Consider the following 57,671-nt stretch of genomic DNA (forward strand, 5'->3'; position numbering starts at 1 on the left):
ATTCGGTGGAGCGGTAGTTCAGTTGGTTAGAATACCTGCCTGTCACGCAGGGGGTCGCGGGTTCGAGTCCCGTCCGTTCCGCCACTTATTAGAAAATTAAGCCTGCTACTAAGCAGGCTTAATGATAAGAAAATTTAGGGGCGTAGCTCAGTTGGTAGAGCACCGGTCTCCAAAACCGGGTGTCGCGAGTTCGAGTCTCTCCGCCCCTGCCAGAAATAATCCTTAGCATTTTTGCTAAGGATTTTTTTTTACCTGAACATTTTGTTCGAGATCTTCCTGTTCATTGTTTCCCGGCATCCTTGCCAGTGTTTTCATTAATCTTCCAAAATATTTGTTTTCAGCAGATCGCGAATTAGCGCATGTTTGTCGCTATTTTGCAGCCAAACCGCATATAGCGGACGTGAAAGCGTCGTACTGTCGCTAACCGTGTGAAGATCGCTTTTGGTTCTGGCCCAGTTGACGGGAAGCCAACTAAACCCCTTAATTACAGAAAGTTGCTGTCTTGCCAGTTCCGCAGAACTGGTGGTAAGTACCGGCACTTCATCTCCTGCAATCAATCCCGCTTCGTGCTGCTGAAAATCCGGTCCCCATTCCAGACGCAGATAATTCAGTTCATCTTTGGTTTGCGAAGGGGCACTACAATAAAGCGCCAGCGTAAAATATCCCAACAGTTGGCTGCTAAATTCGTCCATTTTTGGGGTTTCTGTGGTAATTAGCAGATCCAGCTGTCTTTCATGGAGCTGCTTTACTAACGACTGGCGCTGAGCTATTCGCGCTTCAAACTGCAGGCTGGATTGTGGCTCCTGAGATTGGTATAAACGCCGCAACCAGTCATTGAGCATGCATTCCCAAAGGGATGCACTGGCACCGATCGAAAACTCGTTGTGCCGCGAGGTATTCGCGACTTCCTTACGTGCTGCTTGCCACGTATTCATCAGTGTTTCTGCGTAAGGCAATAATTTTTCACCCGCAGCGGTCAAACGAATATTGTTTCTGTGTCGGGTGAACAGGTTCACACCCAGTTGATTTTCCAGTTGTCTGATCCGAAAACTGACTGCCGACTGGGTCAGGTAGAGCGCTTCAGCTGCCCGACCAAAGTGGCGTGTCCGGCTAACTTCCAGGAAAGTTTTTAACAATTCCGTATCCACAACGCGCTCCATAAAATTATTTGTCGTGATGATTTAAATCTTTTGTTTGACGCTCTGTCAAGCGTAACTAATACTCCGCGCCATAAATAGCTCGGCCAAAGAATTAGGAGCGTGCAGGATGGCGGAAAGCTTTACGACGACTAATCGATATTTCGACAATAAATATTACCCCCGCGGATTCTCCCGTCATGGTGATTTCACCATTAAAGAGGCACAGCTGCTTGAGCGTCATGGCTATGCCTTCAACGAGCTGGATCTGGGCAAACGTGAGCCAGTAACTGAAGAAGAAAAATTGTTTGTTGCGGTATGCCGCGGTGAACGTGAACCGGTTACTGAAGCTGAACGTGTGTGGTCCAAGTACATGACGCGTATTAAGCGTCCGAAACGCTTCCATACTCTGTCTGGCGGGAAACCTCAGGTAGAAGGTGCAGAAGATTACACCGAATCTGATGATTGATAAAAAAAGGGCGTAAGCCCTTTTTTTATGCCTGTAATTTCTGCAGGTGAATTAATAACCGGTCTATCGCCCGATAAGCAACGGCCTCCTGTAAGTGCAGGCGGGTGATATGGTCGCACTGTTCGATATCCGCAATGGTACGTGCGACTTTTATCAGGCGTAGCCAGGCGCGGATGGACAATCCAAGACGAGCTAACGTCTCCTCAAGCCAGTGCGCATCATCTCTACGAAGCATGCAAAACTTATGTATATCCTGACTGTTCAGATACGCATTTAACTTATTTTGCCGCTGGTACTGACGTTCCCGTGCAGCCAGAACGCGTTGTTTTACCGTAGCGCTGTCTTCTCCTTTCACCGCACACTGGCTGAGTATGCCGGGGGGTGGCAAGGGGATTTCGAGGGAGAGATCAAAGCGATCAAGAAAAGGTCCTGATAGTCGATTGAGATAACGCAGCGTCTGTTCTGAACTGCAGCGGTTATGGTTCCCCTGATAATGGCCCGTTGGGCTAGGATTCATAGCAGCAATCAGTTGAAAACGCGCTGGATAGGTTATTTTAGCCCGTGTGCGGGACAAATGGATCTGTCCAGACTCAATAGGCTCACGCAGTGCATCCAGCGTGCGTCGCTCAAACTCAGGTAATTCATCCAGAAATAATATACCGTTATGCGCCAGGGAGATCTCTCCCGGTGCGGGAATAGAACCACCCCCCACCATTGCGGTTAATGAAGCACTGTGATGGGGAGAACGAAAAGGGCGTTGCTTCCACTGTTTTTGTATCGTATCGGAATTGATCAGACTGAGGATAGCTGCACTTTCCAGCGCCTCATCGTTGCTAAGTGGAGGAAGCAGTCCTCTGAGGCGACTGGCCAGCATGGTCTTGCCCGTACCCGGAGGGCCGATAAACAGGAGGTTGTGACCACCTGCGGCGGTGATCTCCAGCCCCCGTTTACCCTGTTCCTGACCGATGACATCACTGAGATCCTCTGGCGAAGGTTCAGCGGTAAAGTCTGCAGACTGTGGTTTGTCTAAATCATGCTTTCCTTCCAGGAAGGCGCATACCGCCTGCAGGTGATCGGCAATCAAGCACCCTTCACCGTGTATTAGGCCAACCTCTGCGGCATTCTCTTTAGCGACAATGATTCGCCGGCCTGCACGAATCGCTTCGGTTGCACTTGATATAGCGCCTGGAACGCCGCGTAAAGCGCCTGTAAGCGCTAATTCACCTAACAACTCATAAGTATCGAGATTATGTGTTGTAAGCTGCTCAGAGGCGACCAGAAGCGCAACGGCGATAGGTAAATCATATCGCCCCCCTTCTTTGGGAAGGTCGGCCGGAGCCAGGTTGATGGTTATCTTCCTGGCCGGAAATTCATACCCGCTATTAATAATTGCACTGCGTACCCGATCGCGAGCCTCTTTCACTGTCGTTTCAGGTAACCCCACCATGGTTAAACCAGGCAGGCCATTACTAATATGTACCTCGATGGTAATGGCTGGTGCATTCACGCCGAGGGCGGCGCGTGTGTGAACAATCGATAGTGACATAACCCCTCCTGATGGAAATATTATGTCGCAATAGATATCGGCAAGATTCTGCATAATTGATGTTTTTAGATGCTTATTCCTGTGTTTTAGTGTAATCAGGAATTGCTTGCGCCATGTCTGGAATCTTGCTCGCAAATGCGTATGAGTGTGCTGAGAGAAGGGAGCGCAGGTTGTGCTGATGCGTTGAAACGTGAAATATTTTCATTTTATCTTTTTTGTATAAAAAACAACGCTATTTATCTAAACCGTTAACGGTGTCAGAAAAATGAAAACAAAAATATCTTGTGCTATTCGCAAATTCTATGGTAACTCTTTAGGCATTCCTTCGAACAAGATGCAAGAAAATACAAAAATGACAGCCCTTCTACGAGTGATTAGCCTGGTCGTGATTAGCGTGGTGGTGATTATTATCCCACCGTGCGGGGCTGCACTTGGACGAGGAAAGGCTTAGAAAACAAGCCTTAACGAACTAAGACCCCCGCACCGAAAGGTCCGGGGGTTTTTTTTGACCTTAAAAACATACACGAGGAGCAGAAAATGAATGGCAGCATAAAATTCTGTTTCTCAAGATTTACGGCGGGGATGTAACTATGAATGGGGCTCAGTGGGTGGTACATGCGTTGCGTGCACAGGGAGTTAAAACCGTTTTCGGTTATCCTGGTGGCGCAATTATGCCGGTTTACGATGCGTTGTATGACGGCGGCGTAGAACACCTGTTGTGCCGTCATGAGCAGGGCGCGGCGATGGCGGCTATTGGCTATGCCCGTTCTACGGGTAAAACCGGTGTCTGCATCGCCACTTCCGGTCCGGGTGCTACCAATCTGATTACGGGGCTTGCTGATGCGCTGTTAGATTCCGTTCCTGTTGTGGCCATCACAGGCCAGGTTGCTGCACCATTCATCGGAACCGATGCGTTTCAGGAAGTGGACGTGCTTGGTATGTCGCTGTCGTGCACCAAACATAGCTTCCTGGTCCAGTCACTGGAGGAGTTGCCGCGCATTATGGCGGAAGCTTTCAACGTGGCGAATTCCGGCCGTCCGGGGCCTGTTCTGGTTGATATCCCGAAAGATATCCAGTTAGCCAGCGGTACGCTGGAGCCGTATTTCACGACCGTAGAAGACGCGGCCGCATTCCCTCATGCTGACGTTGAGCAGGCGCGTAACATGCTGGCGCAGGCGCAAAAACCAATCCTGTACGTTGGCGGTGGCGTGGGTATGGCGCAGGCAGTTCCTGCCCTGCGTGAATTTATCTCACTGACCCAATTACCGGTCGCTTGTACGCTGAAAGGTCTGGGCGCAGTTGACGCTGATTACCCGTATTACCTGGGAATGCTGGGGATGCACGGAACCAAGGCCGCGAATTTTGCGGTGCAGGAATGCGACTTACTGATCGCTGTAGGGGCTCGTTTTGATGACCGGGTGACTGGCAAGCTTAACACCTTCGCTCCGAACGCCAGCGTGATCCACATGGATATCGATCCGGCTGAGATGAACAAACTGCGTCAGGCGCACGTAGCGTTACAGGGCGATTTAAATACGCTGCTACCGGCATTACAACAACCGCTGAACGTTGACGCCTGGCGTCAGCACAGTGCAGAACTGCGCGCAGAGCATACCTGGCGTTACGATCATCCGGGTGAGGCCATCTATGCGCCGTTGTTGTTAAAACAGCTGTCGGACCGTAAACCTGCGGATAGCGTTGTTACAACGGATGTTGGCCAGCATCAGATGTGGTCAGCACAGCATATGACCTACTCCCGCCCGGAAAATTTCATCACCTCCAGTGGGCTGGGAACGATGGGCTTTGGTTTACCTGCCGCTGTTGGCGCACAGGTGGCTCGCCCGAATGATACGGTGATCTGTATCTCCGGTGACGGTTCCTTCATGATGAATGTACAGGAGCTGGGCACCGTAAAACGCAAGCAATTGCCGTTGAAGATCGTCTTACTCGACAACCAACGGTTAGGCATGGTTCGACAATGGCAGCAGCTGTTTTTCCAGGAACGTTATAGCGAAACCACGCTCACCGATAACCCCGATTTCCTCATGTTGGCCAGTGCCTTCGGCATCCCAGGTCAACACATCACCCGTAAAGACCAGGTTGAAGCGGCTCTCGACACTATGCTGAACAGTGAGGGGCCATACCTGCTTCATGTCTCAATCGACGAACTTGAGAATGTCTGGCCTCTGGTACCACCAGGTGCCAGCAACTCAGAAATGCTGGAGAAATTATCATGATGCAACATCAGGTCGCCGTTGAGGCTCGTTTCAATCCGGAAACGTTAGAACGTGTTTTACGCGTGGTACGCCATCGCGGTTTTCAGGTGTGCTCCATGAATATGATCGCGGCCAGCGACGCGCAGAATATAAATATCGAATTGACCGTTGCCAGCCCCCGGTCGGTCGACTTACTGTTTAGTCAGTTAAGTAAACTGGTAGATGTTGCACACGTTGCTATCTGCCAGAGCACAACCACATCACAACAAATCCGCGCCTGAGCGCAAAAGGAAGAAAAATGACGACGAAAAAAGCTGATTACATTTGGTCTAATGGCGAGATGATTCGTTGGGAAGACGCGAAGGTTCACGTGATGTCCCACGCACTGCATTACGGTACTTCGGTATTTGAAGGCATCCGTTGCTACGACTCTCACAAAGGACCAGTGGTATTCCGTCATCGCGAGCACATGCAGCGCCTGCGTGATTCAGCCAAGATCTATCGTTTTCCGGTCTCTCAGAGCGTTGATGAACTGATGGAAGCGTGCCGTGCGGTGATCCGCAAAAACAATCTGACCAGCGCCTATATCCGTCCGCTGGTTTTTGTTGGCGATGTAGGTATGGGCGTTAACCCGCCAGCGGGATACACCACTGATGTGATTATTGCTGCGTTCCCGTGGGGGGCTTACCTTGGTGCAGATGCTCTGGATCAGGGGATTGATGCCATGGTTTCTTCCTGGAACCGTGTTGCACCAAACACTATCCCTACTGCGGCTAAAGCAGGTGGTAACTATTTGTCTTCGTTACTGGTGGGTAGCGAAGCGCGTCGTCATGGTTATCAGGAAGGTATTGCGCTGGACGTGAATGGCTACATCTCCGAAGGTGCCGGTGAAAACCTGTTTGAAGTTAAAGACGGAATTCTGTTTACCCCGCCATTTACCTCTTCCGCGCTGCCAGGTATCACCCGTGACGCGATCATTAAGCTGGCGAAAGATCTCGATATCGAAGTGCGTGAGCAGGTACTTTCCCGTGAATCGCTGTATCTGGCTGACGAAGTATTCATGTCCGGTACTGCGGCGGAAATCACACCAGTACGCAGCGTCGATGGTATCCAGGTGGGCGAAGGCCGTTGCGGCCCTGTCACCAAACGCATCCAGCAGGCCTTCTTCGGCCTCTTCACCGGCGAAACGGAAGATAAATACGGCTGGTTGGATTCAGTAAACCAATAACAAAATTAATATTTCCCCAAAATAATTTACGTTGCAGGAAGACGGCAATGCAGCGAATCCTCTGGAGCTTACTTTAGTAAGTGACTGGGGTGAGCGAGGCAGCCAACGCACCTGCGGCGTGAAGTATGCAGGGGAAAGACAGACGGGAGTTAATCAAGCATGCCTAAGTATCGTTCTGCCACCACCACCCATGGCCGTAATATGGCGGGTGCCCGCGCATTGTGGCGCGCCACCGGGATGACCGATGACGACTTCGGTAAACCGATTATCGCTGTGGTGAACTCCTTTACCCAGTTCGTGCCGGGGCACGTGCATCTGCGCGATCTCGGTAAGCTGGTTGCCGAACAAATTGAAGCTTCAGGCGGCGTGGCAAAAGAGTTCAACACCATTGCTGTGGATGACGGAATTGCCATGGGCCACGGGGGCATGCTGTATTCACTGCCGTCGCGCGAGCTGATTGCCGATTCGGTCGAGTATATGGTTAATGCCCACTGTGCCGATGCGATGGTCTGCATCTCTAACTGCGACAAAATCACCCCCGGGATGTTAATGGCCTCACTGCGTCTGAACATTCCGGTGATCTTTGTTTCCGGTGGTCCGATGGAGGCCGGAAAAACCAAGCTCTCTGACCAAATCATCAAGCTCGATCTGGTTGATGCAATGATTCAGGGCGCGGACCCGAAAGTCTCTGACTCACAAAGCGAACAGGTTGAGCGTTCCGCCTGTCCGACTTGCGGCTCCTGCTCGGGGATGTTCACCGCGAACTCGATGAACTGTCTGACCGAAGCGCTGGGTCTGTCGCAGCCTGGTAATGGTTCGTTGCTGGCTACTCACGCTGACCGTAAGCAACTGTTTCTCAATGCCGGTTCGCGTATCGTTGAGCTGACCAAACGCTATTATGAGCAGGATGACGCTTCCGCTCTGCCGCGCAACATTGCCAGCAAGGCGGCGTTTGAAAATGCCATGACCCTGGATATCGCGATGGGCGGCTCCACCAACACCGTTCTGCACCTGCTGGCGGCAGCGCAGGAAGCGGAAATCGACTTCACTATGAGTGACATCGACAAGCTGTCCCGCAAAGTCCCGCAACTGTGTAAAGTGGCACCGAGTACACAGAAATACCATATGGAAGACGTGCACCGTGCGGGCGGCGTACTGGGCATTTTAGGCGAACTGGATCGCGCCGGGCTGCTGAACCGTGACGTGAAAAACGTGCTGGGTCTGACGCTGCCGCAAACGCTCGATCGGTATGACGTGATGCTGACCAAAGATGACGCGGTGAAAAAGATGTTCCGCGCAGGCCCGGCGGGTATCCGTACCACCCAGGCATTCTCGCAGGATTGCCGTTGGGATACGCTGGATGACGATCGCGCGGAAGGTTGTATCCGCTCGCTGGAACACGCCTACAGCAAAGATGGCGGCCTGGCTGTGTTGTACGGTAACTTCGCGGAAAACGGCTGCATCGTGAAAACCGCAGGTGTGGATGACAGCATCCTGAAATTCACCGGCCCGGCAAAAGTGTATGAAAGCCAGGACGATGCGGTTGAGGCTATTCTTGGCGGCAAAGTGGTTGCCGGCGACGTGGTTGTTATTCGCTACGAAGGGCCGAAAGGCGGACCAGGGATGCAGGAAATGCTTTACCCAACCACCTTCCTGAAATCGATGGGTCTCGGCAAGGCCTGTGCGCTGATAACAGATGGTCGTTTCTCTGGCGGTACTTCGGGACTCTCTATCGGTCACGTTTCACCGGAAGCGGCCAGCGGCGGTAATATCGCGATTATCGAAGATGGTGACATGATTGCGATTGATATCCCGAATCGTGGTATTCAACTGCAGTTGAGCGATGCGGAAATCGCTGCGCGTCGTGAAGCGCAGGAGGCTCGCGGTGACAAAGCCTGGACACCAAAAGATCGTCAGCGTCAGGTCTCTTTTGCCCTGCGAGCCTATGCCAGCCTGGCAACCAGCGCCGACAAAGGTGCGGTGCGCGATAAGTCGAAACTGGGGGGTTAATGATGGCAGACTCACAACCCCTGTCCGGCGCGCCGGAAGGTGCCGAATATTTAAGAGCGGTGCTGCGTGCACCGGTCTACGAAGCGGCGCAGGTCACGCCGCTACAAAAAATGGAAAAACTGTCGTCGCGTCTTGATAACGTGATTCTGGTGAAGCGCGAAGATCGCCAGCCGGTACACAGCTTCAAGCTGCGCGGCGCATACGCCATGATGGCAGGCCTGACGGAAGAACAGAAAGCGCATGGCGTGATCACCGCGTCAGCAGGAAACCATGCCCAGGGCGTCGCGTTCTCCTCCGCGCGGTTAGGCGTGAAGGCGCTGATCGTCATGCCAACCGCTACTGCTGACATCAAAGTTGATGCGGTACGCGGCTTTGGCGGCGAAGTGCTGCTTCACGGTGCGAACTTTGATGAAGCCAAAGCGAAAGCGATTGAACTGTCGCAGCAGCAGGGTTTTACCTGGGTCCCGCCGTTCGATCACCCGATGGTGATCGCCGGACAAGGTACGCTGGCGCTGGAGTTGCTGCAGCAGGATGCCCATCTTGATCGCGTTTTTGTCCCTGTCGGCGGCGGTGGTCTGGCTGCCGGTGTCGCAGTGCTGATCAAACAGCTAATGCCACAAATCAAAGTCATTGCCGTTGAAGCTGAAGATTCAGCCTGCCTGAAAGCGGCGCTGGATGCGGGTCATCCGGTTGATCTCCCGCGCGTCGGTCTTTTTGCCGAAGGCGTAGCGGTCAAACGCATTGGTGATGAAACCTTCCGTCTGTGCCAGGAGTATCTCGATGACATTATCACCGTCGATAGCGATGCTATTTGCGCGGCGATGAAAGACCTGTTTGAAGATGTGCGAGCCGTGGCTGAGCCATCGGGCGCGCTGGCGCTGGCGGGAATGAAAAAATACATCGCTCAGCACAATATTCGCGGTGAACGGCTGGCGCATGTGCTTTCTGGTGCCAACGTTAATTTCCACGGCCTGCGCTACGTTTCTGAACGCTGCGAGTTGGGGGAGCAACGTGAAGCATTGCTGGCAGTGACCATCCCGGAAGAGAAGGGCAGCTTCCTGAAATTCTGCCAATTGCTGGGTGGGCGTTCGGTTACCGAGTTTAACTACCGTTTTGCTGATGCCAAAGACGCTTGTATTTTTGTCGGCGTGCGCTTAAGCCGCGGTCTTGAAGAGCGCAAAGAAATTTTGCAGATGCTCAACGAGGGCGGCTACAGCGTGGTGGATCTCTCCGACGACGAAATGGCGAAGCTACACGTGCGCTATATGGTCGGCGGGCGTCCATCGCATCCGTTGCAGGAACGCCTCTACAGCTTCGAATTCCCGGAATCACCGGGCGCGCTGCTGCGCTTCCTCAACACGCTGGGTACGCACTGGAATATCTCTTTGTTCCACTATCGCAGTCATGGCACCGATTACGGGCGCGTACTGGCGGCGTTCGAACTCGGCGATCATGAACCGGATTTCGAAACCCGGTTGAACGAGTTGGGCTACGATTGCCACGACGAAACTAATAACCCGGCGTTCAGGTTCTTTCTGGCGGGTTAATGGTTCGGCAATATCTTCCAGAACGCCTCAATAAGCGGCTCATGCAGCCGCTTTTTTTGTGCACATACGCCCAGCTCGAATGGTGTTTTTTCGTCGCTACGTTCCAGTATCATCACGCGGTTACGTACCGGCTCCGGGCTGTTTTCCAGCACCACTTCTGGCAACAATGCTACGCCGCAGCCCAGTGCGACCATGGATACCATTGCCTCGTGACCGCCCACCGTGGCGTAAATTGACGGATTGCTGATTTTATTGCGCCGGAACCATAGCTCAATACGGCGGCGAACCGGCCCCTGGTCAGCCATGATAAAGGGGACTGTGGACCAGTCAGGTTCCTCTACGGAAATCTGATTGCGTACCGGGCAAGGCAGTGCCGGCGCTATCAATACCACAGCCAGATTCTCCAGCATCGAAAAGGCCACCGCGCCAGGCAGCGTTTCCGGCTTCCCGGCAATCGCCAGGTCAGCCTCGCCAGTGACCACTTTATCCATCGCATCGGCGGCATCGCCGGTAGTGAGTTTGATTTCCACCGACGGGTGCTCGGCGCGGAAGCGATCAAGGATCGGGGGTAAATGGCTGTAGGCGGCAGTCACCGAGCAGAAGATATGCAGTTCACCGGACAACGACGGCCCTTGCTGGTCGATGGTGTGGCGCAACTGCTGATACTGCAGCAGCGTCTGTTGGGCAAAAACGCGCAGCTCTTCGCCCGCTTCGGTGAGCGTGACCGTGCGGTTATCACGGACAAATAGCGCCTGGTTAAGATCCTCTTCCAGGCGTTGAATCTGCCGGGAAAGCGTAGAAGGACTGACGTGCATGGCCCGTGCACTTCGGCCAAAGTGGCGACTTTCCGCCAGATGCAGGAAGGTTTTTAGATCGCGTAAATCCACAGACGAGCCTCCGGGTTTCTACGTTGCATAAATTGCAATGTGATGTTGTGAATATATCAATTTCCGCAATAAATTTCCTGTCATATAGTGAATTCAATCTCGCAAACGCGAACCGAACAATATACTCGTCGTCTTTCAAGTTGCAGATGCGTTGGCTGCGTCAGCTCACCCCAGTCACTTACTTGAGTAAGCTCCTGGGGATTCGCTGCCTTGCCGCCTTCCTGCGACTCGAAATCCATAGAGTAACGACACACAACATCACGGAGTACACCATCATGGCTAACTACTTTAATACACTGAATCTGCGCCAGCAGCTGGCACAGCTGGGCAAATGCCGTTTCATGGGCCGCGAAGAATTCGCCGACGGCGCAAGCTACCTTCAGGGTAAAAAAGTGGTTATCGTCGGCTGTGGCGCGCAGGGTCTGAACCAGGGCCTGAACATGCGTGACTCCGGTCTGGATATCTCCTACGCACTGCGTAAAGAAGCGATCGCTGAGAAGCGTGCGTCCTGGCGCAAAGCGACCGAAAACGGCTTCAAAGTGGGTACCTACGAAGAGCTGATCCCACAGGCGGATCTGGTGGTTAACCTGACCCCAGACAAGCAGCACTCTGACGTTGTGCGTTCCGTACAGCCGCTGATGAAAGACGGCGCGGCGCTGGGTTACTCTCACGGCTTCAACATCGTCGAAGTGGGCGAGCAGATCCGTAAAGACATCACCGTCGTGATGGTTGCGCCGAAGTGCCCGGGTACCGAAGTGCGTGAAGAGTACAAACGTGGTTTCGGCGTACCAACACTGATCGCGGTTCACCCGGAGAACGATCCGAAAGGCGAGGGCATGGCCATCGCTAAAGCCTGGGCAGCGGCGACCGGCGGTCACCGTGCGGGCGTTCTGGAATCGTCCTTTGTTGCAGAAGTGAAATCTGATCTGATGGGCGAGCAGACTATCCTGTGCGGTATGCTGCAGGCGGGCTCTCTGCTGTGCTTCGACAAGCTGGTGGAAGAAGGTACCGACCCGGCTTATGCAGAAAAACTGATTCAGTTCGGTTGGGAAACCATCACCGAAGCGCTGAAACAGGGTGGGATCACTCTGATGATGGACAGACTGTCTAACCCGGCAAAACTGCGTGCTTATGCGCTGTCTGAACAGCTGAAAGCGATCATGGCGCCGCTGTTCCAGAAACATATGGATGACATCATCTCCGGCGAATTCTCCTCCGGCATGATGGCTGACTGGGCCAACGACGATAAGAAACTGCTGACCTGGCGTGAAGAGACCGGTAAAACCGCGTTTGAAACCGCACCGCAGTTTGAAGGTAAAATTGGCGAGCAGGAGTACTTCGATAAAGGCGTTCTGATGATTGCGATGGTGAAAGCGGGCGTTGAGCTGGCGTTCGAAACCATGGTTGATTCCGGCATCATCGAAGAGTCTGCTTACTACGAATCACTGCACGAGCTGCCGCTGATTGCGAACACTATCGCTCGTAAACGTCTGTACGAAATGAACGTGGTTATCTCCGATACCGCCGAGTACGGTAACTACCTGTTCTCTTACGCTTGTGTGCCGCTGCTGAAATCGTTCATGACTGAAATTCAGCCGGGCGATCTGGGTAAAGCGATTGCCGAAGGCGCGGTTGATAACGCACAGCTGCGTGATGTGAATGAAGCGATTCGTGGTCATGCGATTGAGAAAGTCGGCCAGAAACTGCGCGGCTATATGACAGACATGAAACGTATTGCGGTTGCTGGCTAAGCTGCTACATGCGGTGCCGGATGGCGGCGTAAACGCCTTATCCGGCCTACAAAAATAAGCCCGGTGTTCAAACGCACCGGGCTTTTTGTTAGTTACGGTACAGCACTTTGATGATGTGGTAGCCGAACTGAGTGTGCAGCGGGCCAGTTGGCTCCAGCACCGGGCAAGAGAAGACCACTTTGTCGAATGCAGGAACCATCTGACCCTGACGGAATTCACCTAAGTCACCGCCACGTTTGCCTGATGGGCAGATTGAGTGTTTCTTCGCCAGCTTGCCAAAGTCGGCACCGTTTTTAATTTGTTCCAGAAGATCCAAAGCCAGTTTCTCTTCTTTAACAAGGATATGCACTGCTGCTGCTGTTTTTGCCATGATCGTGCCTTGAGTGGGGTGGTTGAGGCTGGCTATACTACCATGCTCTAAATTTCCCCTCCTGACTTTCATTGAGTGATCTTTATGCGTTTGAATCCCGGACAACAACAAGCCGTCGAATTCGTCACCGGACCTTGCCTGGTGCTGGCGGGGGCGGGTTCCGGTAAGACGCGCGTTATCACCAATAAAATTGCGCACCTGATTCGCGTTTGTGGCTATCAGGCGCGGCATATCGCGGCGGTAACTTTTACCAATAAGGCCGCGCGTGAAATGAAAGAGCGTGTAGCGCAGACGCTCGGTCGTAAAGAGGCTCGTGGATTGATGATCTCCACCTTCCACACTCTGGGGCTGGATATCATCAAGCGTGAATTTGCGGCGTTGGGGATGAAGTCGAACTTCTCGCTGTTTGACGATACCGATCAGGTCGCCTTGCTTAAGGAACTGACTGAAGGGTTAATTGAGGACGATAAACTAATCCTCCAACAGCTGATCTCAACGATCTCCAACTGGAAAAACGATCTGATGACCCCGGTGCAGGCAGCGGCCAGTGCTAAAGGCGAACGCGATCGTATTTTCGCGCACTGCTATGGTCTGTACGACGCGCATATGAAGGCGTGTAACGTTCTCGACTTTGACGATCTGATCTTACTCCCGACGCTTCTGCTTCAACGTAATGAAGAGGTACGTGAGCGCTGGCAAAACAAGATTCGCTACTTGCTGGTGGATGAATATCAGGATACCAACACCAGCCAGTACGAACTGGTGAAGCTGTTGGTGGGTAGCCGCGCGCGTTTTACCGTGGTGGGCGATGACGATCAGTCGATCTATTCCTGGCGCGGTGCGCGTCCGCAAAACCTGGTGCTGCTGAGCAAAGATTTTCCGGCATTACAGGTGGTTAAGCTGGAGCAGAACTACCGTTCTTCCGGACGTATCCTGAAGGCGGCGAACATTCTCATTGCTAACAATCCGCACGTATTTGAAAAGCGGTTGTTCTCTGAGCTGGGCTACGGACCTGAGTTGAAAGTACTGAGTGCCAACAACGAAGAGCATGAAGCGGAGCGCGTGACCGGGGAGTTGATTGCTCATCACTTTGTGAATAAGACGCAGTATAAGGACTATGCGATCCTGTATCGGGGCAACCACCAGTCACGGGTGTTCGAAAAATTCCTGATGCAGAACCGTATCCCGTACAAAATTTCCGGGGGGACATCGTTTTTCTCGCGTCCGGAAATCAAAGATCTGCTCGCCTACCTGCGCGTGCTGAGCAACCCGGATGACGACAGCGCGTTTCTGCGTATTGTTAATACACCGAAGCGTGAGATCGGCCCGGCGACACTGCAAAAGTTGGGTGAGTGGGCCATAACGCGTAATAAAAGCCTGTTTACCGCCAGTTTTGATATGGGGCTTAGCCAGACGCTGACCGGCCGCGGTTATGATTCTCTAACCCGCTTTACGCACTGGCTGGGGGAAATCCAGCGCCTCGCGGAGCGTGAACCGATTGCCGCTGTGCGTGACCTGATCCATGGCATTGATTACGAATCCTGGCTGTATGAGACTTCGCCCAGCCCAAAAGCGGCGGAAATGCGTATGAAGAACGTCAACACGCTGTTCAGTTGGATGACGGAGATGCTGGAAGGCAGCGATCTGGAAGAGCCGATGACCCTGACTCAGGTTGTTACCCGTTTTACCCTGCGCGACATGATGGAGCGTGGAGAAAACGAAGAAGAGTTGGATCAGGTGCAGCTGATGACGCTACATGCTTCAAAAGGGCTGGAGTTTCCCTATGTGTTTATGGTGGGAATGGAAGAGGGCTTTTTACCCCATCAGAGCAGCATTGATGAAGACAACATTGATGAAGAGCGTCGTCTGGCCTACGTCGGCATTACCCGTGCACAGAAAGAGCTTATCTTCACGTTGTGCAAAGAGCGCCGTCAGTACGGGGAGCTGGTTCGCCCGGAGCCGAGCCGCTTCCTGCTGGAACTGCCACAAGATGACGTAATCTGGGAACAGGAGCGTAAAGTGGTGAGCGCTGAGGAGCGGATGCAAAAGGGGCAAGCCAGCATCGCGAATATTCGGGCTATGATGGCCAAAGCAAAAGCGAAGTAAGTTTGAGTTGGCCGGATGCGTGAAATGTCATCCGGCAATCAAATGCTAATGAACGTCCAGTGGCCAGTGAACATAGCTTTGCCACTGGCTTTCTTGATCGATGAGCTCTTTACCCAGTGGGTGATGCGCCAGCCATCCAGCAGGTAGCGTTACCGTAAGGTGTTCATCTCTTGCATCCAAATGAACTTCCGGCACTAAATCGTCACGGCGACGGCTTGCGAAGATGATCGCAAGCCGTAACAAGCGACAAAGATGCTCAGCGATACGCGGGGGTACGGCGTTTTGCTGGTGGAGCGAAGAGAGATCGACTGGGTTGGTCTGATTTAATAACAGCGTGGCTAACAGTTTTTTTTGCGCGGGGGTAAATCCCGGGAGATCGAGATTGCGCACCAGCCAGGCGGCATGCAGCGGTGCCTGCTTATACTCCACACTCAAGCCTATTTCATGCAACTGACAGGCACTTTGTAGCAGTTCGCGGCTTATCGCATCAAGATGCCACTTTTTTTCTACCTGATCGAGGAATTTAGTTGCTAGATTGGCAACCCGATGGGCTTGCTCGGTATCGACCATAAATCGACGCTGAATATTACGCAACGTGCGGCTACGAATATCTTGATCCACCGGCAAGTGCAGCATGCCATAGACCAGACCTTCGCGTAATGCGCCGCCAGCGAGGGTCATGCACTGAATGTTCAGTTCGGTGAAAATAGCGATCAGAATGGCCAGTCCGCTGGGGAACACCAATGCTCGTTCCAGCGTTAGGCCCTCTATTTCCAGCTCTTCCAGGCGTCCACAATGAATGGCGCGCTGTTTTAACTGCTGGAGTTTTGCCAGCGTAATACGCTCATCCATTCCCTGCGCCATCATGATTTCCTGTAGCGCCTGTACGGTCCCAGAGGCACCAACGCAGACTTTCCAGCCATGAAAACGCAGCTTATCTGCGACAGGGCGCAGGACTTCACGCGCCGCCTTCTCTGCTTCGTCAAAATTTTCCTGTGCCAGATTACGATCGGTGAAGTACCGTTCGAGCCAGGTAACGCAGCCCATTGACAGGCTAAACAAGGAGGTGGTTTGTGCGCCGGAGCCGGTGACCAGTTCAGTACTGGCGCCGCCAATATCAACGACCAGGCGCTGATCGGCTCCGCCGGTAGTATGGGCGACACCCTGATAAATCAGTCGGGCTTCTTCTTCACCGCTAATCACCTGGACAGGGCAGCCGAGGATCTCTTGTGCTTTAGCGATAAACGCGTTGGCATTAACGGCAATACGTAGTGTCGCGGTGGCGACTACGCGGATTTGCGGTTGTGGGATATCCTGCAGTCGTTCTGCAAACAGGCGCAGACATTGCCAGCCGCGTTCCATGGCTTCAGTGGAGAGTACGTTGTCGTTGTTCAGGCCGGCAGCCAGACGCACCTTGCGTTTGATACGCGTGAGCGTCTGGATGCTTCCCGCCACCTCGCGTACAACCAGCATATGAAAACTATTAGAGCCGAGATCAATTGCTGCATACAGCGAAGTCGAATTCATACACTTCATCCTTCAACCTGTATCTGTGTTGGCTGCGTTCTCTCACCCGAATCACTTACTAAAGTAAGCTCATCGGGATTCGTTTTCTTGCCGCCTTGATACAGGCTGAATGATTTTGTGTATGGCATAACTTTTCTTAACCTGAACGACGACGATTACGTGGGGCACCGCCGGTACGACGCGGGCCATTGCCTGGGCGTGGGCGTGTCAGGCGCAGCGGCTTCGGCAGGTCAGTCATCAGCGCGTCCGGGTTGTACTTGCTGACCGGAATCGAGTGACCAATGTAGGTCTCAATTGCGGGTAAATTCAGCGCGTACTCTTCACAAGCCAGGCTAATAGAATGACCACTTGCGCCCGCACGGCCTGTACGACCAATACGGTGGACGTAATCTTCACAGTCATCCGGCAGGTCATAGTTAAACACGTGCGTTACGGCTGGGATGTGCAGGCCGCGCGCCGCGACATCGGTCGCAACGAGAATATCGAGATCGCCACGGGTGAACTCATCAAGGATACGCAGGCGTTTTTTCTGCGCCACGTCACCGGTAAGCAGGCCTACGCGATGTCCGTCAGCAGCAAGACTGCCCCAGATCTCTTCACAGCGATGTTTGGTGTTAGCAAAAACAATGGCGCGATCTGGCCACTCTTCTTCAATCAGCGTTTGCAGCAAACGCATTTTCTCTTCGTTTGAAGGATAGAAGAGTTCTTCTTTAATGCGGTGGCCCGTCTTCTGTTCCGGTTCAACTTCAACGTACTCGGCGTTGTTCATCTGTTCAAACGCCAGTTCACGAACGCGGTAAGAGAGGGTTGCGGAAAACAGCATGTTCAGGCGTTGAGTGGTTGGCGGCATACGGCGGAACAGCCAACGAATATCTTTAATAAAGCCAAGATCATACATACGATCGGCTTCATCCAGTACCACGACCTGAATCGCGCCCAGGTTGATATGGTTCTGCTTTGCGTAGTCAATGAGACGACCGGTAGTGCCGATAAGAATATCGACGCCGCTTTCGAGCACTTTCAGTTGTTTGTCATAGCCATCACCGCCATAAGCCAGGCCTAATTTCAGACCGGTGGTCTGTGCCAGTGGCTCAGCGTCGGCGTGGATCTGCACGGCTAACTCACGCGTTGGCGCCATAATTAACGCACGCGGTTGGTTCACCTTGCGATCGGCAATCGCGGGATGAGAGAGAAGATAATGAAACGTTGACGTCAGGAACGCCATCGTTTTTCCGGTACCGGTTTGCGCCTGCCCTGCAACATCACGGCCTGCCAGCGTTAGCGGCAGCGCGAGGGCCTGAATGGGCGTGCAGTTATGAAACCCTTTATTTTCAAGGGCTTCTATCACCTTTGGGTGCAGGGCGAAGTCGGAAAACTTCTGTTCTGTTAAATGTGTTTTGCTCATAGTGTGGTAGAATATCAGCTTACTATTGCTTTACGAAAGCGTATCCGGTGAAATAAAGTCAACCTTTAGTTGGTTAATACTGTACACAATTCATTCATGATGCGTCGAGATGGCAAGTGAATGGGTCCCAGAAGCGTACTGAGTACGCGACCAGGACACAGCGCACAGCCAACAAAAAGGCGGCTTGAAGGATGATGTGTAAACACCAACACACCAGGCTTATTCCTGTGGAGTTATTATGAGCGATAAAATTATTCACCTGACTGACGACAGTTTTGACACGGATGTACTCAAAGCGGACGGAGCGATCCTCGTTGATTTCTGGGCAGAGTGGTGCGGTCCGTGCAAAATGATCGCTCCGATTCTGGATGAAATCGCTGACGAATATCAGGGCAAATTGACGGTTGCTAAACTGAACATTGACCAAAACCCAGGCACCGCGCCGAAGTATGGTATTCGTGGCATCCCGACCCTTCTGCTGTTTAAAAACGGTGAAGTTGCGGCGACTAAAGTTGGCGCACTGTCCAAAGGCCAGTTGAAAGAGTTCCTCGACGCTAACTTAGCGTAAGGAAGTATCATGATCGGGCGGCCATACTTCGAAATGATTCGGATGACTGGACGCCCGACTTGAGTCGTGCTAAGTTAGTGTTGACTTCGTATTAAACATACCTTATTAAGTTTGAATCTAGCTTTATCCAATACTTCCCGTTGTTTCTCGTGCGAGAAGTAGACAGATTCAGGGCCTTGTCACTCAATCCGTCTTGTCGTTTCAGTTCTGCGTACTTTCCTGTGACCAGACAGCGAACAGACATGAGTCGATGGCCGTAAACAGGCATGGATGACCCTGCCATACCATTCACAACATTAAGTTCGAGATTTACCCCAAGTTTAAGAACTCACACCATTATGAATCTTACCGAATTAAAGAATACGCCGGTTTCTGAGCTGATCACTCTCGGCGAAAATATGGGCCTTGAAAACCTGGCTCGTATGCGCAAGCAGGACATTATTTTTGCCATCCTGAAGCAGCACGCAAAGAGTGGCGAAGATATCTTTGGTGACGGTGTGCTGGAGATATTGCAGGATGGATTTGGTTTCCTCCGCTCTGCAGACAGCTCCTACCTCGCCGGTCCTGATGACATCTACGTTTCCCCAAGCCAAATCCGCCGTTTCAACCTCCGCACTGGTGATACCATTTCTGGTAAGATTCGCCCGCCGAAAGAAGGTGAACGCTATTTTGCGCTGTTGAAAGTTAACGAAGTTAACTACGACAAACCGGAAAACGCCCGTAACAAAATCCTCTTCGAAAACTTAACGCCGCTGCACGCAAACTCCCGTCTGCGTATGGAGCGTGGTAATGGTTCTACCGAGGACTTAACGGCGCGCGTACTGGATCTGGCATCGCCGATCGGTCGTGGTCAACGTGGTCTGATTGTAGCACCGCCGAAAGCGGGTAAAACCATGCTGCTGCAGAACATTGCGCAGAGCATTGCCTACAACCACCCGGACTGTGTGCTGATGGTTCTGCTGATTGACGAACGTCCGGAAGAAGTGACCGAGATGCAGCGTCTGGTTAAAGGTGAAGTTGTGGCTTCTACCTTTGACGAACCCGCATCTCGCCACGTTCAGGTTGCGGAAATGGTCATCGAGAAGGCGAAACGTCTGGTTGAACATAAGAAAGACGTTATCATCCTGCTCGACTCCATCACGCGTCTGGCGCGTGCTTACAACACCGTGGTTCCGGCTTCCGGTAAAGTACTGACCGGCGGTGTGGACGCTAACGCCCTGCATCGTCCGAAGCGCTTCTTCGGTGCGGCGCGTAACGTGGAAGAGGGCGGCAGCCTGACCATCATTGCGACTGCGCTAATCGATACCGGCTCTAAAATGGATGAAGTTATCTACGAAGAGTTTAAAGGTACCGGCAACATGGAACTGCATCTCTCTCGTAAGATTGCTGAAAAACGCGTCTTCCCGGCTATCGACTACAATCGTTCCGGTACCCGTAAAGAAGAGCTGCTTACTACCCAGGAAGAGCTGCAGAAAATGTGGATCCTGCGCAAAATCATCCATCCGATGGGTGAAATTGATGCGATGGAGTTCCTCATTAATAAGCTGGCGATGACTAAGACCAATGATGACTTCTTCGATATGATGAAGCGCTCATAATTCAGACATCATCCGAAAACGCCACGTTTTTACGTGGCGTTTTGCTTTTATAGCTGTAATCTTAACGACACAATAACAATAATACGGTATGACATACCGCCAGGTTGAAAAAGATTCGTAATTTGTATCTTGTGGTTGATAATTATACAGAACCATCGGATATGGAGACGGGTTTCCCTTCTGAATAAAGGTCTTCGTGGTTATACTTCTGCTATTAATTTTCTCTGAGAGCATGCATTGTGAATTTACTGACAGTAAGCACTGATCTCATCAGTATTTTTTTATTCACAACACTGTTTCTTTTCTTTGCGCGTAAGGTCGCAAAAAAGATTGGTTTAGTGGATAAACCCAACTTTCGCAAACGGCATCAAGGATTGATCCCGTTGGTTGGGGGGATTTCGGCTTACGCTGGTATTTGCTTTACGTTTGTGATTGCTGATTATTACATCCCGCATGCGTCTCTCTATCTGGCTTGCGCCGGCGTGCTGGTTTTGGTTGGTGCGCTGGACGATCGTTTTGATATCAGTGTAAAAATTCGCGCAACTATCCAGGCCGCGATCGGCATCATCATGATGTCGGTTGGCAAACTCTATCTTCTTAGCCTTGGGTATATTTTTGGCCCCTGGGAGATGATTCTTGGTCCGTTTGGCTATTTGCTGACGCTGTTTGCCGTCTGGGCGGCAATTAATGCTTTCAATATGGTGGACGGCATTGACGGCCTGCTAGGTGGGCTGTCCAGCGTTTCATTCGCGGCGATGGGGTTTATCCTGTGGTTCGATGGGCAGACGAGTCTTGCCGTATGGTGTTTTGCGATGATCGCCGCCATTCTGCCTTATATTCTGCTGAACCTGGGCGTTCTTGGGCGTCGTTATAAAGTCTTCATGGGTGATGCCGGTAGTACGCTGATTGGTTTTACCATCATCTGGATCCTGCTGGAAACCACGCAGGGCAAAACACATCCTATAAGCCCGGTTACCGCACTGTGGATTATCGCCATCCCGTTAATGGATATGGTGGCAATCATGTACCGGCGTTTGCGTAAGGGCATGAGCCCGTTCTCAGCCGATCGCCAGCACATTCATCATTTGGTGATGCGGGCAGGGTTTACTTCCCGCCAGGCATTTGTTCTGATTACGCTGGCTGCGGCCGTGCTGGCATCGATCGGTGTGCTGGCTGAATATTTCCGTTTAGTTCCGGAATGGGCCATGCTGGTGCTGTTTTTAATGGCATTTGGCCTCTATGGATACTGTATCAAGCGTGCCTGGAAAGTGGCGAGATTTATCAAGCGAGTGAAGCGCAGACTGCGAAGAATTCGTGAAGGCAAACCAAACTTAACCAAGTGAATTGAGGATGCGATGACACAACCATTACCGGGGGAAGACGCCATGAGCGCTGAAAATGAACTGGATATCCGTGGGTTGTTTCGTACCTTATGGGCAGGGAAGGTGTGGATTGTCGGTATGGCGCTCGCATTGGCACTTGTTGCTCTCGCCTACACTTTTTTCGCCCGTCAGGAGTGGAGCGCAACGGCTATTTCAGACAAGCCTACGGTCAATATGTTGGGGGGGTATTATTCTCAACAACAGTTCCTGCGCAACCTGGATATTAAGGCCAGCCTCGCGTCAACGGACCAGCCGTCGGTGATGGATGAAGCCTATAAAGAATTTATCATGCAGCTTGCCTCCTGGGACACGCGTCGTGAATTCTGGCAGCAGACTGATTACTATAAGCAGCGTATGGTCGGAAACAGTAAAGCCGATGCCGCGCTGCTGGATGAACTGATCAATAACATTCAGTTTATGCCTGGTGATGCACTGCGGAACACCAATGACAGCGTGAAGCTTATTGCGGAAACGGCACCAGATGCCAACAATCTGCTGCGCCAGTACGTGGCCTTTGCCAGCCAGCGTGCAGCACGTCATCTGAATGATGAGCTGAAAGGCGCATGGGCTGCGCGGACGGTGCAAATGAAAGCGCAGGTCAAACGGCAGGAAGAGGTAGCAAAATCGATTTTCTCTCGTCGTGTTCATAACATTGAACAAGCGCTCAAAATTGCTGAGCAGCATAATATTTCGCGTACTTCTACTGATGTTCCCGCTGAAGAGTTACCTGATTCTGAGTTGTTTTTACTCGGACGTCCTATGCTACAGGCGCGACTCGAAAACCTGCAGTCTGTTGGCCCAGATTTTGATATGGACTATTTTCAAAACAGAGCCATGCTGAACACACTGAACGTAGGGCCGACTCTGGATCCACGTTTTCAGACCTATCGTTATTTGCGGACGCCGGAAGAACCGGTAAAACGTGATAGCCCACGTCGTGCCTTCCTGATGATTATGTGGGGCATCGTTGGGGCCCTGATCGGTGCTGGTGTCGCGTTAACCCGTCGCCGTTCGCTTTAGCAATACCGTTGCAGTGAGGGGCTGGGCTCTCACTGCCAATCCGAAGAGAATCGATGTGAAAGTACTGACTGTATTTGGTACGCGACCGGAGGCCATTAAGATGGCTCCTCTGGTTCATGCGTTGGCTAAAGATCCTGATTTCGACGCGAAAGTTTGCGTCACTGCACAGCATCGGGAGATGCTCGATCAGGTATTGCACCTCTTTTCCATCGTACCTGACTACGATCTCAATATTATGCAGCCAGGTCAGGGACTGACAGAAATTACCTGTCGAATTCTGGAAGGATTAAAGCCAATCCTCACTGAGTTCAAACCTGATGTGGTGCTAGTCCACGGTGATACAACAACGACCCTTGCTACCAGTCTGGCCGCGTTTTATCAGCGTATTCCGGTGGGACATGTTGAGGCCGGGTTGAGAACTGGCGATCTCTATTCTCCCTGGCCGGAAGAGGCAAACCGTACACTGACCGGACGCCTGGCAATGTATCACTTTTCCCCCACTGAAAATTCACGCCAAAACCTGCTGCGTGAAACCATTCCGGATGATCGTATTTTTGTCACGGGGAACACGGTTATTGATGCGTTGATCTGGGTTCGCGATCGTGTACTGGGAAATGAAGCGCTGCGCGCTGAACTGGCTGAGCGCTATCCTTTCCTGGATGCTGATAAAAAGATGATCCTGGTGACCGGTCATCGTCGGGAAAGCTTTGGTCGCGGTTTTGAGCAAATCTGCCATGCTCTGGCGGAAATTGCGGCGGCTAATCAGAATGTACAGATTGTCTATCCGGTACACCTGAACCCCAACGTTAGCGAGCCGGTAAATCGTATTTTGGGTCACGTTGATAACGTGATGCTAATTGAACCGCAGGACTATCTGCCGTTCGTCTGGCTGATGAATCATGCCTGGCTTATCCTTACCGATTCTGGCGGGATTCAGGAGGAAGCCCCTTCTCTGGGCAAACCTGTGTTGGTGATGCGCGAAACAACGGAACGGCCAGAAGCTATTACCGCAGGCACAGTACGTCTGGTTGGGACTGACCCTCAGCGTATTGTGGCAGAAGTCACGCGCTTGCTGCATGACGAAAATGAATATCAGACCATGAGCCGCGCCCATAATCCGTATGGTGATGGGCAGGCGTGTGGCCGCATTTTACACGCGTTAAAAAATAATCGGATATCGCTATGAGTTTTACGACCATTTCTGTCATTGGGCTGGGTTATATCGGACTGCCAACGGCGGCCGCTTTTGCTTCCCGTCAAAAACATGTTATTGGCGTAGATGTAAATCAGCATGCGGTGGATACCATTAACCGCGGTGAAATCCACATCGTCGAACCCGATTTGGGTGCTGTGGTGAAAACGGCTGTCGAAAATGGCTTTCTGCGTGCGGTTACGGCACCTGTCGAAGCAGACGCTTATCTGATTGCTGTGCCGACCCCCTTCAAGGGTGAGCATGAACCCGATATGGTCTATGTTGAAGCCGCTGCGAAGTCGCTTGCACCGGTGTTGAAAAAAGGGGCGTTGGTGATCCTTGAATCGACGTCACCCGTCGGGGCAACGGAACAGATGGCAGCATGGCTTGCAGAAATGCGCCCTGACCTGACTTTCCCGCAGCAGACGGGGGAACAGGCTGACGTGAACATTGCTTATTGTCCGGAGCGCGTGCTGCCAGGCCAGGTGATGGTTGAACTGATTAAAAATGACCGTGTGATTGGCGGAATGACCCCCGTCTGTTCTGCGCGCGCCAGCGAACTGTACAACATCTTCCTCGAAGGTGAATGCGTGGTGACTAACGCCCGCACCGCAGAAATGTGCAAGTTGACCGAGAACAGCTTCCGCGATGTCAATATCGCCTTTGCTAATGAACTGTCGCTGATTTGCGCCGATCAGGGGATTAACGTCTGGGAGCTGATCCGTCTGGCAAACCGCCACCCGCGGGTTAATATTTTGCAGCCTGGACCTGGCGTCGGCGGACACTGTATCGCGGTCGACCCGTGGTTTATTGTGGCGCAGAACCCGCAGCAGGCGAGATTGATCCGCACCGCGCGCGAGGTAAATGACAGTAAGCCTCATTGGGTTGTCGATCGGGTAAAAGCCGCTGTAGCAGATTGTCTGGCGGAGACCAATAAACGTGCCAGCGAAGTAAAAATTGCCTGTTTTGGTCTGGCATTCAAACCGAATATAGATGATTTACGTGAAAGCCCGGCAATGGGAGTGGCGCAAAGTATCGCACGCTGGCACAGCGGCGAGACGTTGGTGGTGGAACCGAATATTCATCAGCTGCCGAAAAAACTGGATGGCCTGTGCCAACTGGCGCAACTGGATGCTGCGTTGGCAAGTGCTGATGTGCTGGTGATGCTGGTTGACCATAATGAATTTAAAGCGATTAAAGCCGATGCGGTTCACCAGCAATATGTGGTTGATACCAAAGGAGTCTGGCGCTAATGAAACGAATTCTGGTTACCGGTGGTGCAGGATTTATCGGCTCAGCGGTTGTGCGTCACATCATTAATGAGACTCAGGATGCCGTGGTAGTGGTTGATAAGTTAACCTATGCCGGAAACCTGATGTCGCTGGCGCCGGTTGCACAGAATGCCCGTTTTGCCTTTGAACACGTGGATATCTGCGATCGCGTAGCGCTCGACAACGTGTTTCAACAGTATCAGCCGGATTGCGTGATGCACCTGGCGGCAGAAAGTCATGTTGATCGTTCTATCGATGGTCCCGCCGCATTTATTGAAACCAATATTGTCGGGACCTACACATTGCTGGAAGCCGCTCGCGCATACTGGAATGTGTTAACCGATGATAAAAAGCAGGCGTTTCGTTTCCACCATATATCAACCGATGAGGTGTACGGCGACCTGCATGCTACGGATGATTTCTTTACCGAAACGACGCCGTATGCACCGAGTAGTCCTTATTCCGCGTCAAAGGCTAGCAGCGATCATCTGGTTCGGGCCTGGTTGCGTACCTACGGGCTGCCAACGTTAATTACTAACTGCTCCAACAACTATGGGCCCTACCATTTCCCGGAAAAACTGATCCCGCTGATGATACTCAATGCACTGGCGGGAAAACCTCTACCGGTGTACGGCAACGGACAGCAGATTCGTGACTGGCTGTATGTGGAAGATCATGCCCGGGCGCTCTATTGCGTCGCGACAACAGGCGCGGTTGGCGAGACCTATAATATTGGTGGTCATAACGAGCGTAAAAACCTGGAAGTGGTCGAAACGATTTGCAGCTTGTTGGAAGAACTGGCGCCGCAAAAACCACAAGGTGTCATGCGGTATCGTGAATTGATCACCTATGTTGACGATCGCCCAGGCCATGATTTGCGCTATGCCATTGATGCGTCAAAAATTGCGCGTGAACTTGGCTGGGTGCCGCAGGAAACGTTTGAAAGTGGGATGCGTAAAACCGTGCAATGGTATCTGACAAATGAGGCATGGTGGAAACCCGTGCAGGATGGCAGTTACCAGGGTGAGCGTTTGGGGCTGAAGGGCTAACAGCCTGGTTTTGGCACCCGGAGGAGAGATCATATGAAAGGTATCATTCTGGCTGGTGGCTCAGGTACTCGCCTGTACCCCATTACGCGCGGCGTATCGAAGCAGTTATTGCCTATTTACGATAAGCCCATGATCTATTACCCGCTATCGGTACTGATGCTGGCGGGAATTCGCGAGATCCTAATTATTACGACACCGGAAGATAAAGGGTATTTCCAGCGTTTGCTGGGGGATGGCTCTGAGTTCGGTATTGAATTGCACTATGCAGAGCAGCCCAGTCCGGATGGTTTAGCACAGGCGTTCATTATTGGTGAAACGTTCCTTAACGGCGAACCGTCATGTCTGGTGCTTGGGGACAACATCTTCTTTGGCCAGGGATTTAGTCCAAAATTACGCCACGTCGCCGCCCGCACGACAGGTGCGACGGTATTTGGCTATCAGGTGATGGATCCTGAACGTTTCGGTGTGGTGGAGTTTGATGACAATTTTCGGGCCGTCTCGCTGGAAGAGAAGCCGAAAGAACCAAAATCAAACTGGGCGGTGACAGGACTCTATTTCTACGACAGCAAGGTAGTGGAATACGCAAAGCGTGTGAAACCTTCTGAGCGTGGGGAACTGGAAATTACCTCCATTAACCAGATGTACCTTGACGATGGCAATCTGACCGTTGAACTGCTTGGCCGTGGTTTTGCCTGGCTGGATACCGGTACGCACGACAGTCTGATTGAAGCGAGCACTTTTGTGCAGACGGTAGAAAAACGTCAGGGCTTTAAAATCGCCTGTCTGGAAGAGATAGCATGGCGCAATGGCTGGCTGGATGATGAAGGCGTAAGACGTGCCGCCAGCTCTCTGGCTAAAACAGGCTACGGCCAATATTTGCTGGAGCTTCTCCGTGCCCGTCCGCGCCAGTATTGAGTCTCTGGATTGGGAAAATACGTTCTTTGGCGTGAATAGCGCCATCGTACGGTTTGACCCGCACGCACCGATCCTGACAGCAGAGGTCTTGCAGCGCTGGGAACGGGTGCAGGCAAAAATTCCTGCCGCAAATACGAATGAAATAGATGCGTTACAGCAGTTGGGTTTTTCGCTGGTAGAAGGAGAGATGGACTTTGTTCTGCCGGTTACGTGCGCCCGTGAAAATCCCGGAGCTCAGGTGGCACAAACTGCGGATATTCCGCTGCTGCGTCAACTGGCTGGAGAGGCGTTCGCCCAAAGTCGTTTCCGTGCACCGTGGTATCCCGTGGAGGCCAGTGCGCGTTTTTATGCACAGTGGATAGAAAACGCTGTGCTGGGCACGTTCGATCATCAGTGCCTCATTTTTCGCACACAGACAGGTGGGATTCGCGGTTATGTCTCACTCCGTGACGTCAATGATACTGATGCACGTATTGGCCTGCTGGCTGGTCGTGGTGCGGGTGCAGAACTTATGCAGGCTGCGCTTTGCTGGGCACAGGCTCGTGGTAAAACAACATTGCGGGTGGCGACCCAGATGGGCAACACCGCCGCGCTTAAACGTTATATACAGAGTGGTGCAAATGTGGAAAGCACCGCGTACTGGTTATACAGGTGACAAAATGATTCCATTTAACGCACCGCCGGTGGTGGGAACCGAGCTTGAATACATGCAGTCAGCAATGAGCAGCGGTAAGCTGTGTGGCGATGGTGGTTTTACCCGTCGTTGCCAGCAATGGCTGGAGCAGCATTTTGGCAGTGAGAAAGTGCTGCTGACGCCATCCTGTACCGCGTCACTGGAGATGGCGGCATTATTGCTGGACATCCAGCCCGGCGATGAAGTCATCATGCCCAGCTACACATTTGTCTCTACCGCGAATGCATTTGTGCTGCGTGGCGCAAAAATCGTCTTTGTCGATATCCACCCGGATACCATGAACATTGATGAAACGCTGATTGAAGCGGCGATTACCGAGAAAACCCGCGCTATCGTGCCGGTGCACTACGCCGGGGTTGCCTGTGAAATGGATACCATTATGGCGTTGGCGTCACAGTACAACCTGTTCGTGGTGGAAGATGCTGCTCAGGGCGTAATGTCGACCTACAAAGGCCGTGCACTGGGGACCATTGGGCATATTGGCTGCTTTAGCTTCCATGAGACCAAAAACTATACCGCAGGCGGTGAAGGCGGGGCGACGCTGATCAACGACCGTAAATTAGTTGAACGTGCAGAAATCATCCGTGAAAAGGGGACGAATCGCAGTCAATTTTTCCGCGGTCAGGTTGATAAATATACCTGGCGCGATATTGGCTCCAGTTATTTGATGTCCGATCTCCAGGCTGCCTATCTGTGGGCGCAACTGGAAGCGGCAGAGCGTATTAATCATCAGCGACTGGTACTGTGGCAGAATTATTATGATGCCCTTGAACCGCTGGCGCGCGCCGGGCGCATTGATTTACCCGTCATCCCGGAAGGGTGTGCGCAGAACGCCCATATGTTTTATATCAAGCTGCGTGATATTGACGATCGCACGGCGTTGATTAACTTCCTTAAAGAAGCCGAAATCATGGCGGTATTCCATTATATTCCGCTGCATGATTGTCCGGCTGGCGATAAATTTGGTGTGTTTTCCGGAGTCGATCGTTACACCACTAAAGAGAGTGAACGTCTGTTGCGTCTCCCGCTGTTTTACAACCTGTCGCCGGTTAACCAGCGCACAGTGATTACGACCTTACTCAATTACTTCTCCTGATATGTCACTGGCTAAAGCGTCCTTGTGGACGGCTACCAGTACGCTGGTAAAAATTGGTGCGGGTTTGTTGGTGGTAAAACTGCTGGCGGTCTCTTTCGGCCCGGCGGGTGTGGGCCAGGCGGGAAACTTCCGTCAGATGGTCACCGTGCTTGGCGTGTTGGCGGGCGCTGGGATTTTCAACGGCGTCACGAAATACGTTGCGCAGCACCATGATGACCCGGCGCGGTTGCGTAAGGTGGTGGGGACATCATCCGCAATGGTGTTGGGATTCTCTACGCTGATGGCGGTGATTTTTTTGCTGGCAGCAGCGCCTATCAGTCAGGGATTGTTTGGTCATACGCATTTTCAGGGGCTGGTACGCCTGGTTGCGCTGGTACAGATGGGGATTGCCTGGGCAAACCTGTTGCTGGCGTTGATGAAAGGGTTCCGCGATGCCGCAGGTAATGCGTTATCGCTGATTATTGGCAGCCTGGTCGGCGTCGTGGCCTACTACGGCTGCTATCGGTTGGGCGGATACGAAGGTGCCTTGTTGGGGCTGGCGCTGGTACCAGCGCTGGTAGTGGTGCCCGCCATGCTTATGCTGATAAAGCGTGGAACCATTCCTGTGCAATACCTGAAACCTTCCTGGGATAACGGCCTGGCAGGACAACTCAGCAAGTTTACGTTGATGGCGCTTATTACCTCTGTGACGCTACCAGTGGCATATGTGATGATGCGAAACCTATTGGCGGCGCAATACAGCTGGGATGACGTGGGGATCTGGCAGGGGGTGAGCAGTATCTCTGATGCCTACCTGCAATTTATTACTGCTTCATTCAGTGTGTATCTACTGCCAACACTGTCTCGCCTGACTGAAAAGCGCGACATCACGCGTGAAGTTATCAAGTCGCTGAAATTTGTATTGCCGGCAGTTGCTGCCGCGAGTTTTACCGTCTGGCTGTTACGTGATTTTGCTATCTGGCTGCTTTTCTCCGCTAAATTCACCGCCATGCGCGATTTGTTTGCCTGGCAACTTGTGGGGGATGTTCTGAAAGTTGGTGCCTACGTCTTCGGCTATCTGGTGATCGCGAAGGCCTCGCTGCGGTTTTATATTCTGGCCGAAATTAGCCAGTTCATTTTGTTGACGGCATTTGCCCACTGGTTGATCCCCGCGCACGGTGCTCTCGGCGCGGCACAGGCCTATATGGCAACGTACATCGTCTATTTTTCTCTTTGTTGTGGCGTGTTTTTACTCTGGCGTAGGCGGGTATGACTGTACTGATTCACGTTCTGGGATCGGATATCCCTCACCATAACCAAACCGTGCTGCGGTTCTTCAACGACGCGTTGTCTGCAACGGGTGAGCACGCGCGCGTGTTTATGGTTGCTGGTCAGGATACGGGATTAAGCGAGAGCTACCCGGCGTTATCACTGAGTTTCTACGGCGGAAAGAAGGCGCTGGCAGAGGCCGTTATCGCCAGAGCTAAGACGGATCGCCAGCAGCGTTTCTTCTTTCATGGGCAGTTCAACACCAGCCTGTGGCTGGCATTGCTGAGCGGGGGGATTAAACCTGAGCAGTTTTACTGGCATATCTGGGGCGCCGATCTGTATGAAGTCTCGAGTGGCCTGAAATTCCGTCTGTTTTACCCGATTCGTCGAATGGCGCAAAACCGCGTGGGTTGTGTCTTTGCCACGCGAGGCGATCTGAGCTATTTCGCTGAGCAGCATCCGCGTGTACGTGGGGAATTGCTCTATTTCCCAACGCGTATGGATCCGTCGCTGAACAATATGAGTAATGAACGCCAGCAATGCGGGAAAATGACGATCCTGGTCGGAAACTCTGGCGATCGCAGTAATGAGCATGTAGCCGCGCTACGCGCTATTCATCAGCAGTTTGGTGATACGGTGAACGTGATTGTGCCAATGGGTTATCCGGCAAATAATGCAGGCTATATTGATGAAGTACGCCAGGCAGGTCTGGCATTATTTAGCGCCGATAATCTGCAAATTCTCAGTGAAAAGCTGGAGTTTGATGCCTATCTGGCACTACTGCGTCAGTGCGATCTGGGTTACTTTATTTTTGCCCGTCAACAGGGGATTGGTACATTGTGTCTGCTGATTCAGGCGGGGATTCCGTGCGTGCTCAACCGTGAAAACCCATTCTGGCAGGATATGGCAGAGCAAAATATCCCGGTTCTGTTTACGACAGATGTACTCAATGAAGGTATTGTACGCGAAGCGCAGCGCCAGCTGGCATCGGTTGATAAAAGTGCAATTACTTTCTTTAGCCCGAATTATCTGCAACCGTGGCATAACGCGCTGCGCATTGCCTCAGGAGAAACCGTATGAGTCTGATGCAATTCAGCGGTCTGCTGGTGGTGTGGCTACTCTCTACTTTGTTTATCGCCACGCTGACCTGGTTTGAATTCCGACGCGTGCGGTTTAACTTCAATGTCTTCTTCTCGTTGCTGTTTTTATTGACGTTTTTCTTTGGTTTTCCGTTGACCAGCGTGCTGGTCTTTCGCTTTGATGTGGCGGTGGCCCCGCCGGAAATTCTGCTGCAGGCGTTGCTGTCTGCTGCCTGTTTCTACGCAGTGTACTATGTGACCTATAAAACACGCCTGCGTAAACGGAGCCTGGAGAGAACGCGCAGACCGCTGTTTACCATCAATCGCGTTGAAGCCCATTTGACCTGGATTATCCTGATGGCGATTGCGCTGGTGAGCGTGGGCATTTTCTTTATGCACAACGGTTTCCTGTTGTTCAGGCTGCAATCCTATAGCCAGATTTTCTCCAGTGAAGTCTCCGGGGTGGCTCTGAAACGCTTCTTCTACTTCTTCATTCCGGCGATGCTGGTGGTCTACTTTCTGCGTCAGGACAGCAAAGCGTGGCTGTTCTTCCTGGTGAGTACCGTTGCATTTGGTTTGCTGACGTACATGATTGTTGGCGGAACCCGCGCCAATATTATTATCGCGTTTGCCATTTTCCTGTTTATCGGCATTATTCGTGGCTGGATTTCGCTGTGGATGCTGGCCGCCGCGGGTGTACTGGGTATTGTCGGGATGTTCTGGCTGGCGCTGAAACGCTACGGGATGAACGTCAGCGGTGATGAGGCGTTCTATACTTTCCTGTACCTCACGCGCGATACCTTTTCGCCGTGGGAGAATTTGGCGCTATTGCTGCAAAATTACCACAATATTGAGTTTCAGGGACTGGCACCGATCGTCCGTGATTTCTACGTCTTTATACCGTCCTGGCTGTGGCCGGGCCGACCGGGCATTGTGCTCAATTCCGCGAACTATTTTACCTGGGAAGTGCTGAACAATCACTCGGGCCTGGCTATCTCCCCGACGCTGATTGGTTCGCTGGTGGTGATGGGCGGGGCCTTGTTTATACCGCTAGGTGCGATTGTCGTCGGCCTGATTATTAAATGGTTCGATTGGTTGTATGAATTAGGTAACCGGGAAACGAATCGCTATAAGTCAGCGATTTTGCACAGTTTCTGTTTCGGCGCCATTTTTAATATGATCGTTTTGGCACGTGAAGGGTTAGATTCGTTTGTCTCGCGGGTTGTCTTTTTCCTCGTGATTTTCGGCGTCTGTCTGTTGGTGGCAAAATTGTTGTACTGGCTGTTTGATAGTGCGGGACTCATCCATAAACGAATAAAGTCGGTGCCCCGGACACAGGTTGAAGGATCGTAATGACAGATAACACAACTGCGCCGCTGTATTCACTGCGCGGATTAGAACTGATTGGCTGGCGCGATATGCAGCATGCGCTGAATTACCTGTTTGCTGAGGGACACCTCAGGCAGGGGACGCTGGTAGCGATTAACGCCGAGAAAATGCTGACAGCGGAGGATAACCCAGAAGTTCGGACGTTGATCGAGGCAGCTGAGTTTAAATATGCGGATGGGATCAGCGTGGTGCGTTCCGTGTGTAAAAAATTCCCGCAGGCTCAGGTATCACGTGTGGCGGGGGCCGATCTCTGGGAAGCACTGATGGCGCGCGCCGGGAAGGAAGGAACGCCCGTATTCCTGGTTGGCGGTAAACCTGATGTTCTGACACAAACAGAGGCAAAACTGCGCGCACAATGGCACGTCAATATTGTTGGCAGTCAGGACGGCTATTTTACCGCCGATCAGCGTCAGGCACTGTTTGAGCGTATTCATGCCAGCGGCGCACAACTTGTTACCGTGGCGATGGGATCGCCGAAACAAGAAATTTTTATGCGCGATTGTCGCCTGGTCCATCCGCATGCGCTGTATATGGGCGTGGGTGGCACCTACGATGTGTTTACCGGGCACGTAAAGCGCGCGCCCAAATTCTGGCAGCGCCTGGGATTGGAGTGGCTGTATCGCTTGCTGCTGCAACCGAGTCGTATTACCCGCCAACTTCGTTTATTACGTTATCTCCGCTGGCACTATACCGGCAATCTCTGACATCACCTCTGCGTTGTTCAGTAGCGCGTTATGCTAAACGCGCTACTTATTCACAACATAATCGCTGCTTTCTCGCACAATCTATTCATTTTTTGAATGCTTTAATTGCCATTTAGACGATTTTAAGAAACCATTCGCAGCAATCATTGCAGTGCCGTGGTGTTTTTGGCGCCAACCGTAAAGCGGTCGGTGCTGAATGGCCTGTTATGGCAAAAAACGATGTACCCATAACGATAACCGGTAATACCGGAAACAATGCAAACACAACAAGAGGATCTATGGCAGAGAATAAATCTGAGCTACAGCGTGGGCTGGAGGCTCGTCATATCGAATTGATAGCCCTTGGGGGTACCATTGGTGTCGGACTGTTTATGGGGGCTGCCAGTACCCTGAAATGGGCTGGACCGTCGGTTCTGCTGGCGTATATCGTCGCTGGGCTGTTCGTCTTCTTCATCATGCGTTCCATGGGGGAGATGTTGTTCCTGGAGCCGGTCACTGGCTCATTCGCCGTTTACGCTCACCGTTATATGAGCCCCTTCTTTGGCTATCTCACCGCATGGTCATACTGGTTTATGTGGATGGCGGTGGGGATCTCGGAGATTACCGCCATTGGGGTCTACGTGCAGTTCTGGTTCCCGGAAATGGCGCAATGGATACCCGCGCTCATTGCGGTGGGTCTGGTGGCGCTGGCAAACCTGGCAGCAGTTCGCCTGTACGGTGAAATTGAGTTCTGGTTTGCCATGATCAAAGTGACCACCATCATTGTGATGATTGTCATTGGCGTAGGGGTTATTTTCTTCGGCTTTGGTAACGGTGGTCAGGCGATTGGCTTTGGCAATTTGACCGAACATGGCGGCTTCTTCGCGGGTGGCTGGAAAGGGTTCCTGACAGCACTGTGTATTGTTGTTGCTTCCTATCAGGGCGTGGAGCTGATCGGCATCACGGCAGGTGAGGCTAAAAACCCGCAGGTCACGCTACGTAGCGCCGTGGGTAAGGTACTGTGGCGTATTCTGATTTTCTACGTGGGTGCGATTTTCGTTATCGTCACTATCTTCCCGTGGAATGAGATTGGTAGTAACGGCAGCCCGTTCGTTCTCACTTTTGCCAAGATTGGTATTACCGCAGCCGCTGGGATTATCAACTTTGTGGTCCTGACGGCCGCGCTGTCTGGCTGTAACAGCGGGATGTACAGCTGTGGCCGTATGCTCTATGCGCTGGCAAAGAACCGCCAGTTGCCTGCCGCCGTTGGAAAAGTCTCGCGTCACGGGGTGCCGATCGCTGGTGTAGCGATTTCTATCGTGATCCTGCTGATTGGCTCGTGCCTGAACTACATCATTCCCAATCCGCAGCGGGTGTTCGTTTATGTCTATAGCGCCAGCGTGTTGCCGGGCATGGTTCCGTGGTTTGTGATCCTGATAAGCCAGTTGCGTTTCCGTCAGGCACATAAGGAAGCGATAGCCAGCCATCCGTTCCGTTCCATTCTGTTCCCGTGGGCGAATTATTTGACGATGGCATTCCTGATTTGCGTATTAATTGGGATGTACTTTAATGAAGATACCCGAATGTCGCTTTTTGTTGGCATTGGCTTCCTGTTGGCAGTAACGCTCATTTATAAGGTTTTTGGCCTGAATCGCCATGGTGTAGCCCAACAACTGGAGGAATAAGCGACAAAACGCACAAAGCGTGACCAAACGATAATTTATTTTAAAAAAGCACTAGACAGCAGACCGAGACCTCCGTAATATCCAGCCCCGCAACGGCGCTAAGCGCCCGTAGCTCAGCTGGATAGAGCGCTGCCCTCCGGAGGCAGAGGTCTCAGGTTCGAATCCTGTCGGGCGCACCATTTAGTAGGGTGCCAGAGCTGCGGTGGTTTTAATACCGCGTAAAAGATTTGCAGTGGTGGCTATAGCTCAGTTGGTAGAGCCCTGGATTGTGATTCCAGTTGTCGTGGGTTCGAATCCCATTAGCCACCCCATTAATTTAAAGTTGTGAAATGCGAAGGTGGCGGAATTGGTAGACGCGCTAGCTTCAGGTGTTAGTGTTCTTACGGACGTGGGGGTTCAAGTCCCCCCCCTCGCACCACGACTTAAAGAATTGAACTAAAAATTCAAAAAGCAGTAAAACGGCGAGTAGCGCAGCTTGGTAGCGCAACTGGTTTGGGACCAGTGGGTCGGAGGTTCGAATCCTCTCTCGCCGACCAATTTTGAACCCCGCTTCGGCGGGGTTTTTTGTTTTCTGTTCCTCACTTTTGTACCTCTTCTCCCCCAAATGTTATGAAGTCTTAAAAAGCCGCATTCCCTGGTTTTTACAGTGCAATCACCGCATACGCTGTGTAATAATATGCGTGTAGATGCTCATTCCATCTCTTATGTTCGCCATCAGGCCTCATAAACTCAGGAATGATGCAGAGCCGTTTACGGTGCTTATCGTCCACTGACAGATGTCGCTTTAGCTTCATCAAACACCATGGACATAACGTTGAGTGAAGCACCCATTTATGTTGTCATACAGACCTGTTTAACGCCTGCTCCTTACCGAGTGGGCGTTTTTTTTATGCATATACACGTCATCCTTCAGGCTGCTTCTCGAATGATGTTGCATACAGGGGTGGGCCCGGTAAGCAAAACGCCACCGGGCAAGAGAGAGTTACTGCTGAGGGTTGTTGCTCTGCAAGGTCAACATCAGACCGTCACGGCGCATGGTGGCCGCTTCTTCTGGCTGATGCAGTCTGTCCAGTGCGTCGGCAAGCCAGGCGTAGTCGTATGCATCCGGGCGTTGTTTAAGCGCGGCACGGAAGGCGAGCGTGGCTTCCTGCCATTCACCGTGTTTCATCAATGACTGACCAAGCGTACTCCACAGCAGTGGGCGGTCGCCCACCACTTTAATTTGCTGGCGAAGTACTTTTTCTATCTGTTCCGGGTTGTTAGTTTTCAGACGTGGGATCGGCAGCACCAGGCGGTCGTCATACTGACGTTTCAGACCGTCGATGATGATTTGCTGTGCCGTATCGTGATCGTCACACTCAATCAGATGTTCTGCCATCGCCACCTGAAGGGCAACCTGATGACGAGTCTTACGGCTCTGGTTTTTCCACCATGCGCGTAATCCCTCGCTGCCCTGATCGGCGCGAACCTGATCCATCAGACCCACCCATGCCTGCTGTTCCAGCATCGCACGGTGTTCTTCATCACCAACATGCGCTTTCGCCATTGATGGAATGATATCCAGCAAAGAACTCCACGCACCGGTGCGAATGTAAGCCTGTTCAGCCAGGCGCAAGACTTCCGGATGGCGTGGCGTCACTTCCAGCAGTTTGTCTACGCTGTGGCGTGCAGCATGATTTTCATTACGGGCCAGCTGCAAACGAACCCGGGCGATTTCGACCGGGATCGTATCATTTCCGGCGAGTTCGGCTGCGCGTTCAAGGTGTTGATTCGCCCGGGCTTCATCACCGCGCTGCTGAGCCGCTTCCGCCGCCAGAAGGTAATTCACCACCGGCTGTTCTGCGTGATCGGCATTTTTTGACATCAGCTTTTCAACCTGCTGATAGTCGCCTTCTGCCAGTTTAAGCAGCGCCTGCTCGGTCTGCTTACGTGCACGACGGCGTTTACGCCCCACAAACCAGCCGCGGGTATGCGCACCCGTACGGAATATACGGCGCAGCAGCCACTCAATCGCAAAAAGAATAACCATCGCGACGATCAGAATGATCACCAGACCCGTCACGCTGGTTTCGATGTTGTAGTTATCCGTCTGGATCAGAACATAACCCTGATGACCAGCAATCATCGGACCGACGACGATCCCGGCGATCAACAGCACAAAGAGTAATAATACTTTTAGCATCATTATTCTCCCTGCGGCGCGGTTGCCGGAGCATCTGCCTGAGATACTGGTGCAGGTGCGGCTTCAGCCGGTGATGTGGATGGCTGGGCCAGCAAATTACGCACGCGAGTCTGCATTAGCTTCTCAAGAATAACCTGGCTCTGAAGTGTTTCCGGCACGTCCATGCTGATGCTTTTCTGGCTCAGTTGATCGACCTCTTCAAGGAACGCTTTTGTCGCCGCATCGTCAGTGTCGTAATAGGCGCGAACCCACGTGGAGACATTTTCCAGCGCCTGGCGGTATGTTTCTTCCTGATGGCGAGGCACGGCTTGCGCCGCCACTAGCAGGCGTGAACGGATGTTCTCACGTAAGTAAACATCCTGGTTTGGCGCCAGTAGCGGGACGGCGGTTTCATCACGACGGCGAATGGTGATAAAGCTGTCCATAAAGTTCTGCCAGCTTTTTTGTAGATTGATGCGCCATTCGCTAATGGAGCTGGAAAGCTCGCTGCTGTCAGAATCCATCGGTGAATCATCGGTATCGTTATCAGCCAGACGCAGGTTATCAATTTGGTTAGCGAGCTGGTTTACCTTGAGGATAATGCCGTCATAGTCGACCTGAGTGACCGCAGAGAGGCTGGCGATGTCGTCGGTAATCGCGCGGCGAGCGGCAATTAAGCTGGGGTCATTCATGTCAGCCAGGCTGGCGTCGGCGCTTTTCAGCAACGCTGCGGCGGTGGTAACGTCCTGATCGCTCCATAATTTACGCCCCGCCAGTTTCACCAGAAAATCGGCCTGCGCCAGCAGCCAGGTTTTGGCATCACTTCCGGATATAGTGGCGATTTTTTGCTGAACCTCATCAAGCTGTTTGGCCAGCGCAGTCTGCTGGCGATTGGCGTCATCCAGCTGTGTTGCCTGCTGCTTAATAATTCCTTCCAGCTCGGTCTTTTGGGTTTCTTGCGCTTTTTGCAGCGCCATGAGTTGGTTTGCCAGCGCATCACTGGTTGCTGTCTGCGTAGTGGCCTGCTGTTTCCCCCAGCCATACAGCCCCACGCCTGCCGCCAGCGCAATAGCAATCGCTACAGCGCTCAGAATCAGTGCGGTACTGTTCTTACTCTTCTTCTCAGCGTTGTTGACTGGCTGTGATGTGGTGTCCACGGCCTCCCTGGTTTCTTCAACCACGGCGGAGGTTTTTTCTTGTTCCGTCATTATGGCATCCCATTATGAGAGTTATTGTAATGCGCGTAGTAGCGCATCGTTGTCGGCGTTATCAGCGACCTTAATATCTTGCCAGCCCAGTTCCTGGGCGAGGTTCGCCAGACGCTCACTGACGACCAGCAGCCGACAGCGTAGTAACCAGTGCTCACGATACCACTGCGGAATAAGTGACCAGAGCTGCTGTAGCATCTCTCCGCTGGTGACAACCACTGTCTTCACACCGCGTGATTGCCAGCGCATCGCTTCCTCTGCGCCATCGTAATGTTTTGCACTGCGTTGATAACATTCACAAAAATTAACATCGACTCCGCGCGTTATCAGGGTTTCACCGATCAACTCCCGACCACCGTTGCCACGTAAAATCAGCGCGCGTTTTCCCGCAATATTTTGTAATTCAGGTAATTGTAGCAAGACTTCGCTAATTTCCCGATCCAACGGATAGTGAATATTGCATCCACTCACGGTGTGCAACGCCAGCGCTGTTGTCCGGCCGATGGCAAAATAGCGCGGGAGAGTGGACCAACTTACCCCTTGCCGCTGAAGCTCGGCATCGGCAAAGGTCACGGCGTGCTGTGAGAGGGCAAAAACCAGATCGTTTTCGGTGAGCGCCGAAAGACGGGGGGCAAGCGTTGGCAGTTCCCGGCCCGGCGCGAACTCAATAAGCGGAAAGCTCCAGGCCACCTGCCCCAGTGTGCGCAGACGGCTCACTAACTCTTCCCCTGCGGGAGATGGGCGGGTGACCAGAATACTCATGCGGGGGCATCTCCGTTATAAACTTCAGCCAGAATGGCGCGTGCACCGTTTTCCAGCAGCTCTTCTGCCAGAGATATACCCATTTTTTCCGCATCCTGTGCTGTGCCACGACGTTCTCCACATACCATCTGTGAACCATCTGGCGCACCGACTAACGCGCGTAGCCAAATCTCACCGTTGATGAGTTCCGCATAACTACCGATAGGAACCTGACATCCCCCCTCCAGGCGGGTGTTCATGGCGCGTTCTGCTTTTACGCGCAGGGCTGTTTCTTCATGGTTGAGTGGCGCTAACAGTGCCTGAGTGCGCTGATCGTCGAGTCGACATTCGATACCCACAGCGCCTTGTCCGACCGCAGGCAGAGACACTTCTGGCGCCAGCGCTGCGCGGATTCGTGACTCCAGCCCTAAGCGTTTTAATCCAGCGACGGCCAGAATAATGGCGTCGTAGTCACCGTTGTCCAGTTTGCTCAGGCGAGTACCTACGTTGCCGCGTAGCGAGCGGATGATGAGATCCGGGCGCTGTTTTGCCAATTGGCACTGGCGACGTAAGCTGGACGTTCCAACGATGCTACCCGCTGGCAACTCATCCAGTGTGTTGTATTTATTTGAGACGAAAGCATCACGCGGATCTTCACGCTCGCAAATAGTGACCAGCCCAAGACCTTCAGGAAATTCGACCGGCACATCCTTCATGGAGTGCACGGCGATATCTGCGCGTTTTTCCAGCAGTGCGACTTCCAGCTCTTTAACAAACAAGCCCTTACCCCCGACTTTTGCCAGTGGGGTATCCAGAATCACGTCGCCACGGGTCACCATGGGAACCAGTTCAACGACCAGATCGGGGTGGTTTGCCATTAAGGCGTCTTTGACATAATGTGCCTGCCAGAGCGCAAGGGGGCTTTGGCGTGTGGCAATTCTCAAAACATTGTCTAACATGCTTGTTACCGTCATTATCAATCATTGACCATCCTAACATCCTTATCAAAGGGATGTCAGCGTTACGCTCAAACGTAAGTGAGAGGAAAAGGCGCTGCATCATCACTGGCAGTGATTAATGACGAGAAACCTCCCGACCGTATGAAGGAATTTACACGTAACGAACGGTGCTACACTTGTATGTAGCGCATCTTTCTTTACGGTCAATGAGCAAGGTGTTAAATTGATCACGTTTTAGACCATTTTTTCAGCTGTACTCCCTAAAAAAATAGGGGTGAAAAAACGGTAACGGTTATTTTTGACATACGGTTTATCCGAATTGCTGAAGATTGTTGATGAGCGCTTGCGCCGCAGCAATCGACAACATGATGGATAGCAACATCAGGCGATACGTCTTGTACCTCTATATTGAGACTCTGAAACAGAGACTGGATGCCATAAATCAACTGCGTGTGGATCGCGCGCTTGCTGCCATGGGACCTGCCTTCCAGCAGGTATACAGTCTGCTGCCGACATTATTGCACTACCACCACCCACTGATGCCGGGTTACCTCGATGGTAACGTTCCCAAAGGCATATGCTTTTACACGCCTGATGAAACCCAACGCCACTACCTGAATGAGCTGGAACTGTACCGCGGTATGTCACCGCAGGACCCTCCAAAGGGCGAACTGCCGATCACCGGCGTTTACTCTATGGGGAGCACATCTTCCGTAGGGCAAAGCTGCTCCTCTGACCTCGATATCTGGGTCTGCCATCAATCCTGGCTGGATAGCGAAGAGCGTCAGCTGCTGCAACGTAAATGCAGCCTGCTGGAAAGTTGGGCCGCCTCGCTGGGCGTGGAAGTCAGTTTCTTCCTGATTGATGAAAACCGTTTCCGTCATAATGAAAGCGGCAGTCTGGGTGGTGAAGACTGTGGCTCGACGCAGCATATCCTGCTGCTTGATGAATTCTATCGCACCGCTGTGCGCCTCGCAGGTAAACGTATTCTGTGGAATATGGTGCCTGGTGATGAAGAAGAGCATTACGACGATTACGTCATGACGCTCTACGCGCAGGGGGTGTTAACGCCAAACGAATGGCTGGATCTGGGTGGACTCAGTTCGCTTTCCGCCGAAGAGTACTTTGGTGCCAGCCTCTGGCAGTTGTACAAGAGTATCGATTCCCCGTACAAAGCGGTGCTGAAAACGCTGCTGCTGGAAGCCTATTCCTGGGAATACCCCAATCCACGCCTGTTGGCGAAAGACATTAAACAGCGCCTGCACGACGGCGAAATTGTCTCTTTTGGTCTCGACCCGTACTGCATGATGTTGGAACGTGTAACTGAGTACCTCACTGCGATTGAGGACTCAACGCGTCTTGATTTAGTGCGCCGATGTTTCTACTTGAAAGTCTGTGAGAAACTGAGCCGTGAACGCGCCTGCGTGGGCTGGCGTCGTGAAGTGTTAAGTCAGTTAGTTCAAGAGTGGGGTTGGGATGAAGCCCGCCTGACGATGCTGGATAACCGCGCTAACTGGAAAATTGACCAGGTACGCGAAGCACACAACGAACTGCTCGACGCGATGATGCAGAGCTATCGTAATTTGATCCGTTTTGCGCGCCGCAACAATCTTAGCGTCAGCGCCAGTCCGCAGGATATTGGCGTGCTGACCCGTAAGCTGTATGCCGCATTTGAAGCCTTGCCCGGCAAAGTGACGTTGGTGAACCCGCAGATCTCACCGGATCTCTCAGAACCCAATCTGACCTTTATCCACGTGCCGCCAGGTCGCGCCAACCGTTCGGGTTGGTATCTTTACAACCGCGCACCTAACATGGATTCGATCATCAGCCATCAGCCGCTGGAATATAACCGCTATCTCAATAAGCTGGTGGCGTGGGCGTGGTTTAATGGTCTGCTGACATCGCGTACGCATTTGTTTATTAAAGGTAACGGTATTGTCGACTTGCCGAAGCTGCAGGAAATGGTCGCCGATGTATCGCACCACTTCCCGCTGCGTCTGCCGGCACCTACGCCAAAAGCGCTGTACAGCCCGTGCGAAATTCGCCATCTGGCGATTATTGTCAACCTCGAATATGACCCGACGGCGGCGTTCCGCAATCAGGTCGTGCATTTTGATTTCCGTAAGCTGGATGTCTTTAGCTTTGGCGAAGAGCAAAATTGTCTGGTGGGTAGCGTAGACCTGCTGTATCGCAACTCGTGGAATGAAGTGCGAACCCTGCACTTCAACGGCGAGCAGGCGATGATTGAAGCGTTAAAAACGATTCTCGGCAAAATGCATCAGGATGCAGCGCCACCGGATAGCGTCGAAGTGTTCTGTTACAGCCAGCATTTGCGTGGTTTGATCCGCACGCGTGTCCAGCAACTGGTGTCTGAGTGCATCGAACTGCGCCTGTCCAGTACGCGCCAGGAAACTGGACGCTTCAAAGCGCTGCGCGTTTCCGGTCAGACGTGGGGCCTGTTCTTCGAACGTCTGAACGTTTCGGTGCAGAAACTGGAAAACGCCATTGAATTCTATGGCGCGATCTCGCACAACAAATTGCACGGTCTTTCCGTCCAGGTTGAGACGAACCATGTGAAATTACCGTCGGTGGTGGACGGTTTTGCCAGCGAAGGGATCATTCAGTTCTTTTTTGAAGAGACGGGTGATGAGCAGGGCTTTAACATCTACATTCTGGACGAGAGTAACCGCGTTGAGGTGTATCACCACTGTGAAGGCAGTAAAGAAGAGCTGGTGCGGGATGTCAGCCGTTTCTATTCATCGTCGCACGATCGCTTCACTTACGGCTCCAGTTTTATCAACTTTAACCTGCCGCAGTTTTATCAGATTGTGAAAACCGACGGGCGTGCGCAGGTGATTCCGTTCCGTACTCAGCCGATTAATCCGGTTCCTCCGGCTAATCAGGATAACGACACACCGATGTTGCAGCAGTATTTTTCGTGAATATGATGCCGGATAAGCAAAGCGCATCCGGCAACAAACCTTAACGGAAGCTCACTGCCTCGCCCGCCTGCTGCGTTGCCGCCTGTTCCAGCAGATCCCAGAAACTTTCGCCGCTGCGGTCGCAAATCCATTCGTCACCTTTCAGGTCAAAATGGTAACCGCCCTGTTTGGTTGCCAGCCACACCTGATGCAGCGGCTCCTGACGGTTAATGATAATTTTGCTGCCATTTTCGAAGCTGATGGTCAGTACGCCACCATTGATCTCACAATCGATATCGCTGTCGCCGTCCCAGTCGTCCAGACGCTCTTCAATGGTCATCCACAGGGTGTCGGCAAGGCGATGAAATTCACTGTCGTTCATTTTTTTATCCTGTTTTTCGTGATGGCCGCAGTATAACGCGGAATAAATCACGTTGCAGTTTTTAGCCAAACTCTTGCTTTTACGCCTTCTCCTGCGATGATAGAAAACAGAAAGCATGAACTTACAGGCAATCCATAATGAAAAACGTGTTTCAGGCACTCGCTGTACTTTTTACACTGTTCAGCCTGACGGGCTGTGGTCTGAAGGGACCTCTCTATTTTCCGCCAGCAGACAAAAACGCGCCGCCTCCGACAAAGAGCATTCAGTCGCCAGCACAATCTACGACGCCGGATAAAAACGATCGTGGAATCAGTGATGGACCTTCTCAGGTGAATTACTGACGGTAAGTTTCTGTACCCGCGTGAACGGAGTAAACAATGCAATTCTCTAAAATGCATGGCCTTGGCAACGATTTTATGGTCGTCGACGCGGTAACGCAGAATGTCTTTTTCTCACCCGAGCTGATCCGCCGCCTGGCTGACAGGCATCTGGGTGTTGGGTTCGATCAACTGCTGGTCGTCGAGCCGCCTTACGATCCGGAGCTGGATTTCCATTACCGCATTTTCAATGCTGATGGCAGTGAAGTCTCGCAGTGTGGAAATGGCGCTCGTTGCTTTGCCCGTTTTGTGCGCCTGAAAGGGTTGACGAATAAGCGTGATATTCGTGTCAGTACCGCGAATGGCCGCATGGTATTAAGCGTAACGGACGATGAGCTGGTGCGGGTCAACATGGGGGAACCCAACTTTGAACCCTCGCAGGTCCCTTTTCGTGCCAATAAAGCAGAGAAGACCTATATTATGCGAGCGGCCGAGCAGACAGTATTGTGCGGCGTGGTTTCAATGGGGAATCCGCATTGCGTGATTCAGGTTGATGATGTTGATACGGCCACGGTGGAAACGCTGGGACCGGTTCTGGAAAGCCATGAACGCTTCCCTGAGCGCGCCAATATCGGCTTTATGCAAGTAGTCAAACGTGAGCATATCCGACTGCGTGTTTATGAGCGTGGCGCAGGTGAAACGCAGGCTTGCGGCAGCGGCGCGTGTGCGGCTGTCGCTGTCGGTATTCAGCAGGGCCTGCTGGCAGATGAAGTGAGGGTGGAATTACCGGGCGGTCGACTTGATATCGCCTGGAAAGGTCCGGGTCATCCGTTATATATGACTGGCCCGGCGGCACATGTCTACGACGGATTTATTCACTTATGAAGCAACCAGGGGAAGAACTACAGGAAACGCTCATGGAACTGGACGACCGGGCGGTCGTCGATTATCTGCAACGTAATCCTGAGTTTTTTATCCGTAATGCTCAAGCGGTTGAAGCGATGCGCGTCCCGCACCCGGTGCGGGGCACGGTCTCTTTAGTTGAATGGCATATGGCTCGGGCACGCAATCATATCAACGTGCTGGAAGAGAACATGGCGTTGTTGATGGAACAAGCGAATGCCAACGAAAGCCTGTTCTATCGGCTGTTAAATCTGCAAGGACGACTGGTGTCCGCGAACAGTCTCGACGACATGTTGATGCGACTTCATCGCTGGGCGCGTGAGTTAGGGCTGGCGGGAGCGACGGTCCGTCTGTTTCCGGATCGCTGGCGACTTGGTGCTCCCTCGAAATTTACCCATCTGGCATTAAGCCGTCAGGCTTTCGAACCGCTGCGCATTCAGCGTCTTGGTCAGTCACAGCACTACCTTGGACCACTCCACGGCCCGGAACTGTTAATCATGATGCCGGAAGCGAAAGCCATCGGCTCGGTGGCAATGTCGATGTTGGGGCAGGATGGCTCTCTTGGTGTCATGTTGTTCAGTAGCCGTGATGCCAATCATTACCAGCAGGGGCAGGGCACGCAGTTACTGCAGGAAATCTCGCTGATGTTGCCGGAACTGCTGGAGCGTTGGATTGAACGCGTATGACCGATTCACCTCTTTCTCAGGATGTGACGCGCTTTTTACGTTATCTGGGCGTTGAGCGCCAACTGAGCCCTGTCACGTTGCTTAATTATCAGCGTCAGCTTGATGCCATTATCGCTTTAGCCGGTGAAACCGGTCTGAAAAGCTGGCAGCAGTGTGATGCGCTCATGGTTCGTAGTTTTGCCGTACGTAGTCGCCGTAAAGGGTTGGGACCTGCCAGTCTGGCTTTGCGCCTGTCTGCACTGCGCAGTTTCTTCGACTGGATGGTTAATCAGGGCGAGCTGAACGCTAATCCGGCAAAGAGTGTTTCCGCGCCGAAAGCGCCGCGTCATTTACCCAAAAATATTGACGTTGATGACGTTAATCGCCTGCTGGATATCGATCTCAACGATCCCCTCGCCGTGCGCGACAGGGCAATGTTAGAAGTGATGTACGGCGCAGGCCTGCGTCTGTCTGAACTGATTGGGCTGGATATTAAACATCTCGATCTTGATACTGGCGAAGTGTGGGTGATGGGCAAGGGCAGTAAAGAACGCCGTCTGCCGATTGGCCGCAATGCGGTGGCATGGATTGAGCACTGGTTAGATCTGCGCGGACTGTTTGGCAGCGATGAAGATGCTCTGTTCCTGTCAAAACTGGGTAAACGTATCTCTGCGCGTAACGTGCAGAAACGGTTTGCCGAGTGGGGTATTAAACAAGGGCTTAACAGTCACGTGCATCCCCACAAATTGCGCCACTCTTTTGCGACACATATGCTGGAGTCGAGCGGCGATCTTCGCGGTGTGCAGGAGTTATTGGGACATGCCAACCTCTCAACGACCCAAATCTATACCCATCTTGATTTTCAACACCTGGCTTCAGTGTACGATGCGGCGCATCCACGCGCCAAACGGGGGAAATAATGCGTTTTTACCGGCCTTTGGGGCACATTTCTGCGCTCACCTTTGACCTTGATGACACCCTTTACGATAACCGTCCCGTTATCATGCGCACCGAACAGGAAGCGCTCGCTTTTGTGCAAAACTATCACCCGGCGCTGAGCGCGTTGCAAAATTCCGATCTACAGCGTCTGCGTCAGGCTGTGCGCGACGCCGAACCGGAAATCTACCATGACGTGACCCAATGGCGTCATCGCGCCGTCGAGCGCGCCATGCTGGAGGCCGGCCTTTCGGCGGCAGAGGCGAAAATGGGGGCAAATGCCGCGATGATGAACTTCGCCAAATGGCGCAGCCGCATTGACGTCCCGCAGTCTACGCATGACACGCTGAAGGCGCTGGCCCGCAAGTGGCCGCTGGTGGCAATCACTAACGGTAATGCGCAACCAGAGTTGTTTGGTCTGGGTGATTACTTTGAGTTTGTGCTTCGCGCGGGTCCTGATGGGCGATCAAAACCGTTCAGCGATATGTACGCGCTGGCGGCGGAAAAACTGAATATGCCAATGGGAGAAATTTTGCACGTGGGCGACGACCTGACGACAGACGTCGCCGGGGCCATTCGCTGTGGAATGCAGGCTTGCTGGATCAAACCGGAAAATGCCGACCTGATGCAAACTGCAGACAGCCGTTTGCTGCCGCATATCGAAATTTCACAGTTGGCATCTCTGACCTCGCTGATATAATCACCAACAGAACTCTGTATATATACCCAGCTTTTTGGCGGATGGCGCTACGCTTATCCGGCCTACCTACTTTTACGTGGCGGTGCCAATGGACGTTTCTTACCTGCTCGACAGCCTTAATGACAAACAGCGTGAAGCGGTGGCCGCGCCACGCAGCAACATGCTGGTTCTGGCGGGCGCGGGGAGTGGTAAAACGCGTGTGCTGGTGCACCGTATTGCCTGGTTACTGACGGTTGAAAACAACTCGCCGTACTCCATTATGGCGGTGACGTTTACCAACAAAGCGGCGGCAGAAATGCGTCACCGTATTGGTCAGATCATGGGAACCAGCCAGGGCGGTATGTGGGTGGGGACGTTCCATGGCCTGGCGCACCGTCTGCTGCGCGCGCACCATATGGATGCAAATCTGCCGCAGGATTTCCAGATCCTCGACAGCGAAGACCAGTTGCGTCTGCTCAAGCGCCTTATCAAAGCCATGAATCTGGATGAGAAGCAGTGGCCACCGCGTCAGGCGATGTGGTTCATCAACAGCCAGAAAGACGAAGGACTGCGTCCGCATCACCTGCAAAGCTACGGCAATCCGGTTGAGCAAACCTGGCAGAAAGTCTATCAGGCCTACCAGGAGGCGTGTGACCGCGCCGGGCTGGTGGATTTCGCCGAGCTGCTGCTGCGCGCCCATGAACTGTGGCTCAACAAGCCGCATATCCTGCAGCACTACCGCGAACGCTTTACCAATATCCTGGTGGACGAATTCCAGGATACCAACAACATTCAGTACGCGTGGATCCGTCTGCTGGCGGGCGACACCGGCAAAGTGATGATCGTGGGTGATGACGATCAGTCGATCTACGGCTGGCGCGGGGCGCAGGTGGAAAATATCCAGCGCTTCCTCACGGATTTCCCCGGTGCAGAAACCATCCGCCTGGAGCAGAACTACCGCTCGACCAATAATATCCTCAGCGCGGCCAACGCCCTGATTGAAAACAACAATGGGCGCCTGGGTAAAAAACTGTGGACCGATGGTATCGACGGTGAACCGATTTCGCTTTATTGCGCGTTCAACGAACTGGATGAAGCGCGCTTTGTGGTTAATCGCATTAAAACCTGGCAGGACAACGGCGGTCAGCTTGCGCAGTGCGCGATTCTCTACCGTAGCAACGCCCAGTCGCGTGTGCTGGAAGAGGCATTGTTACAGGCCAGCATGCCGTACCGTATCTACGGCGGTATGCGCTTCTTTGAACGCCAGGAAATCAAAGATGCGCTCTCTTACCTGCGTTTGATCGCTAACCGCAACGATGATGCCGCGTTTGAACGCGTGGTGAATACCCCAACGCGCGGTATTGGCGATCGTACACTGGATGTGGTGCGCCAGACCTCGCGTGACCGCCAGTTGACGCTGTGGCAGGCATGTCGTGAGCTGCTGCAGGAAAAAGCCCTTGCCGGTCGTGCTGCCAGCGCGCTACAGCGTTTTATGGAGCTTATTGATGCTCTGGCGCAGGAAACGGCCGATATGCCACTGCATGTGCAAACAGACCGGGTGGTGAAAGACTCCGGCCTGCGCATGATGTACGAGCAGGAGAAAGGCGAGAAAGGCCAGACACGCATCGAAAACTTAGACGAACTGGTCACGGCGACACGCCAGTTCAGCTACAACGAAGAAGATGAAGATTTAATGCCGCTGCAGGCGTTTCTCTCTCACGCAGCGCTGGAAGCGGGCGAAGGGCAGGCGGATACCTGGCAGGACGCGGTACAGCTGATGACCCTGCACTCGGCGAAAGGCCTTGAGTTCCCGCAGGTGTTTATCGTGGGGATGGAAGAGGGTATGTTCCCCAGCCAGATGTCGCTGGACGAAGGCGGTCGTCTGGAAGAAGAACGTCGTCTGGCCTATGTCGGCGTCACCCGTGCTATGCAGAAGCTGACGCTAACCTATGCCGAAACGCGCCGTCTGTACGGCAAAGAGGTTTACCATCGCCCATCGCGCTTTATCGGCGAACTGCCGGAAGCGTGCGTGGAAGAGGTTCGCCTGCGCGCCACCGTCAGCCGCCCGGTCAGCCATCAACGGATGGGAACGCCAATGGCGGAGAACGATACCGGTTATAAGCTCGGCCAGCGCGTGCGCCACGCCAAGTTTGGTGAAGGCACTATCGTCAACCTGGAAGGCAGCGGAGAACACAGCCGTTTGCAGGTGGCGTTCCAGGGGCAGGGCATCAAATGGCTGGTGGCGGCCTACGCGCGGCTGGATACGGTATAACTTTCAGAAAAATATCATTATTTTGTAACGATCTGCTAGCCTTACTGATGAGAAGGTAATTTATCCAGACTAGCGTTTCGTTGCGTGTTGACGTCAAAATTTTGCTGGCGTAACATGCGCGCACGATTACGCTAAGAGGACATTCGCCTTGGACACACCCAGTAGATACTGGCTCATTATCCTGTCATCCAGGATCAACTCCTAAGGCTATCCCTTTTTGCTGATAGCCTTCGCGGTTGTCAGCGACCTTCAATTTTATCCCGTCGCGCTGAGTCAGGCTGTTTAATGGTCTGAAACCCAATTTGTTTCTGTGTGCCCACCGAACTGTCCGATAATTTTTTGCATTGGGAGTCCCGGTCATGCTGAGCGCATTTCAACTGGAAAACAATCGTTTAACACGTCTTGAGGCGGATGAGATCGAGCACCTGGCCAGTTCGGTCTGGGTTGATTTAGTCGAGCCGGACGACGATGAACGAAACCGTGTGCAAAAGGACTTGGGCCAGAATCTGGCTACGCGCCCTGAACTGGAAGACATCGAAGCATCCGCGCGTTTCTTTGAAGACGAAGACGGTTTGCATATCCACTCCTTCTTCTTTTATGAAGACGCTGACGATCACGCGGGTAACTCAACGGTCGCATTTACCATTCGCGAAGGCCGGTTGTTTACCCTGCGCGAACGCGAGCTACCGGCATTTCGCCTGTACCGCATGCGTGCGCGTAATCAGGCGATGGTGGATGGCAACGCCTATGAGCTGCTGCTCGATCTGTTTGAAACCAAAATTGAACAGCTGGCGGATGAAATAGAAAACATCTATAGCGATCTGGAAAAACTCAGTCGCGTGATTATGGAAGGGCGTCAGGGTGATGAGTATGACGAAGCACTTTCCACGCTGGCAGAACTGGAAGATATCGGCTGGAAAGTTCGCCTGTGTCTGATGGATACCCAGCGCGCACTGAATTTCCTGGTACGTAAAGCGCGCCTGCCGGGTAGCCAACTGGAGCAGGCGCGTGAGATCCTGCGCGATATCGAATCCCTGTTGCCGCATAACGAATCACTGTTCCAGAAAGTTAACTTCCTGATGCAGGCGGCGATGGGCTTTATCAATATCGAGCAGAACCGCATCATCAAGATCTTCTCGGTGGTCTCCGTGGTGTTCCTGCCGCCGACGCTGGTGGCGTCCAGCTATGGGATGAACTTTGAGTTCATGCCGGAGCTGCACTGGAGCTTCGGTTATCCTGGGGCGATTGTCTTTATGATGCTCGCGGGTCTGGCGCCGTATTTGTACTTTAAGCGCAAAAACTGGTTATGAGTTTGGTGCCGGATGGCGGCAGCGTCATCCGGCACAACAACGTTAAAGTCCCCTTTGCGTTCTGCGTAGGGTATAAATCGCATCCATCACGAATATCGCCAGCGCCACCCAGATAAACGCGAACGTCACCATCTTATCCGCACCCGGCACCTCGCCGTAAAATGTCACTGCCAGCAGGAACATCAGCGTTGGCCCGATATACTGGAAAAAGCCCAGCGTGGACAGACGTAGGCGGGTTGCCGCACCGGTAAAGCACAGCAGTGGGATAGTGGTCACGACACCCGCAGCAATCAGCAGCAGATTGAGTGACATGGGGTTCTGACCCATATGGCTGGTTGGGCTGTCTGCGATACCGAACAGATAAATTGCCGCAATGGGCAAGAGCCACAAGGTTTCGATCAGCATGCCGGTTTGTGCCTCGACGGCGATCTTCTTACGCACCAGGCCATAAAAAGCAAAGCTGAACGCCAGTCCCAGGGCGATGATTGGCAGGGAGCCGAAGGTCCACAACTGCACCAGCACGCCACAAGCGGCTAACAAGACCGCAAGCCACTGCATACGGCGGAACCGTTCTCCAAGAAAAATCATCCCCAACACGATATTTACCAGTGGGTTAATAAAGTAACCGAGGCTGGCTTCCAGCATATGGTGGTTGTTGACCGCCCAGATAAAAAGCAGCCAGTTTCCGCCAATTAGGACCGCCGAGAGCGCCAGCAGAAAAATCTTCTTTGGCGTTTGCAGCAGCGTTTTGATGCCTGACCATTGGCGACTAACGCTCATCAGCGCCACCATAAAGAAAAATGACCAGATGACGCGGTGCGTCAGGATCTCATCCGCCGGGACGTAGTAAATCAGTTTGAAGTAGGCGGGAGCGATACCCCAAATAAAATAGGCAGCAAGAGCGAGTAACACGCCCTGCCGCGTTTGTTTAGCATCCATTGGGAGAACTCATTGCAGAAAAGTAACCGTAGTTTACCTTTTTTCAGGCGCTTACCCCACCATATAAGTCGCGGTGGCGCTGGCGATATAAAGCTGCTCTTCGTTATGCAGTTCCACGCGCGCAACGGCAACCTTATTACCCGCCCGTAGCAGACTGCTGGTGGCCGTAAAGCGATTCCCTCTGCCTGGTCGCAAGTAATCAACGCGCAGATCGATCGTCCCCATGCGTGACATTCGCTGGCGTAGTTCGTCCTCGCTGATGGTTTCGTGGCGGGTTAGCGTACTGCCAACACACACCAGTCCGGCAGCAACGTCCAGCGCTGAGGCGATCACCCCGCCGTGCAGGATGCTTTGCGCCCAGTTACCCACCATCATCGGTTGGTTATTAAACGCTAATTGCGCAAATTCTTTTTCATAACGTTCCAGTTCCAGCCCCAATGCCCGATTAAACGGCATATGATAGACAAACATTTCACCCACTAATTTAAGGGCTTGCTCAGCAGTAAGAACAGCAGACATACGATCCCGACACCTTGTTGGTTAATGAAATGTTGATATTATGCTTATTATTTGTTGTTTTCTACTTTAGGACGGGATAACTAACGAGGAACTAGCTAAGTATGTAGAATACTTGGCAGATAATTATACAATTCATCAATATTTTGGTTCAGGAGAACACTACCGATGCGGGCGATTCTGGGTTGGTTACTACCAGCAGTCATGCTGCCGTTGACCGCGTATGCGCAGGAAGCGACAGTGAAAGAGATTCATGATGCACCTGCAGTGAGAGGCAGTATTATCGCCAATATGCTGCAGGAACACGATAATCCTTTCACGCTGTACCCCTATGACACCAACTATCTCATCTACACCAATACCAGCGACATGAACAAAGAGGCGATCAGCAGCTATAACTGGTCGGATAATGCGCGCAAAGATGAGGTTAAGTTTCAGCTAAGCCTGGCATTTCCGCTTTGGCGCGGGATTTTAGGCCCGAACTCCGTGCTCGGTGGTTCATATACTCAGAAATCCTGGTGGCAGCTTTCTAATAGTGAAGAGTCTTCACCGTTTCGTGAAACTAACTACGAGCCGCAGCTATTTCTAGGATTCGCCACCGATTATCGCTTTGCTGGCTGGACGCTACGTGATATCGAAATGGGCTATAACCATGATTCAAATGGTCGATCCGATCCCACCTCGCGCAGCTGGAACCGTCTGTACACTCGTCTGATGGCTGAAAATGGTAACTGGCTGGTGGAGGTTAAACCGTGGTACGTCATCGGTAGCACGGATGATAACCCCGACATCACCAAATACATGGGCTACTACCAGCTTAAAATGGGTTATCACCTCGGTGACGCCGTCATCAGCGTGAAGGGCCAGTACAACTGGAATACCGGTTATGGTGGTGCTGAAATCGGCGCGAGCTACCCGATCACTAAGCATGTCCGCTTCTACACCCAGGTCTATAGCGGCTACGGCGAATCGCTGATCGACTACAATTTCAATCAGACGCGTGTGGGTGTGGGTGTGATGCTCAACGATATCTTCTGATAGGTTTGATAGCATTTTAATCATTGCAGTTTCTCTCTCAGGCGCTGAAAATAGCGCCTGTTTTTCTTTAAGGCTAATGGGGTTAATGTGGCGCAGGCGGAAGTGTTGAATCTGGAAATGGGCGCTAAACAGGTTTTGCAGGAAACCTTTGGCTACCAACAGTTTCGCCCTGGTCAGGAAGAAATCATCGATACTGTGCTTTCTGGTCGCGACTGCCTGGTCGTCATGCCGACCGGTGGTGGTAAATCCCTCTGCTATCAAATTCCCGCATTATTGCTGAACGGACTCACCGTTGTTGTCTCGCCGCTTATTTCCCTGATGAAAGATCAGGTCGACCAATTATTAGCAAACGGCGTGGCGGCGGCGTGTCTGAACTCTACCCAAAGTCGTGAACAGCAGCTTGAGGTCATGGCGGGCTGTCGCAGCGGGCAAATTCGTTTGCTGTACATTGCGCCCGAACGCCTGATGCTGGATAACTTCCTCGAACATCTGGCGCACTGGAATCCGGTGTTGCTGGCCGTTGATGAAGCACACTGCATCTCGCAATGGGGGCACGATTTCCGCCCTGAATACGCCGCGTTGGGTCAATTGCGTCAGCGTTTTCCGACGCTGCCGTTCGTGGCGCTGACCGCGACCGCTGATGACACTACTCGCCTGGATATTGTGCGCTTGCTGGGGTTGAACGATCCGCTCATTCAGATCAGCAGTTTTGACCGGCCGAACATTCGTTACATGCTGATGGAGAAGTTTAAGCCGCTCGATCAGCTGATGCGCTATGTACAAGAACAGCGCGGCAAGTCCGGCATTATTTACTGTAACAGCCGCGCGAAGGTCGAAGACACCGCAGCGCGTCTGCAAAGTCGTGGCATCAGCGCGGGTGCCTATCATGCCGGGCTGGAAAACAGTGTACGTGCCGAGGTGCAGGAAAAATTCCAGCGCGATGACCTGCAAATCGTGGTGGCGACCGTGGCGTTTGGTATGGGAATCAACAAACCTAACGTACGCTTTGTGGTGCATTTTGATATCCCGCGTAACATCGAATCCTATTACCAGGAAACCGGCCGTGCCGGGCGCGATGGACTGCCTGCGGAAGCGATGCTGTTTTACGATCCCGCTGATATGGCATGGTTACGCCGTTGCCTGGAAGAGAAACCCGCCGGGCAGTTACTGGATATTGAACGGCATAAACTCAATGCGATGGGAGCGTTTGCCGAGGCGCAAACCTGTCGTCGTCTGGTATTGCTGAATTATTTTGGTGAAGGGCGTCAGGAGCCGTGCGGTAACTGCGATATTTGTCTCGATCCGCCAAAACAGTACGATGGTTTAATGGATGCGCGTAAGGCGCTGTCGACAATCTACCGCGTCAACCAACGCTTTGGTATGGGGTATGTCGTGGAAGTCTTGCGCGGAGCCAATAACCAACGTATTCGCGAGCTGGCTCATGACAAGCTGCCGGTCTATGGCATTGGTCGTGAACAGAGCCATGAACATTGGGTGAGTGTGATCCGCCAACTGATTCACCTTGGTCTGGTGACGCAGAATATTGCTCATCACTCCGCGTTACAGTTAACCGAAGCCGCACGACCGGTTCTGCGTGGCGAAATCTCGTTACAGCTTGCCGTGCCGCGTATTGTGGCGCTGAAACCGCGTGCGATGCAGAAATCCTTCGGCGGCAACTACGACCGCAAACTGTTTGCCAAATTGCGTAAGCTGCGTAAAGCTATTGCCGATGAAGAAAATATCCCGCCGTACGTGGTCTTCAACGACGCCACGTTGATTGAAATGGCTGAACAAATGCCGGTTTCTCCGAGCGAAATGTTAAGTGTCAACGGCGTGGGTATGCGTAAACTTGAGCGTTTCGGCAAAGAGTTTATGGCGCTTATTCGTGCACACGTTGATGGTGACGACGAAGAGTAGTCAGCCGGGCAAAAAAGTGCCAGGATGGTGACTCACTGAACTATTCCCCCACGAGTCATTTTTATGTTAACGCTATTTTTCACCGTTGCGTTGGTACACATCGTAGCGCTGATGAGTCCTGGCCCCGATTTTTTCTTTGTCTCTCAAACGGCGGTGAGCCGTTCGCGTAAAGAAGCGATGATGGGTGTGCTGGGTATTACCTGCGGCGTCATGGTCTGGGCGGGCGTGGCGCTGCTCGGCCTGCATCTGATCATCGAAAAAATGGCCTGGCTGCATACCATTATTATGGTCGGCGGGGGTCTGTATCTGTGTTGGATGGGCTACCAGATGCTGCGCGGTGCGTTTAAAAAGCAGAATGTTGCGACTCCAACACCACAGGTTGAACTGGCACAGAGCGGGCGCAGCTTTTTAAAAGGTCTACTTACTAACCTGGCAAACCCCAAAGCCATTATCTATTTTGGCTCCGTGTTTTCATTGTTCGTTGGCGATAACGTAGGAACGGGCGCGCGCTGGGGGATCTTTGCCCTAATCATCGTGGAAACGCTGGCGTGGTTTACCGTAGTCGCCAGCCTGTTTGCGCTACCGAAAATGCGCCGCGGTTATCAGCGTCTGGCAAAGTGGATCGATGGATTTGCTGGCGCACTGTTTGCAGGTTTCGGCATTCACCTGATTATTTCGCGCTGATTCTGTTATCCGCCTGGGGATGCCCAGGCGGAACGCGGTTTATTGAGCAAGCTTTTGTAATTCGTCTTTCGACAGGCCAGTCATTTCCATAATTGCTTCGGTATCCAGCCCACGCTTGAGCATTGCCTTTGCTATGTCCAGTATGGCAATACGTTTGCCCTCTTCGCGACCTATCTGCTTTAGTTGATCCGCCATTGTCATCAATGTGTCTCCATGCTGCGGCACACGCTGTGCCAGCTTATACAGTAATGTCTGAACATCTTGTGTATTCCCTGCTTGCACCATGTAGTTTACCAGCATGGTTAATTGTTGTCCGCTCATCTTCTCCAGCATAAACAGGTGGGTAAGTTTATCCAGCAACTGTGCCATGTCGCGTTGGCGAATATGCTTTTGTACTAATGTTAGTGCCGCCATGCTGCGATGTTGCATGATCTCATCGTCGGGGATGACCGTCACATCCACCAACGGAAACGGCGTACTGTAAAGCTGAAGGGCGGTCCCCGAATCCTCAAAGTGATCCAGCCAGTTCATTGAACCTTGCCAGGGGCTTTGTTTCCCATGGTAAAAGAGAACAGGAATAACCAGTGGTAGAGTGTCGTTTCCCGCCTCCAGGTGACGTTGCATGGCGGCGATAGCGTAGCGCATCAGTCGAAACGACATATGCTTGTCCGGTGAGCTTTGATGCTCAATGAGCACATGTACATAACCCTGCCCGCTGGTGGTTTCCAGTGAATAGAGAATATCGCTGAAATAGGGGCGTAGATCGTCCTCGACAAAGCTGCCTGATTCCAGGTGTAGCGTTTCTAGTTTGCAAATTTTGATTAACGAGGGAGGAAGATGGAGTTCAATGAAGTCCCGCGCGGTTTCCATGCGGGACAGGAAAGTCTTAAATACGGCGTCATGAGGTGTGGTTGCTTCCGCCATCGTTCATCATCCGTGAGTGGTGAATGTGGCGGCATTCTGGCACTAGCATTCAACACCTAACAGCACAGAATAAAAGACGTTTCTCCCTTTACGGCGAGTCTCGAAAAGGCATACAGTGATGTTCAGACCGTTCACATTTCATTGCGAGCGCTATTCCAGTTTTCTAGGCATGCCGTGCCGAGGCCAGCAGGGCGCCTATCAGCATAAACAGTGAACCAAACACTTTGTTCAGCGCCTTCATTTGCTTTGGCCCCTTAATCCAGCTCGCAATACGGGTGGCCAGCGTCGCGTAACCGATCATCACAATGATATCGACAACAATGGTGGTGATACCAAGCACCACATACTGCATGACCTGAGGTTCTTGCTGCATGATGAACTGTGGGAACAGCGCAGCAAGAAACACAATACTCTTCGGATTGGTCAGGTTAACGAAAACCGCCCTTTTGAACAGGCGGCTGCGTGTTTGCGTGTTCGCCATGGTGTTCAGATCGATAGCGCCCGCTGCCCGCCATTGCTGAATACCCAACCAAATCAAATAGGCAGCTCCCGCCCACTTCAGCACTTCAAACGCGATGACTGAACGTGAGAACAATGTCCCCAGCCCAACACCAACCAGTACGATATGAATGCCAAGCCCGGTCTGCAAACCGGCAATAGAGGCGCAGGCGCCACGATAGCCGTGACTGATGGCGGTTGTCATGGTGTTGATTGCGCCAGAGCCCGGAGACAGGCTCAAAATAATAGAGGTCAGCAGGTAGGCAAACCACCATTCAAAGGTCATGAGAAACTCCCGGATTGTCTATTTTTATGCCACAATACGCTACTGCCGTTGCGTTGTATCAGGCTCGGCGAAAAAAACGATTTTACTTGGTCAGCGAGGCTGGATACCCGATGTTTCAGCAGCAAAAAGACTGGGAAACAAGAGAAAACGCGTTTGCCGCTTTTTCCATGGGCCCACTGACAGATTTCTGGCACCAGCGGGAGGAAGCGGAGTTTACGGGTGTAGATGATGTTCCCGTACATTTTGTTCGCTTTCGTGCCGAAAAAAACGATCGTGTCATCGTTGTCTGTCCAGGGCGCATTGAAAGCTACGTAAAATACGCTGAGCTGGCGTATGACCTGTTTCATT

Annotated in this window: 53 protein-coding genes, 6 tRNA genes and 1 pseudogene (1 of these 60 running past the window's edge); 45 read left to right on the top strand and 15 right to left on the bottom strand. The window is 52.5% G+C overall.

All coding sequences use genetic code 11. The features are described from left to right. Positions 1-7: 7 nt before the first annotated feature. Both ACLJXE_RS21745 and ACLJXE_RS21750 read left to right on the top strand, forming a co-directional pair. Positions 8-84, top strand: a tRNA-Asp gene (locus tag ACLJXE_RS21745). Between the two features lie 52 nt (positions 85-136). Then, positions 137-212: transfer RNA gene (locus tag ACLJXE_RS21750), tRNA-Trp, on the top strand. Between the two features lie 102 nt (positions 213-314). On the opposite strand, the gene hdfR is transcribed toward ACLJXE_RS21750, so the two are convergent. Continuing rightward, positions 315-1,160, bottom strand: a complete 846-nt coding sequence (gene hdfR, locus ACLJXE_RS21755) for an HTH-type transcriptional regulator HdfR (protein ID WP_286629790.1) — start codon at positions 1,158-1,160, stop codon at positions 315-317. A gap of 106 nt (positions 1,161-1,266) precedes the next feature. Between hdfR and maoP the strand changes: the two genes are divergently transcribed. After that, on the top strand, positions 1,267-1,605 hold the full coding sequence (gene maoP / locus ACLJXE_RS21760) for a macrodomain Ori organization protein MaoP (RefSeq protein ID WP_003018025.1): 339 nt from the start codon (positions 1,267-1,269) through the stop codon (positions 1,603-1,605). Positions 1,606-1,630: 25 nt separating this feature from the next. Here maoP and ACLJXE_RS21765 read toward each other — a convergent pair whose 3' ends face one another. Further along, positions 1,631-3,151, bottom strand: a complete 1,521-nt coding sequence (locus ACLJXE_RS21765) for a YifB family Mg chelatase-like AAA ATPase (protein ID WP_410752001.1) — start codon at positions 3,149-3,151, stop codon at positions 1,631-1,633. A gap of 352 nt (positions 3,152-3,503) precedes the next feature. Here ACLJXE_RS21765 and ilvL point away from each other — a divergent pair, with 352 nt between their 5' ends. The 6 genes from ilvL (at position 3,504) to ilvA (ending at position 10,152) form a co-directional block, all read left to right on the top strand. Beyond that, the gene (ilvL, locus tag ACLJXE_RS21770) at positions 3,504-3,602 is read left to right on the top strand and encodes an ilv operon leader peptide (protein WP_001311244.1); all 99 of its coding nucleotides are present in this window, start codon (positions 3,504-3,506) and stop codon (positions 3,600-3,602) included. A gap of 139 nt (positions 3,603-3,741) precedes the next feature. Continuing rightward, positions 3,742-5,388 carry an acetolactate synthase 2 catalytic subunit gene (gene ilvG / locus ACLJXE_RS21775; RefSeq protein ID WP_410752002.1) on the top strand — a complete coding sequence of 549 codons (1,647 nt, stop codon included), beginning with the start codon at positions 3,742-3,744 and terminating at the stop codon, positions 5,386-5,388. Next, positions 5,385-5,648, top strand: coding sequence for an acetolactate synthase 2 small subunit (ilvM, locus tag ACLJXE_RS21780; RefSeq protein WP_410752003.1), 264 nt, complete (start codon positions 5,385-5,387; stop codon positions 5,646-5,648). The genes ilvG and ilvM overlap by 4 nt, the downstream gene beginning before the upstream one ends. A 17-nt stretch (positions 5,649-5,665) precedes the next feature. Next, positions 5,666-6,595 carry a branched-chain amino acid transaminase gene (locus ACLJXE_RS21785; protein WP_137383192.1) on the top strand — a complete coding sequence of 310 codons (930 nt, stop codon included), beginning with the start codon at positions 5,666-5,668 and terminating at the stop codon, positions 6,593-6,595. A 159-nt stretch (positions 6,596-6,754) separates the two neighbouring features. Next, entirely contained in the window at positions 6,755-8,605 is a 1,851-nt protein-coding gene (gene ilvD, locus ACLJXE_RS21790; protein WP_271440990.1) for a dihydroxy-acid dehydratase, read from the top strand. Between the two features lie 2 nt (positions 8,606-8,607). Further along, a complete protein-coding gene (ilvA, locus tag ACLJXE_RS21795; RefSeq protein WP_410752036.1) occupies positions 8,608-10,152 on the top strand; it encodes a threonine ammonia-lyase, biosynthetic in 1,545 nt (514 codons plus the stop codon). On the opposite strand, the gene ilvY is transcribed toward ilvA, so the two are convergent. Further along, a complete protein-coding gene (ilvY, locus tag ACLJXE_RS21800) occupies positions 10,149-11,039 on the bottom strand; it encodes an HTH-type transcriptional activator IlvY (protein WP_410752004.1) in 891 nt (296 codons plus the stop codon). The genes ilvA and ilvY overlap by 4 nt on opposite strands. Between ilvY and ACLJXE_RS21805 the strand changes: the two are divergent. Together ACLJXE_RS21805 and ilvC are read left to right on the top strand one after the other, a co-directional pair. Continuing rightward, positions 10,973-11,170: pseudogene (locus tag ACLJXE_RS21805) on the top strand (ketol-acid reductoisomerase); the annotation flags it as partial. The gene ilvY and the pseudogene ACLJXE_RS21805 sit on opposite strands and share 67 nt — an antisense overlap. Positions 11,171-11,314: 144 nt before the next feature. Further along, a complete protein-coding gene (gene ilvC / locus ACLJXE_RS21810) occupies positions 11,315-12,790 on the top strand; it encodes a ketol-acid reductoisomerase (RefSeq protein WP_286629786.1) in 1,476 nt (491 codons plus the stop codon). 88 nt (positions 12,791-12,878) lie between these two features. Here ilvC and ppiC read toward each other — a convergent pair whose 3' ends face one another. Then, a complete protein-coding gene (gene ppiC, locus ACLJXE_RS21815; RefSeq protein ID WP_003017999.1) occupies positions 12,879-13,160 on the bottom strand; it encodes a peptidylprolyl isomerase PpiC in 282 nt (93 codons plus the stop codon). Between the two features lie 84 nt (positions 13,161-13,244). Between ppiC and rep the strand changes: the two genes are divergently transcribed. Continuing rightward, entirely contained in the window at positions 13,245-15,266 is a 2,022-nt protein-coding gene (rep, locus tag ACLJXE_RS21820; protein WP_286629785.1) for a DNA helicase Rep, read from the top strand. A gap of 45 nt (positions 15,267-15,311) precedes the next feature. On the opposite strand, the gene gppA is transcribed toward rep, so the two are convergent. Both gppA and rhlB read right to left on the bottom strand, forming a co-directional pair. Continuing rightward, the gene (gene gppA, locus ACLJXE_RS21825; protein WP_410752005.1) at positions 15,312-16,793 is read right to left on the bottom strand and encodes a guanosine-5'-triphosphate,3'-diphosphate diphosphatase; all 1,482 of its coding nucleotides are present in this window, start codon (positions 16,791-16,793) and stop codon (positions 15,312-15,314) included. A 136-nt stretch (positions 16,794-16,929) separates the two neighbouring features. Further along, on the bottom strand, positions 16,930-18,198 hold the full coding sequence (rhlB, locus tag ACLJXE_RS21830; RefSeq protein ID WP_137383183.1) for an ATP-dependent RNA helicase RhlB: 1,269 nt from the start codon (positions 18,196-18,198) through the stop codon (positions 16,930-16,932). Positions 18,199-18,436: 238 nt separating this feature from the next. On the opposite strand from rhlB, the gene trxA reads away from it, so the two are divergent. From trxA to ACLJXE_RS21930, 20 genes are all read left to right on the top strand, one after another. Beyond that, positions 18,437-18,766, top strand: coding sequence for a thioredoxin TrxA (gene trxA / locus ACLJXE_RS21835; RefSeq protein WP_001280776.1), 330 nt, complete (start codon positions 18,437-18,439; stop codon positions 18,764-18,766). A gap of 176 nt (positions 18,767-18,942) precedes the next feature. Then, positions 18,943-19,026, top strand: a complete 84-nt coding sequence (locus tag ACLJXE_RS21840; RefSeq protein ID WP_101743114.1) for a rho operon leader peptide — start codon at positions 18,943-18,945, stop codon at positions 19,024-19,026. Between the two features lie 78 nt (positions 19,027-19,104). Then, positions 19,105-20,364, top strand: coding sequence for a transcription termination factor Rho (gene rho, locus ACLJXE_RS21845; protein ID WP_002437993.1), 1,260 nt, complete (start codon positions 19,105-19,107; stop codon positions 20,362-20,364). Between the two features lie 239 nt (positions 20,365-20,603). Beyond that, positions 20,604-21,707, top strand: coding sequence for a UDP-N-acetylglucosamine--undecaprenyl-phosphate N-acetylglucosaminephosphotransferase (gene wecA, locus ACLJXE_RS21850; protein ID WP_005133353.1), 1,104 nt, complete (start codon positions 20,604-20,606; stop codon positions 21,705-21,707). 12 nt (positions 21,708-21,719) lie between these two features. Further along, the gene (wzzE, locus tag ACLJXE_RS21855; protein WP_410752006.1) at positions 21,720-22,766 is read left to right on the top strand and encodes an ECA polysaccharide chain length modulation protein; all 1,047 of its coding nucleotides are present in this window, start codon (positions 21,720-21,722) and stop codon (positions 22,764-22,766) included. Between the two features lie 55 nt (positions 22,767-22,821). Beyond that, positions 22,822-23,952 (top strand): non-hydrolyzing UDP-N-acetylglucosamine 2-epimerase, encoded by a 1,131-nt coding sequence (gene wecB, locus ACLJXE_RS21860; protein WP_410752007.1) that lies wholly within the window; start codon positions 22,822-22,824, stop codon positions 23,950-23,952. After that, positions 23,949-25,211: a UDP-N-acetyl-D-mannosamine dehydrogenase gene (gene wecC / locus ACLJXE_RS21865; RefSeq protein WP_410752008.1), complete on the top strand. Its 1,263-nt coding sequence runs from the start codon at positions 23,949-23,951 to the stop codon at positions 25,209-25,211. Before wecB ends, wecC begins: the two co-directional genes overlap by 4 nt. Further along, entirely contained in the window at positions 25,211-26,278 is a 1,068-nt protein-coding gene (gene rffG / locus ACLJXE_RS21870) for a dTDP-glucose 4,6-dehydratase (RefSeq protein ID WP_286629780.1), read from the top strand. The genes wecC and rffG overlap by 1 nt, the downstream gene beginning before the upstream one ends. Positions 26,279-26,311: 33 nt before the next feature. Next, positions 26,312-27,193: a glucose-1-phosphate thymidylyltransferase RfbA gene (gene rfbA / locus ACLJXE_RS21875; RefSeq protein WP_271440999.1), complete on the top strand. Its 882-nt coding sequence runs from the start codon at positions 26,312-26,314 to the stop codon at positions 27,191-27,193. Continuing rightward, on the top strand, positions 27,171-27,848 hold the full coding sequence (gene rffC, locus ACLJXE_RS21880) for a dTDP-4-amino-4,6-dideoxy-D-galactose acyltransferase (RefSeq protein WP_410752009.1): 678 nt from the start codon (positions 27,171-27,173) through the stop codon (positions 27,846-27,848). The genes rfbA and rffC overlap by 23 nt, the downstream gene beginning before the upstream one ends. Before the next feature lie 4 nt (positions 27,849-27,852). Beyond that, positions 27,853-28,983: a dTDP-4-amino-4,6-dideoxygalactose transaminase gene (gene rffA / locus ACLJXE_RS21885; RefSeq protein ID WP_040230067.1), complete on the top strand. Its 1,131-nt coding sequence runs from the start codon at positions 27,853-27,855 to the stop codon at positions 28,981-28,983. A gap of 1 nt (position 28,984) precedes the next feature. Beyond that, the gene (wzxE, locus tag ACLJXE_RS21890) at positions 28,985-30,235 is read left to right on the top strand and encodes a lipid III flippase WzxE (protein WP_410752010.1); all 1,251 of its coding nucleotides are present in this window, start codon (positions 28,985-28,987) and stop codon (positions 30,233-30,235) included. Further along, positions 30,232-31,311, top strand: coding sequence for a TDP-N-acetylfucosamine:lipid II N-acetylfucosaminyltransferase (locus ACLJXE_RS21895; protein ID WP_410752011.1), 1,080 nt, complete (start codon positions 30,232-30,234; stop codon positions 31,309-31,311). The genes wzxE and ACLJXE_RS21895 overlap by 4 nt, the downstream gene beginning before the upstream one ends. Next, complete coding sequence (wzyE, locus tag ACLJXE_RS21900) at positions 31,308-32,663, top strand: ECA oligosaccharide polymerase (protein ID WP_286629774.1); 1,356 nt, start codon at positions 31,308-31,310, stop codon at positions 32,661-32,663. Before ACLJXE_RS21895 ends, wzyE begins: the two co-directional genes overlap by 4 nt. Continuing rightward, positions 32,663-33,403: a lipopolysaccharide N-acetylmannosaminouronosyltransferase gene (gene wecG, locus ACLJXE_RS21905; protein ID WP_410752012.1), complete on the top strand. Its 741-nt coding sequence runs from the start codon at positions 32,663-32,665 to the stop codon at positions 33,401-33,403. The genes wzyE and wecG overlap by 1 nt, the downstream gene beginning before the upstream one ends. A gap of 278 nt (positions 33,404-33,681) precedes the next feature. After that, the gene (thrP, locus tag ACLJXE_RS21910) at positions 33,682-35,067 is read left to right on the top strand and encodes a bifunctional threonine/serine APC transporter ThrP (protein ID WP_410752013.1); all 1,386 of its coding nucleotides are present in this window, start codon (positions 33,682-33,684) and stop codon (positions 35,065-35,067) included. A gap of 102 nt (positions 35,068-35,169) precedes the next feature. Continuing rightward, positions 35,170-35,246: transfer RNA gene (locus ACLJXE_RS21915), tRNA-Arg, on the top strand. Positions 35,247-35,302: 56 nt separating this feature from the next. Beyond that, positions 35,303-35,378 (top strand) — tRNA-His (locus ACLJXE_RS21920). Between the two features lie 20 nt (positions 35,379-35,398). Continuing rightward, positions 35,399-35,485 (top strand) — tRNA-Leu (locus tag ACLJXE_RS21925). Positions 35,486-35,526: 41 nt separating this feature from the next. Beyond that, positions 35,527-35,603 (top strand) — tRNA-Pro (locus ACLJXE_RS21930). 446 nt (positions 35,604-36,049) lie between these two features. Here ACLJXE_RS21930 and hemY read toward each other — a convergent pair. From hemY to hemC, 4 genes are read right to left on the bottom strand one after another with little or no spacing between them, the layout of a single operon-like run. Continuing rightward, a complete protein-coding gene (hemY, locus tag ACLJXE_RS21935) occupies positions 36,050-37,249 on the bottom strand; it encodes a protoheme IX biogenesis protein HemY (RefSeq protein ID WP_410752037.1) in 1,200 nt (399 codons plus the stop codon). A 2-nt stretch (positions 37,250-37,251) separates the two neighbouring features. Next, the gene (gene hemX / locus ACLJXE_RS21940) at positions 37,252-38,436 is read right to left on the bottom strand and encodes a uroporphyrinogen-III C-methyltransferase (protein ID WP_410752014.1); all 1,185 of its coding nucleotides are present in this window, start codon (positions 38,434-38,436) and stop codon (positions 37,252-37,254) included. A gap of 21 nt (positions 38,437-38,457) precedes the next feature. After that, entirely contained in the window at positions 38,458-39,198 is a 741-nt protein-coding gene (gene hemD / locus ACLJXE_RS21945; RefSeq protein ID WP_410752015.1) for a uroporphyrinogen-III synthase, read from the bottom strand. Continuing rightward, positions 39,195-40,136: a hydroxymethylbilane synthase gene (hemC, locus tag ACLJXE_RS21950; RefSeq protein ID WP_410752016.1), complete on the bottom strand. Its 942-nt coding sequence runs from the start codon at positions 40,134-40,136 to the stop codon at positions 39,195-39,197. Before hemC ends, hemD begins: the two co-directional genes overlap by 4 nt. Positions 40,137-40,531: 395 nt before the next feature. Between hemC and cyaA the strand changes: the two genes are divergently transcribed. Then, positions 40,532-43,078, top strand: coding sequence for a class I adenylate cyclase (cyaA, locus tag ACLJXE_RS21955; RefSeq protein ID WP_410752038.1), 2,547 nt, complete (start codon positions 40,532-40,534; stop codon positions 43,076-43,078). 40 nt (positions 43,079-43,118) lie between these two features. Here cyaA and cyaY read toward each other — a convergent pair whose 3' ends face one another. After that, positions 43,119-43,439 (bottom strand): iron donor protein CyaY, encoded by a 321-nt coding sequence (gene cyaY, locus ACLJXE_RS21960; protein ID WP_213135344.1) that lies wholly within the window; start codon positions 43,437-43,439, stop codon positions 43,119-43,121. A gap of 137 nt (positions 43,440-43,576) precedes the next feature. On the opposite strand from cyaY, the gene lptM reads away from it, so the two are divergent. The 8 genes from lptM (at position 43,577) to corA (ending at position 50,521) form a co-directional block, all read left to right on the top strand. Continuing rightward, entirely contained in the window at positions 43,577-43,780 is a 204-nt protein-coding gene (lptM, locus tag ACLJXE_RS21965) for an LPS translocon maturation chaperone LptM (RefSeq protein ID WP_005133315.1), read from the top strand. 36 nt (positions 43,781-43,816) lie between these two features. Then, the gene (dapF, locus tag ACLJXE_RS21970) at positions 43,817-44,641 is read left to right on the top strand and encodes a diaminopimelate epimerase (RefSeq protein ID WP_410752017.1); all 825 of its coding nucleotides are present in this window, start codon (positions 43,817-43,819) and stop codon (positions 44,639-44,641) included. Continuing rightward, positions 44,638-45,345: a DUF484 domain-containing protein gene (locus ACLJXE_RS21975; RefSeq protein ID WP_271441009.1), complete on the top strand. Its 708-nt coding sequence runs from the start codon at positions 44,638-44,640 to the stop codon at positions 45,343-45,345. The genes dapF and ACLJXE_RS21975 overlap by 4 nt, the downstream gene beginning before the upstream one ends. Next, positions 45,342-46,244 (top strand): tyrosine recombinase XerC, encoded by a 903-nt coding sequence (xerC, locus tag ACLJXE_RS21980; RefSeq protein ID WP_286629766.1) that lies wholly within the window; start codon positions 45,342-45,344, stop codon positions 46,242-46,244. Before ACLJXE_RS21975 ends, xerC begins: the two co-directional genes overlap by 4 nt. Further along, entirely contained in the window at positions 46,244-46,960 is a 717-nt protein-coding gene (gene yigB / locus ACLJXE_RS21985) for a 5-amino-6-(5-phospho-D-ribitylamino)uracil phosphatase YigB (protein WP_410752018.1), read from the top strand. Before xerC ends, yigB begins: the two co-directional genes overlap by 1 nt. An 88-nt stretch (positions 46,961-47,048) precedes the next feature. Further along, positions 47,049-49,211, top strand: coding sequence for a DNA helicase II (gene uvrD, locus ACLJXE_RS21990; RefSeq protein WP_410752019.1), 2,163 nt, complete (start codon positions 47,049-47,051; stop codon positions 49,209-49,211). 148 nt (positions 49,212-49,359) lie between these two features. Further along, positions 49,360-49,416 carry a YsgD/CorL family protein gene (gene ysgD / locus ACLJXE_RS21995; protein ID WP_212723238.1) on the top strand — a complete coding sequence of 19 codons (57 nt, stop codon included), beginning with the start codon at positions 49,360-49,362 and terminating at the stop codon, positions 49,414-49,416. A gap of 154 nt (positions 49,417-49,570) precedes the next feature. Continuing rightward, entirely contained in the window at positions 49,571-50,521 is a 951-nt protein-coding gene (gene corA / locus ACLJXE_RS22000; protein ID WP_271449823.1) for a magnesium/cobalt transporter CorA, read from the top strand. A 42-nt stretch (positions 50,522-50,563) separates the two neighbouring features. Here corA and rarD read toward each other — a convergent pair whose 3' ends face one another. Then, complete coding sequence (gene rarD, locus ACLJXE_RS22005) at positions 50,564-51,460, bottom strand: EamA family transporter RarD (protein WP_286629763.1); 897 nt, start codon at positions 51,458-51,460, stop codon at positions 50,564-50,566. 51 nt (positions 51,461-51,511) lie between these two features. Continuing rightward, the gene (yigI, locus tag ACLJXE_RS22010; RefSeq protein WP_005133301.1) at positions 51,512-51,979 is read right to left on the bottom strand and encodes an acyl-CoA thioesterase YigI; all 468 of its coding nucleotides are present in this window, start codon (positions 51,977-51,979) and stop codon (positions 51,512-51,514) included. A 165-nt stretch (positions 51,980-52,144) separates the two neighbouring features. Here yigI and pldA point away from each other — a divergent pair, with 165 nt between their 5' ends. The 3 genes from pldA (at position 52,145) to rhtC (ending at position 55,615) form a co-directional block, all read left to right on the top strand. Next, positions 52,145-53,014 carry a phospholipase A gene (gene pldA, locus ACLJXE_RS22015; protein WP_286629761.1) on the top strand — a complete coding sequence of 290 codons (870 nt, stop codon included), beginning with the start codon at positions 52,145-52,147 and terminating at the stop codon, positions 53,012-53,014. A gap of 87 nt (positions 53,015-53,101) precedes the next feature. After that, positions 53,102-54,931 carry an ATP-dependent DNA helicase RecQ gene (gene recQ, locus ACLJXE_RS22020; RefSeq protein ID WP_271441016.1) on the top strand — a complete coding sequence of 610 codons (1,830 nt, stop codon included), beginning with the start codon at positions 53,102-53,104 and terminating at the stop codon, positions 54,929-54,931. Positions 54,932-54,994: 63 nt separating this feature from the next. Then, the gene (rhtC, locus tag ACLJXE_RS22025; protein ID WP_271441017.1) at positions 54,995-55,615 is read left to right on the top strand and encodes a threonine export protein RhtC; all 621 of its coding nucleotides are present in this window, start codon (positions 54,995-54,997) and stop codon (positions 55,613-55,615) included. Between the two features lie 39 nt (positions 55,616-55,654). Here the strand turns inward: rhtC and ACLJXE_RS22030 are convergent, their stop codons facing one another. Beyond that, positions 55,655-56,539 (bottom strand): Rpn family recombination-promoting nuclease/putative transposase, encoded by an 885-nt coding sequence (locus tag ACLJXE_RS22030; RefSeq protein WP_410752020.1) that lies wholly within the window; start codon positions 56,537-56,539, stop codon positions 55,655-55,657. Between the two features lie 163 nt (positions 56,540-56,702). Then, on the bottom strand, positions 56,703-57,323 hold the full coding sequence (gene rhtB, locus ACLJXE_RS22035; RefSeq protein ID WP_410752021.1) for a homoserine/homoserine lactone efflux protein: 621 nt from the start codon (positions 57,321-57,323) through the stop codon (positions 56,703-56,705). A 110-nt stretch (positions 57,324-57,433) separates the two neighbouring features. Between rhtB and pldB the strand changes: the two genes are divergently transcribed. Continuing rightward, positions 57,434-57,671, top strand: the 5' portion of a protein-coding gene (pldB, locus tag ACLJXE_RS22040; protein WP_410752022.1) for a lysophospholipase L2. 779 nt of this gene lie beyond the right edge of the window; 238 of the gene's 1,017 nt are visible here — the first part of the coding sequence; its start codon is at positions 57,434-57,436; its stop codon lies off the right edge, out of view.

It is taken from the genome of Citrobacter sp. U14242, from assembly GCF_046555775.1.
Taxonomy (GTDB): Bacteria; Pseudomonadota; Gammaproteobacteria; order Enterobacterales; family Enterobacteriaceae; genus Citrobacter.

Excerpts from the sequence above, each read along its gene's own strand:
- lptM (WP_005133315.1), top strand. The coding sequence starts at position 43,577 with ATGAAAAACGTGTTTCAGGCACTCGCTGTACTTTTTACACTGTTCAGC.
- rho (WP_002437993.1), top strand. The coding sequence starts at position 19,105 with ATGAATCTTACCGAATTAAAGAATACGCCGGTTTCTGAGCTGATCACT.
- rhlB (WP_137383183.1), bottom strand. The coding sequence starts at position 18,198 with ATGAGCAAAACACATTTAACAGAACAGAAGTTTTCCGACTTCGCCCTG.
- rffA (WP_040230067.1), top strand. The coding sequence starts at position 27,853 with ATGATTCCATTTAACGCACCGCCGGTGGTGGGAACCGAGCTTGAATAC.
- hemC (WP_410752016.1), bottom strand. The coding sequence starts at position 40,136 with ATGTTAGACAATGTTTTGAGAATTGCCACACGCCAAAGCCCCCTTGCG.
- ilvM (WP_410752003.1), top strand. The coding sequence starts at position 5,385 with ATGATGCAACATCAGGTCGCCGTTGAGGCTCGTTTCAATCCGGAAACG.
- ppiC (WP_003017999.1), bottom strand. The coding sequence starts at position 13,160 with ATGGCAAAAACAGCAGCAGCAGTGCATATCCTTGTTAAAGAAGAGAAA.
- ACLJXE_RS21895 (WP_410752011.1), top strand. The coding sequence starts at position 30,232 with ATGACTGTACTGATTCACGTTCTGGGATCGGATATCCCTCACCATAAC.
- maoP (WP_003018025.1), top strand. The coding sequence starts at position 1,267 with ATGGCGGAAAGCTTTACGACGACTAATCGATATTTCGACAATAAATAT.
- ilvL (WP_001311244.1), top strand. The coding sequence starts at position 3,504 with ATGACAGCCCTTCTACGAGTGATTAGCCTGGTCGTGATTAGCGTGGTG.
- xerC (WP_286629766.1), top strand. The coding sequence starts at position 45,342 with ATGACCGATTCACCTCTTTCTCAGGATGTGACGCGCTTTTTACGTTAT.
- ilvG (WP_410752002.1), top strand. The coding sequence starts at position 3,742 with ATGAATGGGGCTCAGTGGGTGGTACATGCGTTGCGTGCACAGGGAGTT.
- ACLJXE_RS22030 (WP_410752020.1), bottom strand. The coding sequence starts at position 56,539 with ATGGCGGAAGCAACCACACCTCATGACGCCGTATTTAAGACTTTCCTG.
- gppA (WP_410752005.1), bottom strand. The coding sequence starts at position 16,793 with ATGAATTCGACTTCGCTGTATGCAGCAATTGATCTCGGCTCTAATAGT.
- ilvD (WP_271440990.1), top strand. The coding sequence starts at position 6,755 with ATGCCTAAGTATCGTTCTGCCACCACCACCCATGGCCGTAATATGGCG.
- ACLJXE_RS21765 (WP_410752001.1), bottom strand. The coding sequence starts at position 3,151 with ATGTCACTATCGATTGTTCACACACGCGCCGCCCTCGGCGTGAATGCA.
- hdfR (WP_286629790.1), bottom strand. The coding sequence starts at position 1,160 with ATGGAGCGCGTTGTGGATACGGAATTGTTAAAAACTTTCCTGGAAGTT.
- hemD (WP_410752015.1), bottom strand. The coding sequence starts at position 39,198 with ATGAGTATTCTGGTCACCCGCCCATCTCCCGCAGGGGAAGAGTTAGTG.
- rffG (WP_286629780.1), top strand. The coding sequence starts at position 25,211 with ATGAAACGAATTCTGGTTACCGGTGGTGCAGGATTTATCGGCTCAGCG.
- hemX (WP_410752014.1), bottom strand. The coding sequence starts at position 38,436 with ATGACGGAACAAGAAAAAACCTCCGCCGTGGTTGAAGAAACCAGGGAG.
- hemY (WP_410752037.1), bottom strand. The coding sequence starts at position 37,249 with ATGCTAAAAGTATTATTACTCTTTGTGCTGTTGATCGCCGGGATCGTC.
- corA (WP_271449823.1), top strand. The coding sequence starts at position 49,571 with ATGCTGAGCGCATTTCAACTGGAAAACAATCGTTTAACACGTCTTGAG.
- wzxE (WP_410752010.1), top strand. The coding sequence starts at position 28,985 with ATGTCACTGGCTAAAGCGTCCTTGTGGACGGCTACCAGTACGCTGGTA.
- ACLJXE_RS21785 (WP_137383192.1), top strand. The coding sequence starts at position 5,666 with ATGACGACGAAAAAAGCTGATTACATTTGGTCTAATGGCGAGATGATT.
- ilvA (WP_410752036.1), top strand. The coding sequence starts at position 8,608 with ATGGCAGACTCACAACCCCTGTCCGGCGCGCCGGAAGGTGCCGAATAT.
- rhtC (WP_271441017.1), top strand. The coding sequence starts at position 54,995 with ATGTTAACGCTATTTTTCACCGTTGCGTTGGTACACATCGTAGCGCTG.
- wecG (WP_410752012.1), top strand. The coding sequence starts at position 32,663 with ATGACAGATAACACAACTGCGCCGCTGTATTCACTGCGCGGATTAGAA.
- rfbA (WP_271440999.1), top strand. The coding sequence starts at position 26,312 with ATGAAAGGTATCATTCTGGCTGGTGGCTCAGGTACTCGCCTGTACCCC.
- dapF (WP_410752017.1), top strand. The coding sequence starts at position 43,817 with ATGCAATTCTCTAAAATGCATGGCCTTGGCAACGATTTTATGGTCGTC.
- uvrD (WP_410752019.1), top strand. The coding sequence starts at position 47,049 with ATGGACGTTTCTTACCTGCTCGACAGCCTTAATGACAAACAGCGTGAA.
- cyaY (WP_213135344.1), bottom strand. The coding sequence starts at position 43,439 with ATGAACGACAGTGAATTTCATCGCCTTGCCGACACCCTGTGGATGACC.
- yigB (WP_410752018.1), top strand. The coding sequence starts at position 46,244 with ATGCGTTTTTACCGGCCTTTGGGGCACATTTCTGCGCTCACCTTTGAC.
- thrP (WP_410752013.1), top strand. The coding sequence starts at position 33,682 with ATGGCAGAGAATAAATCTGAGCTACAGCGTGGGCTGGAGGCTCGTCAT.
- pldA (WP_286629761.1), top strand. The coding sequence starts at position 52,145 with ATGCGGGCGATTCTGGGTTGGTTACTACCAGCAGTCATGCTGCCGTTG.
- ACLJXE_RS21975 (WP_271441009.1), top strand. The coding sequence starts at position 44,638 with ATGAAGCAACCAGGGGAAGAACTACAGGAAACGCTCATGGAACTGGAC.
- trxA (WP_001280776.1), top strand. The coding sequence starts at position 18,437 with ATGAGCGATAAAATTATTCACCTGACTGACGACAGTTTTGACACGGAT.
- wzzE (WP_410752006.1), top strand. The coding sequence starts at position 21,720 with ATGACACAACCATTACCGGGGGAAGACGCCATGAGCGCTGAAAATGAA.
- rep (WP_286629785.1), top strand. The coding sequence starts at position 13,245 with ATGCGTTTGAATCCCGGACAACAACAAGCCGTCGAATTCGTCACCGGA.
- wecC (WP_410752008.1), top strand. The coding sequence starts at position 23,949 with ATGAGTTTTACGACCATTTCTGTCATTGGGCTGGGTTATATCGGACTG.
- rarD (WP_286629763.1), bottom strand. The coding sequence starts at position 51,460 with ATGGATGCTAAACAAACGCGGCAGGGCGTGTTACTCGCTCTTGCTGCC.
- ilvC (WP_286629786.1), top strand. The coding sequence starts at position 11,315 with ATGGCTAACTACTTTAATACACTGAATCTGCGCCAGCAGCTGGCACAG.
- rhtB (WP_410752021.1), bottom strand. The coding sequence starts at position 57,323 with ATGACCTTTGAATGGTGGTTTGCCTACCTGCTGACCTCTATTATTTTG.
- yigI (WP_005133301.1), bottom strand. The coding sequence starts at position 51,979 with ATGTCTGCTGTTCTTACTGCTGAGCAAGCCCTTAAATTAGTGGGTGAA.
- wzyE (WP_286629774.1), top strand. The coding sequence starts at position 31,308 with ATGAGTCTGATGCAATTCAGCGGTCTGCTGGTGGTGTGGCTACTCTCT.